The organism is Nocardia sp. NPDC004415 (genome assembly GCF_053602435.1).
In genome coordinates, this window is sequence record NZ_JBSGDP010000002.1 from 57,672 (window position 1) to 114,328 (window position 56,657).

At 69.4% G+C, this 56,657-nt stretch carries 52 protein-coding genes and 1 tRNA gene (2 of these 53 cut by a window edge); 23 read left to right on the forward strand and 30 right to left on the reverse strand.

Going from position 1 to position 56,657, the window contains the following annotated elements; translation table 11 throughout:
- Positions 1–573: the 3' portion of an acyl-CoA dehydrogenase family protein gene (locus tag ACWEMY_RS01415; RefSeq protein WP_452388393.1), read on the forward strand. The gene continues 327 nt to the left of window position 1, outside the view; only the last 573 of its 900 coding nucleotides appear in the window; its start codon lies beyond the left edge, outside the window; its stop codon occupies positions 571–573.
- On the opposite strand, the gene ACWEMY_RS01420 is transcribed toward ACWEMY_RS01415, so the two are convergent.
- Positions 574–2,145, reverse strand: a complete 1,572-nt coding sequence (locus tag ACWEMY_RS01420; RefSeq protein ID WP_452388394.1) for a serine hydrolase — start codon at positions 2,143–2,145, stop codon at positions 574–576. It abuts the gene before it with no gap.
- A 615-nt stretch (positions 2,146–2,760) separates the two neighbouring features.
- Between ACWEMY_RS01420 and ACWEMY_RS01425 the strand changes: the two genes are divergently transcribed.
- Together ACWEMY_RS01425 and ACWEMY_RS01430 are read left to right on the forward strand one after the other, a co-directional pair.
- Positions 2,761–3,762 (forward strand): ATP-binding cassette domain-containing protein, encoded by a 1,002-nt coding sequence (locus ACWEMY_RS01425; RefSeq protein ID WP_375932115.1) that lies wholly within the window; start codon positions 2,761–2,763, stop codon positions 3,760–3,762.
- A 56-nt stretch (positions 3,763–3,818) separates the two neighbouring features.
- The gene (locus ACWEMY_RS01430; protein WP_375935584.1) at positions 3,819–4,613 is read left to right on the forward strand and encodes an ABC transporter permease; all 795 of its coding nucleotides are present in this window, start codon (positions 3,819–3,821) and stop codon (positions 4,611–4,613) included.
- Between the two features lie 4 nt (positions 4,614–4,617).
- On the opposite strand, the gene ACWEMY_RS01435 is transcribed toward ACWEMY_RS01430, so the two are convergent.
- On the reverse strand, positions 4,618–4,794 hold the full coding sequence (locus tag ACWEMY_RS01435; protein ID WP_452388395.1) for a hypothetical protein: 177 nt from the start codon (positions 4,792–4,794) through the stop codon (positions 4,618–4,620).
- A 68-nt stretch (positions 4,795–4,862) separates the two neighbouring features.
- Here ACWEMY_RS01435 and ACWEMY_RS01440 point away from each other — a divergent pair, with 68 nt between their 5' ends.
- Entirely contained in the window at positions 4,863–5,390 is a 528-nt protein-coding gene (locus ACWEMY_RS01440) for a peptidylprolyl isomerase (protein WP_452388396.1), read from the forward strand.
- Positions 5,391–5,458: 68 nt separating this feature from the next.
- On the opposite strand, the gene ACWEMY_RS01445 is transcribed toward ACWEMY_RS01440, so the two are convergent.
- Entirely contained in the window at positions 5,459–5,914 is a 456-nt protein-coding gene (locus ACWEMY_RS01445) for a PH domain-containing protein (protein WP_452388397.1), read from the reverse strand.
- Between the two features lie 91 nt (positions 5,915–6,005).
- Positions 6,006–6,272 carry a cell division protein CrgA gene (crgA, locus tag ACWEMY_RS01450; RefSeq protein ID WP_278260906.1) on the reverse strand — a complete coding sequence of 89 codons (267 nt, stop codon included), beginning with the start codon at positions 6,270–6,272 and terminating at the stop codon, positions 6,006–6,008.
- A 93-nt stretch (positions 6,273–6,365) separates the two neighbouring features.
- Between crgA and ACWEMY_RS01455 the strand changes: the two genes are divergently transcribed.
- From ACWEMY_RS01455 to ACWEMY_RS01465, 3 genes are all read left to right on the forward strand, one after another.
- Positions 6,366–7,028, forward strand: coding sequence for an aminodeoxychorismate/anthranilate synthase component II (locus ACWEMY_RS01455; RefSeq protein ID WP_452388398.1), 663 nt, complete (start codon positions 6,366–6,368; stop codon positions 7,026–7,028).
- Positions 7,029–7,152: 124 nt separating this feature from the next.
- A complete protein-coding gene (locus ACWEMY_RS01460; protein ID WP_452388399.1) occupies positions 7,153–7,827 on the forward strand; it encodes a RibD family protein in 675 nt (224 codons plus the stop codon).
- 104 nt (positions 7,828–7,931) lie between these two features.
- Positions 7,932–8,429, forward strand: a complete 498-nt coding sequence (locus ACWEMY_RS01465) for a deaminase (protein WP_452388400.1) — start codon at positions 7,932–7,934, stop codon at positions 8,427–8,429.
- A gap of 4 nt (positions 8,430–8,433) precedes the next feature.
- Here the strand turns inward: ACWEMY_RS01465 and ACWEMY_RS01470 are convergent, their stop codons facing one another.
- The 8 genes from ACWEMY_RS01470 to ACWEMY_RS01505 form a co-directional block, all read right to left on the reverse strand.
- Entirely contained in the window at positions 8,434–8,853 is a 420-nt protein-coding gene (locus ACWEMY_RS01470) for a CBS domain-containing protein (protein WP_278260902.1), read from the reverse strand.
- A gap of 101 nt (positions 8,854–8,954) precedes the next feature.
- Positions 8,955–10,859, reverse strand: a complete 1,905-nt coding sequence (gene pknB / locus ACWEMY_RS01475; protein WP_452388401.1) for a Stk1 family PASTA domain-containing Ser/Thr kinase — start codon at positions 10,857–10,859, stop codon at positions 8,955–8,957.
- Positions 10,856–12,361: a protein kinase domain-containing protein gene (locus tag ACWEMY_RS01480; RefSeq protein ID WP_452388402.1), complete on the reverse strand. Its 1,506-nt coding sequence runs from the start codon at positions 12,359–12,361 to the stop codon at positions 10,856–10,858. Before ACWEMY_RS01480 ends, pknB begins: the two co-directional genes overlap by 4 nt.
- 37 nt (positions 12,362–12,398) lie before the next feature.
- On the reverse strand, positions 12,399–13,865 hold the full coding sequence (locus ACWEMY_RS01485; protein WP_452388403.1) for a peptidoglycan D,D-transpeptidase FtsI family protein: 1,467 nt from the start codon (positions 13,863–13,865) through the stop codon (positions 12,399–12,401).
- Positions 13,862–15,331 (reverse strand): FtsW/RodA/SpoVE family cell cycle protein, encoded by a 1,470-nt coding sequence (locus tag ACWEMY_RS01490; protein WP_452388404.1) that lies wholly within the window; start codon positions 15,329–15,331, stop codon positions 13,862–13,864. Before ACWEMY_RS01490 ends, ACWEMY_RS01485 begins: the two co-directional genes overlap by 4 nt.
- Positions 15,331–16,785, reverse strand: a complete 1,455-nt coding sequence (locus tag ACWEMY_RS01495) for a PP2C family protein-serine/threonine phosphatase (RefSeq protein WP_375932148.1) — start codon at positions 16,783–16,785, stop codon at positions 15,331–15,333. Before ACWEMY_RS01495 ends, ACWEMY_RS01490 begins: the two co-directional genes overlap by 1 nt.
- Positions 16,782–17,258, reverse strand: coding sequence for an FHA domain-containing protein FhaB/FipA (locus tag ACWEMY_RS01500; protein WP_278260896.1), 477 nt, complete (start codon positions 17,256–17,258; stop codon positions 16,782–16,784). Before ACWEMY_RS01500 ends, ACWEMY_RS01495 begins: the two co-directional genes overlap by 4 nt.
- 168 nt (positions 17,259–17,426) lie before the next feature.
- Positions 17,427–18,872, reverse strand: a complete 1,446-nt coding sequence (locus tag ACWEMY_RS01505) for a DUF3662 and FHA domain-containing protein (RefSeq protein ID WP_452388405.1) — start codon at positions 18,870–18,872, stop codon at positions 17,427–17,429.
- Between the two features lie 218 nt (positions 18,873–19,090).
- Here ACWEMY_RS01505 and ACWEMY_RS01510 point away from each other — a divergent pair.
- Positions 19,091–19,173 (forward strand) — tRNA-Leu (locus ACWEMY_RS01510).
- Positions 19,174–19,226: 53 nt separating this feature from the next.
- Here ACWEMY_RS01510 and ACWEMY_RS01515 read toward each other — a convergent pair.
- From ACWEMY_RS01515 to ACWEMY_RS01530, 4 genes are all read right to left on the reverse strand, one after another.
- Positions 19,227–19,763 carry a TetR/AcrR family transcriptional regulator gene (locus ACWEMY_RS01515; protein ID WP_452388406.1) on the reverse strand — a complete coding sequence of 179 codons (537 nt, stop codon included), beginning with the start codon at positions 19,761–19,763 and terminating at the stop codon, positions 19,227–19,229.
- Positions 19,760–20,614 (reverse strand): alpha/beta fold hydrolase, encoded by an 855-nt coding sequence (locus ACWEMY_RS01520; RefSeq protein ID WP_452388407.1) that lies wholly within the window; start codon positions 20,612–20,614, stop codon positions 19,760–19,762. The genes ACWEMY_RS01515 and ACWEMY_RS01520 overlap by 4 nt, the downstream gene beginning before the upstream one ends.
- A gap of 123 nt (positions 20,615–20,737) precedes the next feature.
- Positions 20,738–21,376, reverse strand: a complete 639-nt coding sequence (locus ACWEMY_RS01525) for a methyltransferase domain-containing protein (RefSeq protein WP_452388408.1) — start codon at positions 21,374–21,376, stop codon at positions 20,738–20,740.
- 710 nt (positions 21,377–22,086) lie between these two features.
- The gene (locus ACWEMY_RS01530; RefSeq protein ID WP_452388409.1) at positions 22,087–23,121 is read right to left on the reverse strand and encodes a stage II sporulation protein M; all 1,035 of its coding nucleotides are present in this window, start codon (positions 23,119–23,121) and stop codon (positions 22,087–22,089) included.
- Between the two features lie 18 nt (positions 23,122–23,139).
- Between ACWEMY_RS01530 and ACWEMY_RS01535 the strand changes: the two genes are divergently transcribed.
- Positions 23,140–23,886: an RDD family protein gene (locus tag ACWEMY_RS01535; RefSeq protein ID WP_452388410.1), complete on the forward strand. Its 747-nt coding sequence runs from the start codon at positions 23,140–23,142 to the stop codon at positions 23,884–23,886.
- Positions 23,887–23,967: 81 nt separating this feature from the next.
- Here the strand turns inward: ACWEMY_RS01535 and ACWEMY_RS01540 are convergent, their stop codons facing one another.
- From ACWEMY_RS01540 to ACWEMY_RS01565, 6 genes are all read right to left on the reverse strand, one after another.
- On the reverse strand, positions 23,968–25,263 hold the full coding sequence (locus ACWEMY_RS01540) for a DUF58 domain-containing protein (protein WP_452388411.1): 1,296 nt from the start codon (positions 25,261–25,263) through the stop codon (positions 23,968–23,970).
- Between the two features lie 4 nt (positions 25,264–25,267).
- Positions 25,268–26,254, reverse strand: coding sequence for an AAA family ATPase (locus ACWEMY_RS01545; protein ID WP_452388412.1), 987 nt, complete (start codon positions 26,252–26,254; stop codon positions 25,268–25,270).
- On the reverse strand, positions 26,251–27,315 hold the full coding sequence (locus tag ACWEMY_RS01550; protein WP_452388413.1) for a DUF4129 domain-containing protein: 1,065 nt from the start codon (positions 27,313–27,315) through the stop codon (positions 26,251–26,253). Before ACWEMY_RS01550 ends, ACWEMY_RS01545 begins: the two co-directional genes overlap by 4 nt.
- Positions 27,312–28,169: a hypothetical protein gene (locus ACWEMY_RS01555; protein ID WP_452388414.1), complete on the reverse strand. Its 858-nt coding sequence runs from the start codon at positions 28,167–28,169 to the stop codon at positions 27,312–27,314. The genes ACWEMY_RS01550 and ACWEMY_RS01555 overlap by 4 nt, the downstream gene beginning before the upstream one ends.
- Positions 28,170–28,178: 9 nt before the next feature.
- Complete coding sequence (locus ACWEMY_RS01560) at positions 28,179–29,753, reverse strand: adenylate/guanylate cyclase domain-containing protein (protein WP_452388415.1); 1,575 nt, start codon at positions 29,751–29,753, stop codon at positions 28,179–28,181.
- A 175-nt stretch (positions 29,754–29,928) separates the two neighbouring features.
- On the reverse strand, positions 29,929–31,782 hold the full coding sequence (locus tag ACWEMY_RS01565) for a DUF4407 domain-containing protein (RefSeq protein WP_452388416.1): 1,854 nt from the start codon (positions 31,780–31,782) through the stop codon (positions 29,929–29,931).
- Between the two features lie 938 nt (positions 31,783–32,720).
- Here ACWEMY_RS01565 and gltB point away from each other — a divergent pair.
- Positions 32,721–37,373, forward strand: a complete 4,653-nt coding sequence (gene gltB / locus ACWEMY_RS01570; protein WP_452388417.1) for a glutamate synthase large subunit — start codon at positions 32,721–32,723, stop codon at positions 37,371–37,373.
- Positions 37,366–38,835, forward strand: coding sequence for a glutamate synthase subunit beta (locus tag ACWEMY_RS01575; RefSeq protein ID WP_452388418.1), 1,470 nt, complete (start codon positions 37,366–37,368; stop codon positions 38,833–38,835). The genes gltB and ACWEMY_RS01575 overlap by 8 nt, the downstream gene beginning before the upstream one ends.
- Before the next feature lie 57 nt (positions 38,836–38,892).
- On the opposite strand, the gene ACWEMY_RS01580 is transcribed toward ACWEMY_RS01575, so the two are convergent.
- Positions 38,893–39,813 carry an SMP-30/gluconolactonase/LRE family protein gene (locus tag ACWEMY_RS01580; RefSeq protein WP_452388419.1) on the reverse strand — a complete coding sequence of 307 codons (921 nt, stop codon included), beginning with the start codon at positions 39,811–39,813 and terminating at the stop codon, positions 38,893–38,895.
- A gap of 89 nt (positions 39,814–39,902) precedes the next feature.
- Positions 39,903–41,111 (reverse strand): type II toxin-antitoxin system HipA family toxin, encoded by a 1,209-nt coding sequence (locus ACWEMY_RS01585; RefSeq protein WP_452388420.1) that lies wholly within the window; start codon positions 41,109–41,111, stop codon positions 39,903–39,905.
- 203 nt (positions 41,112–41,314) lie between these two features.
- Between ACWEMY_RS01585 and ACWEMY_RS01590 the strand changes: the two genes are divergently transcribed.
- From ACWEMY_RS01590 to ACWEMY_RS01610, 5 genes are all read left to right on the forward strand, one after another.
- Positions 41,315–41,959, forward strand: a complete 645-nt coding sequence (locus tag ACWEMY_RS01590) for a tetratricopeptide repeat protein (RefSeq protein ID WP_452388421.1) — start codon at positions 41,315–41,317, stop codon at positions 41,957–41,959.
- 334 nt (positions 41,960–42,293) lie between these two features.
- Complete coding sequence (locus ACWEMY_RS01595; RefSeq protein ID WP_452388422.1) at positions 42,294–42,647, forward strand: hypothetical protein; 354 nt, start codon at positions 42,294–42,296, stop codon at positions 42,645–42,647.
- The gene (locus tag ACWEMY_RS01600; RefSeq protein WP_452388423.1) at positions 42,644–43,543 is read left to right on the forward strand and encodes a hypothetical protein; all 900 of its coding nucleotides are present in this window, start codon (positions 42,644–42,646) and stop codon (positions 43,541–43,543) included. The genes ACWEMY_RS01595 and ACWEMY_RS01600 overlap by 4 nt, the downstream gene beginning before the upstream one ends.
- On the forward strand, positions 43,540–44,016 hold the full coding sequence (locus ACWEMY_RS01605) for a roadblock/LC7 domain-containing protein (protein WP_452388424.1): 477 nt from the start codon (positions 43,540–43,542) through the stop codon (positions 44,014–44,016). The genes ACWEMY_RS01600 and ACWEMY_RS01605 overlap by 4 nt, the downstream gene beginning before the upstream one ends.
- A gap of 10 nt (positions 44,017–44,026) precedes the next feature.
- A complete protein-coding gene (locus tag ACWEMY_RS01610) occupies positions 44,027–44,398 on the forward strand; it encodes a hypothetical protein (RefSeq protein ID WP_278260867.1) in 372 nt (123 codons plus the stop codon).
- Between the two features lie 30 nt (positions 44,399–44,428).
- Here the strand turns inward: ACWEMY_RS01610 and ACWEMY_RS01615 are convergent, their stop codons facing one another.
- Positions 44,429–44,974 (reverse strand): dihydrofolate reductase family protein, encoded by a 546-nt coding sequence (locus ACWEMY_RS01615; protein WP_452388425.1) that lies wholly within the window; start codon positions 44,972–44,974, stop codon positions 44,429–44,431.
- 209 nt (positions 44,975–45,183) lie between these two features.
- Here ACWEMY_RS01615 and ACWEMY_RS01620 point away from each other — a divergent pair, with 209 nt between their 5' ends.
- On the forward strand, positions 45,184–46,083 hold the full coding sequence (locus tag ACWEMY_RS01620; RefSeq protein WP_452388426.1) for a cutinase family protein: 900 nt from the start codon (positions 45,184–45,186) through the stop codon (positions 46,081–46,083).
- 49 nt (positions 46,084–46,132) lie between these two features.
- On the opposite strand, the gene ACWEMY_RS01625 is transcribed toward ACWEMY_RS01620, so the two are convergent.
- The 4 genes from ACWEMY_RS01625 to lysX all read right to left on the reverse strand — a co-directional run bounded on the left by ACWEMY_RS01625 (position 46,133) and on the right by lysX (position 51,485).
- Positions 46,133–46,753, reverse strand: coding sequence for a histidine phosphatase family protein (locus tag ACWEMY_RS01625; protein ID WP_452388427.1), 621 nt, complete (start codon positions 46,751–46,753; stop codon positions 46,133–46,135).
- A gap of 35 nt (positions 46,754–46,788) precedes the next feature.
- Entirely contained in the window at positions 46,789–47,475 is a 687-nt protein-coding gene (locus ACWEMY_RS01630; protein ID WP_375932221.1) for a hypothetical protein, read from the reverse strand.
- A gap of 35 nt (positions 47,476–47,510) precedes the next feature.
- The gene (locus ACWEMY_RS01635) at positions 47,511–48,020 is read right to left on the reverse strand and encodes a hypothetical protein (protein ID WP_452388428.1); all 510 of its coding nucleotides are present in this window, start codon (positions 48,018–48,020) and stop codon (positions 47,511–47,513) included.
- A 138-nt stretch (positions 48,021–48,158) separates the two neighbouring features.
- Positions 48,159–51,485: a bifunctional lysylphosphatidylglycerol synthetase/lysine--tRNA ligase LysX gene (lysX, locus tag ACWEMY_RS01640; protein WP_452388429.1), complete on the reverse strand. Its 3,327-nt coding sequence runs from the start codon at positions 51,483–51,485 to the stop codon at positions 48,159–48,161.
- A gap of 118 nt (positions 51,486–51,603) precedes the next feature.
- On the opposite strand from lysX, the gene ACWEMY_RS01645 reads away from it, so the two are divergent.
- Positions 51,604–51,825 (forward strand): RNA-binding S4 domain-containing protein, encoded by a 222-nt coding sequence (locus ACWEMY_RS01645; protein ID WP_452388430.1) that lies wholly within the window; start codon positions 51,604–51,606, stop codon positions 51,823–51,825.
- Between the two features lie 149 nt (positions 51,826–51,974).
- Here ACWEMY_RS01645 and ACWEMY_RS01650 read toward each other — a convergent pair whose 3' ends face one another.
- Complete coding sequence (locus ACWEMY_RS01650) at positions 51,975–53,375, reverse strand: glycine--tRNA ligase (protein ID WP_452388431.1); 1,401 nt, start codon at positions 53,373–53,375, stop codon at positions 51,975–51,977.
- A gap of 138 nt (positions 53,376–53,513) precedes the next feature.
- On the opposite strand from ACWEMY_RS01650, the gene ACWEMY_RS01655 reads away from it, so the two are divergent.
- The 5 genes from ACWEMY_RS01655 to ACWEMY_RS01675 all read left to right on the forward strand — a co-directional run.
- Positions 53,514–53,864 (forward strand): ArsR/SmtB family transcription factor, encoded by a 351-nt coding sequence (locus ACWEMY_RS01655; protein ID WP_452388432.1) that lies wholly within the window; start codon positions 53,514–53,516, stop codon positions 53,862–53,864.
- Between the two features lie 5 nt (positions 53,865–53,869).
- Positions 53,870–54,313, forward strand: a complete 444-nt coding sequence (locus tag ACWEMY_RS01660) for a Fur family transcriptional regulator (RefSeq protein ID WP_452388433.1) — start codon at positions 53,870–53,872, stop codon at positions 54,311–54,313.
- A gap of 119 nt (positions 54,314–54,432) precedes the next feature.
- Complete coding sequence (locus tag ACWEMY_RS01665; RefSeq protein WP_375936231.1) at positions 54,433–54,726, forward strand: hypothetical protein; 294 nt, start codon at positions 54,433–54,435, stop codon at positions 54,724–54,726.
- On the forward strand, positions 54,726–56,567 hold the full coding sequence (locus ACWEMY_RS01670; protein WP_452388434.1) for an alpha/beta hydrolase: 1,842 nt from the start codon (positions 54,726–54,728) through the stop codon (positions 56,565–56,567). The genes ACWEMY_RS01665 and ACWEMY_RS01670 overlap by 1 nt, the downstream gene beginning before the upstream one ends.
- A protein-coding gene (locus ACWEMY_RS01675; RefSeq protein WP_452388435.1) for a hypothetical protein crosses the window boundary here: on the forward strand, positions 56,564–56,657 show its beginning. The gene runs 401 nt beyond the window's last position; the window shows 94 of its 495 coding nt (coding positions 1–94); the start codon lies at positions 56,564–56,566; its stop codon lies off the right edge, out of view. Before ACWEMY_RS01670 ends, ACWEMY_RS01675 begins: the two co-directional genes overlap by 4 nt.

Here is a 56,657-nt window from a genome sequence, read left to right on the forward strand (position 1 = left end):
GCCACGCTCGGCACCTTCGCCACCCGGTTCCTGGTGATCGCCCGCGCGGGGGAGCGGCCCGACGGCAGGCCCGCGCTGCGCGCCGTCCTGGTGCCCGCCGGTGCGGCGGCCGTGGTGACGCCGCTGCCGGAACTGCCGTTCGCGCCCGAGATCCCGCACGCGAGTGTCGAGTTCGACGCCGCGCCCGGTGTGCTGCTGCCCGGTGACGGCTACACCGACTACCTCAAACCGTTCCGGACCGTCGAGGACGTCCATGTGCTCGCCGCTGTACTCGGTCAGCTGCTGCGGGTGGCCAGGCAGGCGCAGTGGCCCGCGGAGGCCGTAGAACAGCTGCTGGCGGTGTTTGCGGGCGTGCGTGGGCTCGGGGGTGAGAACCCCGCGTCGGCGGGGGTGCACATCGCGCTGGGTGGTGTCTTCGAGCGGCTGACCCGCCTGCGCGCCGAACTGGAACCCCTGTGGAACCGGGTCGACCCGGAGGTCCGGCGCCGATGGGAACGTGACGCTCCGCTGCTCGGGGTGGCGGGCAAGGTCAGGGCCGCGCGCTTGCGGGCCGCCTGGGACTCGCTGGGGTGATCAGCCGCCGGTGAAGGTGCCGAGGCCGTCCTCGTCGAAGAAGTCGATGGTGACCGTGTCGTCGCGGAAGACCACCGAGGACAGGCTGCCGGGCGGGGCGTTCTCGCCGGTGGGTTCGAAGGCGAACGTGTCGCCGTCCCAGTGCCGCAGCGGGAAACTCTGGCCCGCGGGGCCGATGGTGAGGGTCAGGCCGTCGGGGGTCTCGGCGATCGTCGCCGGGCCCCAGAACTCGTTGGCGTAGGTGCCCGCGTAGCTCGGCAGGGGCTGGGCGGGAGCGGGATTCGCCGGTGCCTGCTTGCCCGCCAGGTCGCCTTCCGGGTCGTTGAGCGGGGCGATGGCGTCGTGGAACAGCGCGCGCCAGTCCTCGCGGATCTCACCGAACTGCACCAGATCGGCGAATTCGGCGGTGAGCGCCTCCGGGACGCCGATCGGGGCGGCGTTGGTGAGCGCGACGATGGCGACATCGGCCGAGGGGATCACCAGGAAGTTGGTGGCCGCGCCGAGGGAGAACGCGCCGGAATGGCTGTATGCGGTGCGGCCCGCGGGCGAGACCGAGGCGTTGAAGCCGAAGCCGTAGTTGCCCGCCCTGGCGGCGGGATCGGTGGCGGGGGAGGAGATCATCTGCGGGGTGATCGCGGGCAGCAGCGCCTCGGCGGGGGCGATGGGGGCGCCGTCGGCGAGCAGCATGCTCAGCCAGCGGGCCATGTCCTCGACCGAGGAACTCACCCCGCCCGCGGGGGATTGCGCGTCGGGATTGCGCACCGAGCGCGCCACCCACTGTCCGTCGATGTCCACATGGCCGACGGCGCGGTTGGGGCGGGCCTGGAAGTCGTCGAAGCGGGAGCTGGTCGACTGCATGCCCAGCGGGGTGTAGACGGCGTCGGCCGAGAGCTGGGCCCAGTCGGTGCCCGCCGCGGCCGCGACCGCCTCCGCGCCGGCCGTGTAGCCGAAATTGGTGTACTCGTAGGTGATCCGGAACGGTGCGAGGGGTTCCAGGCGCAGCTTGTCCAGGATGGCGGCCTGGTCGTAGCCGATGTCCTCGAGCCGGTCGCCGGCGTGGTCGGGCAGGCCGCTGCGGTGTGCGAGCAGGTCGCCGACGGTGAGCTGGGCGGTGGTCGACGGGTCGGCCAGGGCGAAGCCGGGCAGGTGCTCGACGACGGGGGTGGTCCAGTCGACCCGGCCCGCGCCGACCTGGCTCGCTACCACGGTCGCGGCCACCGATTTCGACACCGAGGCCAGCTGGAAGACGGTGTCGGCGTCGACCTTGTCCGGCCTGCCTTCCTGACGCACACCGAAACCCTTGGCGTAGACGGTCTTCCCGCCGTGCACCACGGCCACCGCCATGCCCGGGATGTGGGTGTCGGCCATCAGCGACTCGACCAGCCCGTCGAGTTCGCCGACGGCGTGGTCGACCGCGTCGTTCGGGAGATCGACACCGGCGACCTGGTTCGGCGGGAGCGCCGCGGTGGTGGTCGGGGCCGTCGCGTGGTCGTCGTCGCCGGAATCGGCGCAGCCCACCAGGATCGTCATCGAGACGACCACCGCCACGATCGCGCCACGGGCAGGCACCATGCGGCGACGATAGCCCCGGTTGCCGGACGATCGCGGGATCGTGGCTGGACTGTGACGGTGCCGGGTCGAGGTGCGCCGTAGCCGAGTGGCCGAGCTGCGACCTTGCCGGAAAATGGGGAGCGGGCCTCGGCGAAGGGGGGGAGTTAGCCGAGGCCCGCGTAGGGTCGGCCCGGGGGGGAGGGGCCGACGTGAACGATCCTACGCGATATATGGGGAATTCGCGTACGCGCAACGAAGCAGTTTTCGATATTTTTCGGCGGCGGTGGATGGTGTGCGTCCGCGCCGGATGCCGTGGACGCCGTGGCGGTGCCGATCGGTCGCCCGACAGTTGCTTTACCGAGCGCTGAATCGGCTGGTACGCAAGGTTTTACGACGGAATCGCGGTGAACATGTTCCTGTTCGTAGGCGATGGTCGGGCCCGAACGCACCCGCGTGACGTTGTGACGTGTGACGAAAAATCAGTCCGATTCGCCGCGTGTCGCACGCGCTCGGCATGTCGAACATCGGTGTACACGTGGGGTTGTGGGACACCCGGAAATCGGGATGCGACTTGTCGGTGGGTCCCGCGATACTGAGGTCCAGCAGCATGCGAAACCTACGACACCAGGGAGAATCATGCCCGACGCAATCGTCGCCGAGGGTCTGGTCAAACGGTACGGGCAGCTGACTGCCCTCGACGGGCTCGATCTGTCCGTCCCGGAAGGTACCGTCACCGCGCTACTCGGCCCGAACGGCGCGGGGAAGACCACGACCGTTCGCGTACTCACCACCCTGCTCGTCCCCGACGAAGGCCGCGCCACCGTCGCCGGGATAGATGTCATCCACAATCCCCAGGCGCTGCGCTCCCACATCGGCGCCTCGGGCCAGTACGCCGCGGTCGACGAATACCTCACCGGCTTCGAGAATCTCGAGATGGTCGGCAGGCTCTATCACCTCGGAACCCAGCGCAGCAAGGAACGCGCGCGCGAACTGCTCGACCGATTCCGGCTCAGCGACGCCGCCGACCGGCCGGTGAAGGGCTACTCCGGCGGCATGCGCAGACGCCTGGACCTCGCGGGCGCGCTGGTCGCCAACCCGCCGGTGCTGTTCCTCGACGAGCCGACCACCGGCCTGGACCCCCGTGCGCGGCTGGACCTGTGGGATGTCATCGAGGAGCTCGTGGCAGGCGGCACCACCCTGCTGCTCACCACCCAGTACATGGACGAGGCCGACCGGCTGGCCGATTCCATCGCGGTGATCGACCACGGCACGGTGATCGCGCGCGGCACCGCCGACGAACTCAAGGCCCTCGTCGGCGGCGACCGGATCGAACTCACCGTCGCCCACGTCGACCAGCTGGCCACCGCCCAGCAGGTGCTGACCGGGCTCGCCGACGGCGAGATCCACCTCGAACCCGGCCTGCGCCGGATCACCGTCCCGGTGGCCGACGGCTCCCAGGACCTGGTCACCGCCATCGGCAGGCTCACCGAGCACAAGGTCACCATCAACGATGTCGCCCTGCGCAGGCCCTCGCTCGACGACGTCTTCCTCACCCTCACCGGGCACGAAGCCGAGGACGTGGTCACCGGCGGGGTGGACATCGAGAAGGCGGGCGCCACGGAAGGACGGGACCGATGAGTGCCACCACCGAGACCGCGCAGGTCGTCGAACCCGGGCTGGGGGAGCGGCTGAAGATGGTGGTCAGCGACAGCCTGACCATCGCCAAACGCAATGTCATCAAGATCAAGCGCGTACCCGACGTGCTGATCTTCACCACGCTCTCGCCGATCATGTTCGTGCTGCTGTTCGCCTACATCTTCGGTTCGGCGATCAAGGTCCCCGGCATGGAGGGCGGGTATCGCGAATTCCTGATCGCGGGCATCTTCGTGCAGACCGTGGTCTTCGGTGCCTCGTTCACCGGCGCGGGACTGGCCGAGGACATGCAGAAAGGCATCATCGACCGGTTCCGCTCGCTGCCGATGGCGCCCTCGGCGGTGCTGGTCGGGCGCACGATCAGCGATGTGGTGATCAATGTGGTGAGCCTGGTGGTGATGTCGCTGACCGGCCTGGTCGTCGGCTGGCGTATCCGCGGCTCGTTCCTCGACGCGGTGCTCGCCTATGTGCTGATGCTGCTGTTCGCCTACGCGCTGTCGTGGATGATGGCGGTGGTCGGGCTGCTGGTCCGGGCGCCGGAGGTGTTCAACAACGCCAGCTTCATGGTGATCTTCCCGCTGACGTTCCTGTCCAACGCCTTCGTCCCGATCGAGGACCTGCCGGGCCCGCTGCGGGTGTTCGCCGAATGGAATCCCATGTCGGCGCTCACCCAGGCGGTTCGTGATCTGTTCGGCAACACCAGTCCGCTGGCCCCGCCCTCCACGGCGTGGCCGATGCAGCACCCGGTGGTGACCTCGCTGGTCTGGATCGTGGTGATCCTGGCGGTGTTCGTGCCGCTGGCTCAGTTGCAGTACAAGAAGTCCGTGAGCCGCTGACGGCTCAGTGCGCGCCGGTCTCCGAGGTGGGGGCCGGTTCGGAGCCGTTGCGGGAGTAGCCGAGGCGCGGGGGCTCGGCGGCGGGCTCGGGCAACTGCGGGCGCTTGCTGCGGGCGAACCAGGCCAGCGCGCCCGCGCCGGCGATCGCGAGCGACGCGATGAGCGGGTTACGAAGCTTCATGCGACCACTCTACGAGACGCTCCCGCGAGGTTCCCGGCCTCGCGCCGTCGCGGTGGCACCATAACTGCGTGACCTCACCCAACCAGACGGCCGTGGCGACGCTGCACACCGACCACGGTGACATCAAGATCGCGCTCTTCGGTAATCACGCCCCCGAGACGGTGCGTAACTTCGTCGATCTGGTCGAAGGCACCGCGCCGTATACCGTCATCAATGCCGGTGGCACGGAATCCGGTCCGTTCTACGACGGTGCCATCTTCCACCGGGTGATCCCGGGGTTCATGATCCAGGGCGGCGACCCCACCGGCTCCGGCCGCGGGGGTCCCGGCTACGAATTCGACGACGAGTTCCACCCCGAACTGCAATTCGATCGCGGGTATCTGCTGGCGATGGCCAATGGCGGGCCGGGTACCAACGGCTCGCAGTTCTTCATCACGGTCGCCCCGCAGCCGCACCTCAACCGCAAGAACACCATCTTCGGCGAGGTGATCGACCCGGATTCCCGCAAGGTCGTCGAGGCGATCGGTTCGGTGAAGACCGACCGCAACGACCGCCCGGAGGACCCGGTGGTGATCTCCGGCATCACCATCGACTGAAGCCCTGACGACGAACTCCCCGTCGCGTCTTCGCGGCGGGGAGTTCTTTGCTTCACGTGAAACCTTGCTCAGTCGGTCACCGAGGCGAACCCGTTGACGACCAGCGCGTCGTAGACGTCGTGCGGGTTGGTGCCCAGGTCCCAGCGGCCGAAGATCAGCAGGCGCTCGGTGTCGTTGTGCCGGACATCGACCTCGAGCATGGCGCTCTTGCGGCCGAGGCGGCGGTAGGAGACCATCCGGATCCGGTCGATGCGGTCCAGCGGGTATTCCTGGGGACCGGTGAGTGTGCCGACCACCAGACGCGGCGCGGGGCCGGGGATCATGGTCAACCGGGGACGCTGCCGGATGCCGAGCACCGTCATCGCCAGCACGGCGACCGCGGCGAGGCCGACGAGCAGCCTGCTCGGGCCGTCGGAGGCGAGAATCGTCGCCACGACCAGCAGAATTCCGCCGCCCGCGACGGCGAGCAGGCCCGCCAGCGGTGTGGTCCACGATGTGCCGACAGCGGACTGACCTGTGCTCACGCGGCGTGTCTCCCCATTACTCCTCGAGTTGTCCACAGCTTCATCCACAGGTGTGCATGAATTACACAGGTGTAATCCGCAGCGGGGCTGGTCAGCGCCATCGCATGGTCATGATCAGGCCGACGACCATCAGGCCGAAGCCGATCAGGAAGTTCCAGGCGCCCAGGTCGTACATCCAGCCGATGTGCTCCTGCGCCAGGTAGTAGACGATGAGCCAGGCCAGGCCGGCGAGCATGAAGCCAAGCATGATCGCGACGTACCAGACCGGCGACGGACCCACTGCTTTCACCTTCACCGGCGTGCGGCTGGCGGGGCTCGGGGTGTAATCGGCCTTCTTGCGGACCTTGGACTTGGGCATGACGTCCTCGAATTCGGCGTATAAGTAACCTCTAGGCTATCCCACCAGGTAATGGATGCGACGACCTACGGGGTCGGCACGTACCCTCGACCCATGCGTGTATTGGTCGTCGACAACTACGACAGCTTCGTGTTCAACCTGGTGCAGTACCTCGGCCAGCTTGGTGCCGAGGCCGTGGTCTGGCGCAACGACGACCCGCGCCTGGACGATCTCGACACCCTGCTCACCCGTGGCGACGAGGGCGGCAGCTTCGACGGCGTGCTGGTGAGCCCCGGCCCCGGCAGCCCCGACCGCGCGGGCGCGAGCATCCCGCTGGTCCACGCCGCCGCGAAGCACCACACGCCACTGCTGGGCGTATGCCTCGGGCATCAGGCCATCGGCGAGGCGTTCGGCGGCACCGTCGACCGCGCGCCCGAGCTGCTGCACGGCAAGACCAGCTCCGTCTACCACCTGGGCTCCGGCGTGCTGGCCGGTCTGCCCGATCCCTTCACCGCCACCCGCTACCACTCGCTGACCGTGCTCCCGGAGACCATGCCCGAGGAGCTCGAGGTGGTCGGCCACACCGAGAGCGGCATCGTGATGGCCATGCGCCACCGCACCCTGCCGATCCACGGCGTGCAGTTCCACCCGGAGTCGGTGCTCACCCAGGGCGGGCACCGGATGCTGGCCAACTGGCTCGAGGTCTGCGGCGAGCGCCCGTCGGAGGCACTGGTCTCCGCACTCGAGGCGGAGGTCGCGGCGCTGGTCACGACGTAGCGGCCGCCTCGATTCTGGACTGACAGAGAGAAGGAGCGCAGCGACTGAACGGCGGAGGGAAGAATCGAGGCCCACAGGGCCGCGGAGTGCGGCGCCAGCCGCTGATGTCACAGTGAGGCCGTGGGTGTTGTTGTCGGTGGCGGCCAGTCTCGACGGGTACATCGACGACACGAGCGCGCACCGGCTGCTGCTGTCCAACAGCGCCGACTTCGATCGGGTCGACCAGGTGCGTGCCCAGTCCGACGCCATCCTCGTCGGTGCCAGCACCCTGCGCGCCGACAATCCGCGCCTGCTGGTGAACAGTGCCGAGCGGCGGGCCGTGCGGGTGGCCTCGGGCAAGCCGGAGTATCCGGTGAAGGTGACCGTCACCGAGACCGGCGAGCTCGATCCCGCACTGAAGTTCTGGCACACCGGCGGCGAGAAGCTCGTCTACACCGGTGCGGCGGGGGCGGCGCGGCTGGGTGAGCGGCTCGCCGGGCTGGCCGAGGTGGTCGTCCTCGGTGACCGGCCCGCGCTGGCGGACCTGCTCGACGATCTCGGCGCGCGCGGTATCCACAGGCTGATGGTGGAGGGCGGCACCGGCATGCACACCGGCTTCCTCGCCGAGGGCCTCGCCGACGAGATCCGCCTGGCGATCGCCCCGATCCTGGTGGGCGACACGGCCGCTCCGCGCTTCGTCGGACCGGCGTTGTTCCCGGGCGGCGCACAGCGCAGGCTGCGGTTGACGCATGTGGAACAACTTGGGGATGTCGCTGTGCTCAACTACCTGGTCAACACTGGGGACAACCCGGTCGACTAACCGGTCCTGTGCGTGAAATCATCAACATGACCTGCGGATATGCCGCTGTTCACACATTGTCCGGCACCACCGTGCACACCTGAACATGACAAATTCCACATCTGGTGAAAGCTGTGGATAACTTCGACCGGCAGGGGATCTCGATGAGCGACGGCGACACCGACCACCGCTTCATGCACAGGGCGATCGAGCTCGCCCGGCAGTGCCCGCCCAGCTCGACGGCCTATTCGGTGGGCGCGGTGATCGTCGCCGACGGGGTGGAGATCGCCACGGGCTATTCGCGCGAGACCGACCAGAAGGTGCACGCCGAGGAATCGGCACTGAACAAGCTCGACCCCGACGACCCCCGCCTGAGCAGGGCCACCATCTACAGCACCCTGGAACCGTGCTCGACCCGCGCCACCGCGACCCGCCTGCCCTGTACCGACCGCATCCTGGCCGCGGGCATCCCCACCGTGGTGATCGCCTGGCGCGAGCCGAGCCTGTTCGTCGCCGCCTGCGAGGGTGTGGACAAACTCCGCGAGCACGGCGTGCGCGTGCTGGAGCTGACCGACCTGGCCGCCGAGGCCAGGTCGATGAACTCCCATCTGGACCTGAGCTGAGCGGTCAGGGCCGCCCGTAGATGGCCGTCACGAACTCGCCGAGCTGGTTGTCGTCGAGGTGGCGGGCCAGATCGGCCTCGCTGATCATGCCGACCAGGCGCTTGTTCTCGATCACCGGCATCCGCTTCACCCGGTGCCCCTCCATCTGATCGAGCACCTCTTCCACATCGGCGTCGGCGCTGACCCAGCGCGGCGTCGACTCGCACAGTTCGGCCGCGGTCGTCGTCTCGGGGGACAGCCCGAGCGCCACGCACTTCACCACGATGTCGCGATCGGTGATGATGCCGCACATGCGCTCGTTGTCGTCGGCGACGACCAGCGAGCCCACGCCGAGATCGGCCATCGCGGCCGCGGCGGTTGCCACGGTGTCGCCACGGGTGATCCACTGCGCGCCGGGCTTCATGATGTCCCTGGCCATGGTCATGAGGCGTCCTCCTGGTCAGCGTTGCTGGTTGGGATGAGCAGCCTCATTCTGCGCCCGTGGCGACGGGGCAGGAAGGTTCTCCACGCAATCGAGACCTCGCGCTAGCGCGGGATCGGCGACGCTCCCACCTGCAACACGACATTGCCGTTGACCGTCACCGTCGACCCCGCCGCCGGGCTCTGCCCGACGATCTTGCCCGAGGCGCTGCCGTCGAGCGTGATCACCGTGGTCTGGCTCAGCTGACCGGTCCAGCCCAGCGCCCGCAGCTTCTCCTGCGCCTGCACCGGGGTGAGCCCGCTCAGATCCGGGACGTCGATCCGGTCGCCGTCGGAGACCTGCACGACGATGGTCGAGCCCTTCTCCGCGTTGCTGCCGCCGCCCGGGCTGGTCGACAGGACCGTGCCCTTGGGCTGCGCGGACTTCACGTTCTCGATCGTCACCTTGAAGCCCGCCCCGGCCACCAGGTTCGGCTGGGCGACCGCGATGTCCTGGCCGACCACATCGGGCACCCTGACCTGCTCGGGCCCGCTGCCGATGATCAGCGTGATCGGCAGATCGATGCTGACCCAGGTGCCGACGCGCGGTTCGGTCTCGACCACCTTGTCGGTCTCGGCGATGCTCGACGCCTTGCGCCGCACCTGCGGGTCGATGCTCAGCCCGATCGCGTTGAGCGACTGCTCGGCGGCGGCCTGGGTCATGCCCTCGAGCCGGGGCACCTGCACCTGCGCGGGCCCGGTCGAGACCTGCACGGTGACGGTGCTGCCCTCGTCGATGCGCGAACCGCCCAGCGGCTGGGTCGCGATCACGTTGCCCGGCATCACCCGGCTGTCCGGCTTGTCCTCGGTGGCCACCTGGAAACCGGCCTTGACCAGCGCGGACTGCGCCTGCTGCTTGGACTGGCCGGACACGTCCGGCACAGCGATCTGGTCGGGCTTGCTGCCCGGCCCGACCAGCACCCAGAACAGCCCGAACGCCACCGCCAGCGCGGCGGCCACGCCGAGCGCGATCAGGCCGGTGCGATTGCGGCCCTCGGCGGGCGGGGCGATCGCGGCCTGCTCGGAGGTGTCCTCGCGGCGGTCGCGGAAACTGCGCGGCGCGGGCTCGTCGTCGTAATCCATGATGGTGGTGCGATCTTCGTCGTTCATCACCATCGGCGCGCTCGGCTTCTGCCCGCCGAGCACCCGGATCAGATCGGCGCGCATCTCCGCGGCGGTCTGGTAGCGGTTGGCCGGGTTCTTGGCCATCGCCTTGAGGATCACCGAGTCCAGCTCGCGCGGCACACCGGGATTCACCGACGACGGCAGCGGCGGATCTTCCTTCACGTGCTGGTACGCCACCGCGACCGGCGAGTCACCGGTGAACGGCGGCTGCCCGGTGAGGATCTCGAAGAGCACACAGCCCACCGAGTACACATCCGAACGCGCGTCCACGGTCTCGCCGCGGGCCTGCTCGGGCGAGAGGTACTGGGCGGTGCCGATCACGGCGGCGGTCTGGGTCATCGGGTTGGAGCTGTCGGCGATCGCGCGCGCGATGCCGAAGTCCATCACCTTCACCGCACCGGCGCGGTTGATCATGATGTTGGCCGGCTTCATGTCGCGGTGCACGATCCCGGCCTTGTGGCTGAAATCGAGCGCGGCGCACACGTCGGCCACGATCTCCATCGCCTTGCGCGGCGCGAGCGGGCCCTTGCCGCGCACGATGTCGCGCAGGGTGTCGCCCTCGACGTACTCCATCACGATGTAGGGCAGCGGCCCGCCGTCGACGGTGGCCTCGCCGGTGTCGTAGACGGCCACGATCGCCGGATGGTTCAGCGCCGCCGCGTTCTGTGCCTCGCGCTTGAAGCGCAGGTAGAACGTGGGGTCGCGGGCCAGGTCGGCGCGCAGCACCTTGATCGCGACATCGCGCGAGAGGCGCACGTCGCGGGCCTTGTGCACCTCGGACATGCCGCCGAACCCGATGATCTCGCCCAGCTCGTACCGCGAGGAGAGATTCTTCGGGGTGGTCATGGCTGTCCTATGTTCGGGCCCACGACGTTGTCGTCGTCCGGGAAGGGCAAATCGAAGGTGGGCAGGCGCGGACCGCGGACCGTGGTGGTGCCCGCCGCGGGTTGGGTCGTCGTCGGCGCCGGCTTGGTGGTCTTCGGCGGCGTCGTGGTCGACGGCTTGGGTGTGGTGGTGGTCGGCGGCTCCGACGTGGTGGTCGGCGGTTCCGTGGTGGTGCTCGGCGGTTCCGTCGTGGTGGTCGGGCTCGGGGCCTGGGTGGTGGTCGGCGCCTCGGACGGCGGGACGATCACCGGCGGCGCCGATCTCGTCGTCACCGGCGGGGGCACCGGCTGGGTGGTCTGCACCGTGGTGGTGGTCGTGCCGGTGCCGCGGTTGGGCTCGCCGCCGAACAGCAGCCACAGCACGCCGCCGCCGAGCAGCAGCGCGCCGACACCCAGGGCGATCAGCCACTTCTGGTTGTTGCGGCTGTCGTGGGCGGGCGCCGCCGCGACCGGCGCGGCAGCGGCCTGGGTGGGCGGGCCACCGTAGCCACCGTTGGGCTGGTTGCCGAAACGCATGGTGGCGCCGTCGTATTCGGCGCCGGCCGCGGCGGGGATGGCCATGGTGGGGCCGGGCGGCAGTACGCGGGTGGCCCCGGTCATCGGCTGGGCGGCACCCGAGGGCGGGGGCGGCATGTGCCCGGCGCGCACGGCGGCCACGGCGTCGGCGAACTCGCCACCGCTGCTGTAGCGCTGCGCGGGGTCCTTGGCCATGGTGATGGCGATGAGCTCGTGCACGTTCGACGGCAGGTCGGCGGGCATCGGCGGCGGGGCGTCGCGCACGTGCTTCATCGCGACGGTGATCGCGCCCTCGCCGGTGAACGGGCGCACGCCGGCCAGCGCCTCGTAGCCGACGATGCCGAGGGAGTACACGTCGCTGGCCGCGGTGGCGTCCTCGCCGACGGCCTGCTCCGGCGCGATGTACTGCGCGGTGCCCATCACCATGCCGGTCTTGGTCACCGGCGAGGCGTCGACGGCCTTGGCGATGCCGAAGTCGGTGATCTTCACCTGACCGGTCGGGGTGACGAGGATATTGCCCGGCTTCACGTCGCGGTGCACCACGCCCGCGGCGTGCGCGACCTCGAGTGCCCGGCCGGTCTGCTCGAGCATGTCCAGACCCTGGACGACCGAGAGCCTGCCCATCCGGTTGAGCACCGCGTTGAGCGGCTCGCCCTGGACCAGCTCCATCACCAGGTAGGCGGTCTCGCCGCCGGAGGGATCGGTGGTCTCGCCGTAGTCGTAGATGCCCGCGATGCCGGGGGCGTTGAGCTGCGCGGTGGTGCGCGCCTCGACCCGGAACCGCTGACGGAAGGTCGGGTCGGCGGAGAACTCGGTCTTGAGGACCTTGACCGCCACCCGGCGGTCGAGCCGGGTGTCCATCGCTTCCCACACCTGACCCATGCCACCGGTGGCGATGAGCCGTTGCAGGCGGTAGCGGTCAGCGATCATGGCGCCGTTGTTCAGCATCGGGGCCCCCGTGTTGTCACTCGCACACTCATTTCGTTCAGCCCCCTGCCAGGCCCGCGTCCAGTACCGACCTGGCGATCGGAGCGGCCACCGAGCCGCCGGTCGCCGCCAGTGCCCGGTCGCCGCCGTTCTCGACGATCACCGCGATGGCGATCTTCGGGTTCTGCGCGGGCGCGAAGGCCATGTACCAGGCGTGTGGCGGGGTGTTACGGGGATTGCTGCCGTGTTCGGCCGTACCGGTCTTGGACGCGATCTGGTACGGCGAGCGGCCACCGCCCGCGGTATTGCTCTCCGAGGCGATCATCAGGTCTTTCAGCGTCGACGCTACCGGCCCGGTCACGGCTTGTCCGACCGAGACCGGCTCGGTCTTGCTCAGCTCGGACAGATCGGGCGCCTGGGTGGAATCCACCAGGTACGGCTGCATCCTGGTGCCGCCGTTGGCGATGGTCGCCGCGATCACCGCGACGTCGAGCGGGGTCACCGCGACATCGCGCTGGCCGATGCTGGACTGGCCCAGCGCGGCGTTGTCCGGGATCGAACCGACGGTCGACTCGGCGACCGGCACCGGGACACCCCGGTGCGGGCCGATGCCGAACGCGGCGGCCTCGTCCTTGAGCTTGGACGCGCCGACCTTCACACCCAGTTCGACGAACGCGGTGTTGCACGAGCGCCGGAACGCCTCGTAGAGGCTGGCGGTCGGCTGGTCACCGCAGGTGCTGCCGTTGTAGTTCTCCAGCGTGGTGCTGGTGCCGGGCAGGGTGATGTTGGGCGCGGCGGTGAACTGGTCGTTCGGCCCGGCGATGCCGTTGGACAGCGCGGCCGCGGTGACGATGGTCTTGAACGTCGAGCCCGGCGGGTAGGTCTGCGAGACCGCGCGATTGAGCATCGGCTGGCTCTCGTCGGTGCTCAGCTGCTCCCAGGCCGCCCGGCCCGCCGCGCCGTCGTGGCCGGAGAGCTGGTTGGGGTCGTAGCTGGGCGTGGACACCATGGTCAGGATCTTGCCGGTGCTCGGCTCGATCGCGACCACCGCGCCGGTGTAGCCCTTGGAAGTCATCTGCTCGTAGGCGACCTGCTGCATCAGCGGGTTCAGCGTGGTCAGCACGTTGGCGCCGCGCGGATCGCGGCCGGAGAACATGTCGACCAGGCGGGTGCCGAACAGGCTCGAGTCGTTGCCCGAGAGCAGCGGGTCCTCGGCCAGCTCGAGGCCGGTCTTGCCGTACTGCATCGAGTAGAAGCCGGTGACCGGCGCGTAGGCGTCGGGCAGCGAGGGGTACTGGCGCAGGTACTTGTACCGGTCGTCGGTGGCGACCGAGCTGGCCAGCACGGTGCCACCGGCGGAGATCTGGCCGCGCTGGCGCGAGTACTCGTCGAGCAGCACGCGGGAGTTGCGCGGATCGCTGCGCAGATCGTCGGCCTTGACCACCTGCAGGTAGGTGGCGTTGACCAGCAACGCGACCACCATCACCATCACGGCGACGGCGACGCGGCGAAGCGGAGTGTTCATTCGCCTGCCCTGCCTTCCCGTCGGAACATCTCGGTGGCCGCGTCGGCGATCGGGGCGGGCGCGCGCTTGCGGGCCGGCGCCGGCGCGCGGGCCGCGTCGGAGATCTTGATCAGCAGTCCGAGCAGCGCGTAGTTCGCCAGCAGCGACGAACCGCCGTAGGAGATGAACGGCGTGGTCAGGCCGGTGAGCGGGATCAGCTTGGTGACGCCACCGACGACGACGAAGATCTGGATCGCGATCGTGAACGACAGGCCCGCCGCCAGCAGCTTGCCGAAGCTGTCACGCACGGCCAGCGCGGTGCGCAGGCCGCGCACGATGAAGATCAGGAACAGCATCAGCACCGCGGCCAGGCCGATCAGCCCGAGCTCCTCGCCGATGGTGGTGACGATGAAGTCGGTCTTGGCGAAAGGCACCTGCTGCGGCCGTCCGCTGCCCAGCCCGGTCCCGGCGAGCCCACCGGTCGCGAAGCCGAACATCGACTGCGAGATCTGGTAGCCGGTGTTGTGGTAGTCGTCGAACGGGTGCAGCCAGGTGTCCACGCGCACCCGCACGTGCCCGAACAGCTGGTAGGCGAACACGAAGCCCAGCGCCAGCAGGCCGCCGCCGATGATCAGCCAGCCCACCCGCTCGGTGGCGATGTAGATCATCACCAGCACCGTGCCGAAGATCAGCAGCGAGGTGCCGAGGTCCTTCTCCAGCACCAGCACGCCGATGCAGACGACCCACACGATCAGCACCGGGCCCATGTCGCGCGGGCGCGGGAAGTCCATGCCGAGGAAGTGCTTGCCCGCCGCGGTGAACAGCTCACGCTTGGCCACCAGCACACCGGCGAAGAACACGATCAGCAGGATCTTGGCGAATTCGCCCGGCTGCACGCTGAATCCGGGCAGCCGGATCCAGATCTTGGCGCCGTTGACCTCGGAGAACCGGCTCGGCAGCAGGGCCGGGATGGCCAGCGCGATCAGCCCGACCAGGCCGAGGGTGTAGGTGTAGCGCGCCAGCGTGCGGTAGTCGCGCAGCACGATCAGCAGGCTGATGAACACCACGATGCCCAGGCCGGTCCACATGATCTGCTGGTTGGCGTCGGGGGAGGGGATCGGGCTCGAGTCGTAGATCGCCTTCTCGGCGTCGGCGAGGTCGAGGCGATGGATCAGCACCAGGCCGAGGCCGTTGAGCAGCGCCACGATCGGCAGCAGCAGCGGGTCGGCGAAGGGCGCGAACCGGCGCACCGCCAGATGCGCGACGCCGAACAGCGCCAGGAAGGCCAGGCCGTACTTGGCGATGTCCCAGGTGACCGACTGCTCCTGGCTCGCCTCCACGATGAACAGCGACACCGTCGTGATCCCCGCGGCACCCGCCAGCAACAGCAACTCCTGGTTGCGTCGCGTCGACGGGGGCGGCGCTGGCGCGAATCCGCCAGGGGGGCTGGGGAACGCCCCGGCCGACGGCGGTGCCGGTGCGGACATCAGTCCGTCACCCGGCAGTTCTCCCCTGAGATCTGCGGAGTTGTCGGGGGGGCGGGGGTGGTGGTGGTCGGCGGCGCCGGGGTGGTGGTCGGCGTCGCGGGCTGATCGGGACCGGGGGTGGGGACACCCGGGGTCACCGGGGGGACCTCGGTCGGCAGCAGCACACCGGGCTGGGGCACCGATTCCTTCTTCGGGCACGGCGGCAGCAGTTCCTTGGCGGCCAGCACCTTCATGCTGTCGCGCGCCTTGTCCAGCGAGTCCGGCGGCAGGCCCTTCTGCACCTGATCGCGGCCGGTCGGCTTGAGATCGCTGACCATGAGCTTCTTGCAGCCGCTGGGCGGGGTGGCACCCGCGTCGACGAGGGTGAGCTCGCCCTTGCTGTTGACGCAGCCGGTGAGCTCCACATCGTGGATCGAGTAGCCCAGGATCGAGCCGGGCAGCCCGCGCATCACCACGACCTGATCGTGGTCGGCGCCCACGTAATAGTTGCTGCGAATCATCTTGTAGCCCACCACGAGACCCACCGCGACCGCGGCGATCAGCGCCACCGACAGCAGCAGCCAGCGCAGCTTGTGCGACTTGGTCTCCGGCGGCGGGGGCGCGGCGGCGGCCCGGCGCGGCTGCGCGCGCGGCGGGCGCATGGCGGCGGCCCGGCCCGCGGCGGTGTTGGGCGGCGGGGTGTCTTCCTCCTCCTCGGTGGAGGCGGCGCCCGCGACGATCGGATGACTCTGCCCGTAATCGAGATCGATCACATCGGCGACCACGACGGTGACGTTGTCGGGCCCGCCGCTGCGCAGCGCCAGCTCGATCAGCCGGTCGGCGCACTCGTCGGTGTTGCCCTCGCGCATGGTGTTGCCGATGGTCTCGTCGCTCACCACGTCCGAGAGGCCGTCGGAGCAGAGTAGATACCGGTCACCGGCGCGGGCCTCGCGCATGATCAGCGTCGGCTCGATCTCGTTGCCGGTGAGGGCGCGCATGATCAGCGAACGCTGCGGATGGGTGTGCGCCTGCTCGGGAGTGATCCGGCCCTCGTCGACCAGCGACTGCACGAAGGTGTCGTCGCGGGTGATCTGGGCCAGTTCGCCGTCGCGCAGCATGTAGGCGCGCGAGTCGCCGATGTGCACCATGCCGAGCTTGCCGCCCGCGAACAGGATGGCGGTGAGCGTGGTACCCATGCCGTCGAGTTCGGGTTCGGCCTCGACGTGGTCGGCGATGGCGGCGTTGCCGGAGCGGGTGGCGCGATCGAGCTTGCCGAGGATGTCCTGGCCGGGCTCGTCGTCGTCGAGGTGCGCCAGCGCGGCGATCATCAACTGGGAGGCGACTTCACCGGCGGCGTGTCCACCCATGCCGTCGGCCAGTGCGAGCAGCCGGGCGCCCGCGTAGACCGAATCCTCGTTGTTGCCCCGGACGAGTCCGCGGTCGCTTCGCGCTGTGTAGCGCAGAACAAGTGTCACGATCGCAGCTCGATCACTGTTTTGCCGACCCGGACAGGAGTGCCGAGCGGAACACGGACGGCGGTGGTGACTTTCGCGCGGTCGAGATAGGTGCCATTGGTGGAGCCGAGGTCCTCCACGTACCAGTCGTCACCACGCTGAGACAGTCGCGCGTGCCTGGTCGAGGCATAGTCGTCGGTGAGTACCAGCGTCGAATCGTCGGCGCGGCCGATGAGGACCGGTTGTGTGCCGAGTGTGATCCGAGTGCCGGCGAGTGAACCATGAGTCACCACTAGATACTTGGCGCCCTTCTGGCCTCGGCTGAAGGAGGGCAGTCCCATGGACCCGCGTGCGCCGCGAGTGGCCCTGGGCTGTATCCGTATGCCGGATGCCGCGTAGATATCGCTGCGCAAGGTCCGCAGAACGGCCCAGACGAACAACCAGAGCAGCAGCAGGAACCCCGCGCGGGTCAATTGCAGGATCAATCCCTGCACGGCGTTCCACCTCCTGTTCGCCCGGGTACGTCGGTACGGCAGGTGCGGGGCGAACCACCCCCACCGGCGTGCTGGCTTGCGGGCCCCGAGGTCGGGGCCGTGCGTGTGATGGCAGCATCATAGGGCCGACAGCGTCGACTCGTGACGTGCACCGCGCAGCTTACGGGATCAGACGATCCGGATCAGGATCTCGGAATGTCCGGCCCGGATGACGTCGCCGTCGGCGAGCTGCCAGTCCTGCACCGGCGAGCCGTTGACCAGCGTGCCGTTGGTGGAACCCAGGTCCGACAGCATCGCGGTCTGGCCGTCCCAGCGCACCTCGATGTGGCGGCGCGACACACCGGTGTCGGGCAGCCGGAAGTGGGCGTCCTGCCCGCGGCCGATGATGTTGGAACCCTCGCGCAGCTGGTAGGTGCGGCCGCTGCCGTCGTCGAGCTGCAGCGTGGCCGAGTAGCTGGACTGGGCGGGTGCGCCGTAGCCGCCACCCGCGGCGGCACCGGCCTGGCCGTAGCCGCCCTGCGGCTGGCCGTAGCCCGGCTGCTGGCCGTAGCCCGGCTGCTGGCCGTAGCCACCTTGCTCCTCCTGGCCGTAGCCGGGTTCGGCGTAGCCCTGCTGGCCACCGCCGTACCCACCCTGCTGGCCGTAGCCGGGTTCGGCGTAGCCCTGCTGGCCGTAGCCGCCCTGCTGGTCGTAGCCCGGTTCGGCGTAGCCCTGCTGGCCGTACCCGGCCTGCTGGCCGTAGCCACCCTGCTGGTCGTAGCCCTGCTGGCCGTAGCCGCCTTGCTGGTCGTAGCCGGGTTCGGCGTAGCCCTGCTGGCCGCCGCCGTAGCCGCCCTGCTGGCTGTAGGCCTGCTGGCCGTACCCGCCCTGCTGGTCGTAGCCACCCTGGTCGTAGCCGCCCTGCTGACCGCCGTAACCACCCTGCTGGCCGTAGCCGCCCTGGTCGTAGCCGTTCTGGTACTCGCCACCCTGCTGGCCGTACGCGGCGTCGCCGTAGCCACCCTGGGCGTCGGGCGCGCCGTAGCCGCTACCCGCGCGACCGTATTCGTCGGGGTAGGCGCCCCCTGGAGCTGCCCCACGTCCGGCGGGCGGCGGCGCGTACCCGCGATTGCGTGGATCGGACTCCGCGGGCTCTCGGCTCGGCTCGTAGCCTGAGTTGTGCGTCATGGGGCCAGCTCCTGGTTGCGGGTGTGCGGGTCGTTGTGGCTGTCCGGGGCGAGGTGGGGCGGTCCCGCGACCGGCGTCGGGGTCGACGTGGCCGCTCGCTCTGAACTGTCCGGTGTGCAGCGTAGGTGATGCCTCGAACGCCACGTGTACTTCGCCGTAGGTCTGCCAGCCCTGCTCGCGGATGTAATCCTGCAGATGTTTGGCGAACGCTTTGGTCGTGAGGTCGTGATCGGCGTCGAGCTTGCCGTGATCGGAGGAGTTGATCGTGATCACGTAATTGTTGGGCGCGAGCAGATGCCCGCCGCCCAGATCCTGGATGTGATCAGCGGCTTCGCGCTGCAGCGCGGCCTCCACCTCCTGGGGCACGACGCTGCCGCCGAACACCCGCGCGAACACATCACCGACGGCGCCTTGCAGGCGACGCTCGAATCTCGACACGATGCCCATCACAGCCCTCCCTTCGGTGCACGTATCCAGCCGGTGGACACGCTGGTTACGGCGTGTCCGGACGCGACCACGTTCCTTGCATGATATCCACGATCCTCCAACCCTGTAACTCCCGGCGAACCGCCCCGGTTCCCGGGCCGTGTTCGCTCACAACGCGGCAGGTCAGAGGCTCGATTTTATTTTTGCCCACCGGGCATGTTAAGTTTTTCCAGTCGCTCGGGCGAGTGGCGGAATGGCAGACGCGCTGGCTTCAGGTGCCAGTGTCCGTAAGGACGTGGGGGTTCAAGTCCCCCTTCGCCCACAGAGACAAGAGGCTCGATCCCTTCCGGATCGGGCCTCTTGTTGTTTCGGGGGTCAGCGGCGCACCAGGCGCAGCAGGGCCGCGCGCAGGTCGGGGCGTGGGGCGGCGGCGTCGAGTTCCAGCAGCGCGATTTCGGCGATCGCGGCGACCAGCAGCACCGCGACCGGTCGCGGATCGTCCCAGCCCAGGGCGGCCAGGTCGGTGCGCAGGAGATCGGCGGCGGTGGCGTTGCGGGCCGAGACCGCGCTCTGGAGACCCGCGTCGGTGCGGGCCTGCACCAGCAGGCCCTTGGTCGCCGGTTCGGCCAGGCAGCCGTCCAGGTACGTGGTGACGACGGCGGCGAGGCGTTCTTCCCCGGGCGCCAGTCCCGCGACGGCGGTGTCGACGCGCTCGGCGAGGTCGTCGTGGAAGGCGCCGTGCAGGGCGAGCAGATAGTCCTCGCGGCTGCGCCAGTGCTGATAGAAGCTGCCCTTGGCCATACCCGCCTCGGCGGTGATCGCGTTGACCGACAGCTTGCCCAGGTTCGCGGTGGCCAGCAGCTGCCTGCCCGCGTCGAGCAGGGCCCGGCGGCCGGGTTCGGCCGGCCTCACGACGACAGCTCCGCGCGCGCCGCCAGGAACCCGCGCACCGCGTCCGCGAACAGCTCCGGCTTCTCCGCGAAGGGCTCGTGCCGCGCCGCCAGCACGGCCACCTCGGCCCCCGGCAGCGCTCGCGCCACCCCGCGCTTGCTGAGCAGCCACGGATTGACCGGATCGCGCAGTCCCCAGACCACCAGCGTCGGTGTCCGCGGCAGCAGCGGCCCGGCGGCGGGCAGGTCGACGCGCGGGTCGTCGAGACTGCGCCACAACCGGCGATAGACCGCGAACCGCGCCGGATCGCCCGTGACCCGCCGTGCCCGTTCGAGAATCGGCCGCACCCCCGCCGCACGGGTGGAACCCAGATACATCCGCGCGCACGGAACCACCGCGAACCGCGCGAGCGCGGGCGCCGCCATCAGACGGAACACCGCTCTGGTCAACGTGTTCCGTGGCACGAACCCGGCTGGTTGCACCAGCACCAGTCCCCGGATGTGCGTCGCCGCGCGTTGGGCCAGTCGCACCGCCGCGTACCCACCGACACTGTTACCGATCACAGTGAAGGAATGGAATCCGTTGGCGCGCAATGACTCCACCACGTCCTCGGCGATCCGGCCGAGCGCCTCGACATCGATCGCGCCGGGATCGGTGACGCTGGACGCGCCGTATCCGGGCCAGTCCACGGCCGCGATAGCCCAGTCCGGGCGCAGTGCCTCGGCGAGCAGATCGAAATCACGGTGATCACCCGGATTGGCATGCAGCAGTAGCAGTCCCGGTGCTTGGCCGGGTGCGCGGCCGCTGAGGTGCACGGCCACCTCGCCGTAGGGCGTCGGCACGGTGTGCGTCGTGCTGCCCGAGGCCGTCATCGGGTGTCCTGTCGCCGCGCGACGAGGCTTGTGCGGTTCTCCATACACCGACGGTACGTATGACCGACCGGTCGGTCAAGGGTTGGTGAAAGCACGAACAGCACGCTCGAGAAGGCAGTGGAGTCAGGACTTCCTGGCGACGAGCAGATGATGCGGGACCGGCGGATTCGGCAACGTGGTGTGTTCCACCGTGAGGCCCGCCGCTGTCAGCGCCGCGATGACATCGTCGACCGGACGAAGAGTGAATCCATAAGCGGTGAAAGGCATCTTGCCCATCGCCTCGGGATCGCCGATACCGACGACGGCCGTACCGCCGGATCGCAGGACCCGCGCGAGTTCCGTACAGGCGGCGGGCAGATCGTCGAGGAAATAGAAGGTGTTGACGGTGATGGCCGCGTCGAGGCTCGCCTCGGCCAGACCGAGCGCGGTGAGCGACCCGTCGGTGAGCGTCAGGCGGCCCGCCGCCGTTTCCCTCGCGAAGCGGGCCCGCGCGCGCTCGCGCATGTCGGGCGCGGGCTCGATGCCGTACACGGTGCCCTCGGTGCCGACACGGTCGAGCAGCAGACCCAGCCCGACGCCGCCGCCGAAGCCGATATCGGCGACGGTGGCACCGGGGCGCGGGGCGGCCGCGGCGACGGCGGCGCTGATGGCGCGCTTGTTCCCCCGGTTGAGGACGAAGGCGACGCCCTTGCCGAGCAGGCCGTGTGGATTACCGAGCTGGTCGGCGATGGTGGTGAGCAGGCGATCCTTGACCCCGGTCATCTGCCCATCGTAGGAGGCGCGTACACCCCTGATCGGCCGTGATGAGGCGAAGGTCACAGTGTGCTCGACCGGGCTGGTTCCGGGGCGTTCCCCGGCCGATTTCGTACCGTTCGGCGGCCCGTTCGCAACCGGTGATCCGACCGGTTCATGACCTCCGGGAAGGTGTTGGGCCTGGATTGCTGATCGCTGGTCATGTTTGCAGCGTTGTAAACAAACTTGAGGTTTCTTTTAAAGCGTCGAGATCTCGGCAAACCGAAAACTCGTTGCCGAACCCGCAGGTGATCGGCTATGCGCCCGGCGTCGATGTGATCCGGGCAACCAGCGCGAACAATCCGATGACACGGCAACGATCGGTGCCCCACGAGTTGTCGAAGGTTTGCGGAAGATGAATTCCCGGTGCCGCGCGCACCGCGATCCGGGTGCCGCCGGAAGTTTGCTGCGGGTGTGGAAATCACTGACTCCACACGTGTTTGCCACTTCGCAATTCTTACGCCGGACCTGCGCGTTGGGGGTTGCGTGGGCATAACGATTGTGTACAGTTAACGGCAACGCTGGCCGCAGCTGAGCTCGACTCGCTGCGGCCAGCGGAACTCAAATGGGGGAGTTCGAAACCTTCTCGTTACCTCGCGTAGCTGCCGATTGTCCGGCGCTGTCCCGCCTCCGGTGTGCTCGGAGTTGCCTGCCGCGCAAATGCACGTACAGATGCGAATTCAGGCCCGCTCGAGGGTGTTGTCCACAGGTGCCAGCCAGCGCGCGGCCGGGTCGGGCAGTGCGGCGGGAGCGGCGGCGCGCGCGTCCTGTTCCCCGGCCACCCGCCTGCCGATCCCGAAGACGTAGCACAGGAACAGCGCCTCGGCGGTGAAGCCGAGGGCGATGCGCACGGGCGCGGGCAGCCCGCTCGGCGTCACGAAGCCCTCCAGCAGGCCACACACGAGCAGCACGACCACCAGGCCGAGTGCCACCGTCGCGGTCGCCCTGCCCTGGCGGGCCATCGCGGCGGCCCGGCTGACCCGTCCCGGGTCGACCAGCGTCCAGCCCAGCTTCAACCCCACCCCGCCTGCGACGAACAGCGCCGTGAGCTCGAGGGTGCCGTGCGGGAGGATGAAGCCGAAGAACGAGTCGAGCCGGCCCGCGTCGGCCATCAATCCACCGGTTATCCCCAGATTCAGCGCATTCATGAACATTGCGTACACAGCCGGGAGGATCAGCACGCCGGTGAACAACGCGATGGCCGAGACCCACGAATTGTGTGTCCACACCTGTGCGGCGAAGGCTTCGTTGGGGTGCTCGGAGTAGTAGGTCTCGAACGAACCCCCAGGTCCGGTGATGGTCGACAGGTCGCCCGCGGGTATCCCCAGGGCCGAGCGGGCGGCGCGGGAGTTGTCCACAAGCACCGCGATCACGCCCGCGATGGCCAGGAAGACCACAGTTGTCCCCACCCACCACGGCCACGCTCTGTACACAGCCGCGGGGAAGTGGTGGGTGAAGAACCGGCCCACCTCGCGCCAGGGCTGTGTGCGCGCCGCGAGCACCCGGCCGCGGGCCCTGGCGAGCAAGGCGCTGAGCCCGGCCACCAGCTCCGGATCGGGATGGTGGCCCTGCAGCCTGGCCAGCTGCTGGGAGCTCGCGCGGTAGAGCCGGACCAGTTCGTCGGCCTCGGCGCCACTGAGCCTGCGCTGGCGGACCAGCTGATCGAGCCGATGCCACGACTGTTGATGCGCCCAGCTGTAGGCATCGGTGTCCATATCGGGAATGCTAGCCACATGGCCGAATTCACCACCGGCGAAGCGGTGGCGCTTGACCTGCCGCTGGCGCGTATCCCCAGCCGCGCCGGCGCCTTCCTGCTCGACCTCGTGCTGCAACTGTTCCTGGCGTTCTCCCTCGTCTACGTGGGCGTTCTCGTGCTCGCCGCGGCCGACGCCGATTCGGCCTGGTTCGCGGTGCTCGGGGTGGTCACCATCGTGACCGTGCTGGTCGGCTACCCGGTGTGCAGCGAAACCGTCTCGCGCGGGCGCTCCTTGGGCAAGGCCGCGTTCGGGCTGCGGGTGGTGCGCGCCGACGCGGGCCCGATCGACTTCCGGCACGCGCTCACCCGTGGGCTGGCAGGCGCGATGGTGGATTTCTGGATGCTCGGCGCGTTCGGCGCGGTCGCGGTGATCACCTCGCTGTGCTCGGCGCAGGGCAGGCGCGTCGGTGACGTCCTGGCGGGCACCGTGGTCGTGCACACTCGCCAGGCCATGCCGCGCCCGGCGCTCGCCGCCGCACCGCCGTGGCTGTCCGGGTGGGCCACCCAGCTCGATCCCGCCGCCGTCTCCGACGAGCTGGCGGCCGCGATGCGCCAGTATCTGTCGCGGCTGGGCACGCTCACCCCGCCCGCCCAGCACCACCTGGGGACAGCGCTGGTCGAGGCGGTCTGCCGGGCGATGCGCTGCGCGCCGCCCACGGGTTATCCCCCGTATCACGTGCTCGGCGCGGTTCTGGCTCGGCGCCAACAACTTTCGCGCCACTGACCCTGTGGATAACTCGGCCCTGTGGACAACCTGTTGGTGAACCGGTGCATGAACTGTGAATGCCAGTGGACAACCGGAAATTCACAGGGAGCCGGACTGCTTCAGTTCCAGGTACTCGTCGGCCAGTGCTTCGGGCAGCCGATCCGGCGCCGCGGTCACCACGGCCACCCCGCGACGGCGCAAAGACTCCTGCACAACGGCCCTTTCCGCCAGCACGGTCTCGGCGGCGGCGGCTTTGTACACAGCCTCCGCGGTGGTGCGGTCACGGGCGGCGGCGGCGATGTCCGGGTCGGTGACCGAAACTATCAACACCCGATGCCGCCGGGTGAGCGTCGGCAGCGCGGGCAGGAGGTGTTCGGTGACCGTCGGGCCGTCCAGACCGGTGAACCACACGATCAGCGCGCGCTTGCGGACCCGGGAGATCACCGTGCGCACCAGGCCGCCGGTATCGGTATCCACAAGGCGCGGAGTCACTCCGGCGAGGGTGTGCATAAGTCTCAGCGGCAACTGGTGACCGGCCACGCCACTCACTTCGGCGCGCACCGTGCGGTCGTAGGCCAGCAGGTCGACGGTGTCGCCCGCCGCCGCGGCCAGCCCACCCAGCAGCAGCGCCGCCTCGATCGAGGCGTCCAGCCGCGTGCCCGCGCCCACCCGACCGGCGGCGGCCCGGCCGGTGTCGAGCACCATCAGCACGTGCCGGTTGCGCTCAGGGCGCCAGGTGCGCACCAGCACGTCGGTGGCGCGGGCGGTGGCCCGCCAGTCGATGCTGCGCACGTCGTCGCCCGCCACGTACTCGCGGAAGGAATCGAATTCGGTGCCCTGCCCGCGGGTGTTGGCGACATTGCGGCCCTCGAGATGGTGCAGCCGCTTCACCTTCGAGCGCAGCAGCCGCTCGCTGCGGAAGGCGGGCAGCGCGCGCACCCGGGCGGGGACCTCCACCCGCCGCTGCCGTCCGGCCAGGCCGAGCGGGCCGAGCAGCCGCAGCGTCACCGGGCCCGCGACGCGATCACCGCGATAGGTGGGAGTCAGGGTGGTACGCAACCGGATCCGGGTGCGCGGGGCCAGGTTCAGCTGATGGGTGCGCAGGTCGGGGCGCGCGCTGTCGGGCCAGGAATCCCACAGCAGGCCGCGCACGGTGCTCGTGCCGGTGTTGGTGACCACCAGTTCCACCTCGGTGCCGCGCCCGAGCCGCACGATCGTCAGCGGATCGCGGGTGAGCGTGAGCGCGTCGGCGCGCGCGGTCAGGGCGACATCGGTGAGCAGCACCACGACCAGCAGCAGACACGCGCCGAGTACGCCCCACGCCGAAGGCACCGCGAACATCACCAGCGCCGCCGCGGCCGTGGCCAGCAGCGCGAACCGTCCCGTGACGACCACGTCGCTACACCGGCACCGGCACCGAGACCAGCAGCGAGGAGAGCACGCCCTCGCTGCTCACCCCGTCCAGCTCGGCCTCCGGCCGCAACTGCAGGCGGTGCCGCAGCACCGGCACCGCCACCGTCTTCACGTCGTCGGGCGTCACGTAGGCGCGGCCGTTGAGCCAGGCGAAGGCGCGCGCGGCGGCCAGCAGCGCGGTCGCGCCGCGGGTGGAGGCGCCGTGCGCGACGGCGGGGGAGGAGCGGGTGGCCCGGCACAGGTCGACGATGTAGGCCAGCACCTCCGGGCTCACCGTCACCTCGGCGACGGCGGCGCGCGCGGCGGCGATGTGCGCCGGACCGGCCACCGGGCGCAGGCCCGCCGCCTCGAGATCGCGCGGGTCGAAACCGCTCGCGTGCCGTTGCAGGATGCGGAATTCGTCGTCGCGCTCGGGCAGCCGGATGTCGATCTTGAACAGGAAGCGGTCCAGCTGCGCCTCCGGCAGCGGATAGGTGCCCTCCTGCTCGATCGGGTTCTGGGTGGCGATCACCACGAACGGATCGGGCAGCGGTCGCGGCTGTCCGTCGACCGAGACCTGGCGCTCCTCCATGGATTCCAGCAGCGAGGACTGGGTCTTCGGTGGGGTGCGGTTGATCTCGTCGGCCAGCAGCAGATTGGTGAACACCGGGCCGCGGCGGAAGGTGAACTCCGCCGAGTGCGGATCGTAGATCTGCGAGCCGGTCACGTCACCGGGCATCAGGTCGGGCGTGAACTGCACCCGCGCGTGCTCGAGGTCCAGCGAGGTGGCCAGCGCGCGCACCAGCAGCGTCTTCGCCACGCCGGGAACACCTTCCAGCAGCACATGGCCGCGGCACAGCAGCGCCAGCACCAGATACAGCACGGCCTGGTCGTTGCCGACCACGGCCTTGCCGATCTCGGTGCGCAAGGCGGCCAGTGCCGCACCGGCGTCCGCCGCGCTCGGCGATTTCTGCAGGACAGTGTTGTCGGTCATGCGAGCTCCGTCTCGATCCATTCGAGGTGTGCGGCAACGTGATAGAGGGTGTCCTCGTCCGGCACGTCGCCGAACAGGACGGTGCCGAGCTGCTGGGCCGGGATGCCCAGGCGCGCGGCCGAGGTGCGGACCAGCTGGTCGTCGGTGAGTTCGCCCAGGCGTGGGCGGATGCGGCGCAGGGTCGCGGCGCGCAGGATCTGGGCCACATGGGCGAGGTCGCCGGAGCGGCGGTACAGCCCCGCCTGCCCGGCGAGCAGTTCGTTGGCCGGCACCTCCACCGGGCGCGGCTCGCCGACCAGCGCGCCGCGCCTGCGGCTGCGCCAGGCGATCAGCGCGGCGAAGGCCAGCAGGAACTGGAGGCCGCCGAAGGCGAGCCAGCCGGGCAGCGAGCTGAAGATCGAATCCTCGCCCGCGCCGAAATCGGGATCGAAATCGTCGCGGGGCGGATCGGGGACATCGGTCGGTGGGGGCGGGAGATCCGGCGGAGTGGGTGGTGTGGGGGCGTTGGGCGCACCGCAGGATTGCAGCGTGGCGTAGAGCAGCAGCGCGATCGCCAGGCCCGCGGCGAGCGCGGCCCAGAACTTCGGGTTGCGCAGCAGGTCGGGCAGCGGGGGAAGTTGCCTGCGCTGCTTGGGTTCTCGCTCGGTGACCTCGAGTTCGACCGGCTCGGGTGCCGGGGGCGGTGCGCCCTGGGAGTAGCGGTCGGCGTATTCGAGGCGGCGGTATTCGTCCTCGGTGGCGGTGCGGCCGCCGTAGACGACCTCGTCGAAACTGCGTGCCGCCGGGTGCAATTCGGTGGACTGCTCCAGCGGCAGCACGGTGGTGGCGTCGTCGGCGGTCTCCTGCGCGGTGCGCGAGCGGCGCACCGGCAGGGTGCCCGCCTGTTCCAGGGCGCGCAGCACGGCACGGAAGCGTTCGCGCAGGGCGCTGTCGTAATCGCGGCGGCTCGCGGCGAGTTCCGCGGCGGCGCGGTGATCGGCGGCCGAGGCGAGGCGGGGCGGGGCAGGCGTGCCCGAGGACGAATCGTGGTGTGGCGCGGGGCCGAAGTCGTTGTCGCTCATCCGCGATCACCCGGGATCTCGATGTCGAGGCCCTCGCGCACGCACCGGCGATCGATGTAGCAGACCGCGCGACTGGCCGATTCGACGATCTCGGCCACGACCACCACCAGCAGCCATCCGCTCACCAGCAGGGTGAAGAAGGCCCACCGGTGCGTGCCGGAGAAGTCGGACAGGAAGAACGGGATGCCGAACGCGGGCACCGCGAGCACCGCGAACAGCAGCCGCTGCGACAGCCACAGCCCGGCGATGCGCCACTCGGCGCGCGCGGTGAGCTCTTTGGAACGGGCGACGGCCACACCGTAACCCGCGTGCTCACCGATGATCGCGGGCTCCACGAGGAACCGCCCCGCCCGCACATACGACAGCCACAGCAGCGCCAGCGGATAGGTGACGATCAGCAGGCTGCCCACCACCAGGACCCCCACACCGAGCAGCGAGAACATCAGCTGGGCCAGCACCAGCGGGCCGAGATGATCGGTGGCGGTGCGCAGGGCAGCGCGCAACCCGAAGCGGACGCCCCGGAAATCGGCCAGCGCCAGGGCGACGGTCGTGCCGCGCAGTACCAGCCGCACCAGCCACCCGCACCCGAGGGTCGCCAGCAGCACCGCCCACATCGTCCCCAGGTTCGAGCCGCCGGTCAGATGCGAGACCAGCCCGGTGAATCCGAGCACCGCGAGCACGGCCAGCACCAGCGCGCTCCCACCGAGCACGGCGAGCGGGCGCAGGTGGGCCTGGATGAGGGCGAACGGCTCGTCGAGCAGTTCGCGGAAAGCCAGGGGCTGGATCGGAACCGTCGGCGGCCGTGCCGGATCGACGCCCCCGACGGCGCCGACCGCATCGACGGCAGAACGCACGCCTGGAGTCTATGGGACGGCGGCCGATGCCGCGGGCAGTGCCAGCCGGGTGGGTTTCAGGCGGCCGCGCAGGGTGACCGTCTCGGCGAGGGTCCAGTGGGCGGACTCGGTGCCTGCGGCGGCGGAGAGGGTGGTGGCGGAGCTGAGGAGGCGTTCGTCGTAGTTCTTCGAGAGCTCGCACAGGCGGGCCGCCTCGTTGACGGCGTCACCGATGACGGTGAACTCGTAGCGGTTGTGGGTGCCCACATTGCCGGCGACGACACGGCCCGCCGCCACGCCGATCCCCGCGTCGAGATCGGAGGCTTCGCGCAGGCGGCGCTGGATGGCGCGACCGCAGGACAGGGCGGCACCGGCCAGGTCGTCGAGGGGCGCGGGGGTGCCGAAGACGGCCAGGGCCGCGTCGCCTTCGAACTTGTTGAGCAGCCCGCCGTGGCGCTCCACCTCGTCGACGACGATGTCGAAGAACCGGTTGAGGATGCCGACGATCTCGGGGGCGGGCCGGGTGGCGGCCATGGTGGTGGAGCCGATGATGTCGATGAACAGGGCGGCGGCCTCGGTCTCGGTGCCGCCGAGCACGGGCTGGGAGGCGATGGCGGCCATGGCCACGTCGTGGCCGACGTGCTTGCCGAACAGGTCCTCGATCATGGCGCGCTCGCGCAGGCCGTGCACCATGCGGTTGAAGCCGCTCTGCAGGTCACCGAGTTCGGTGCCGTCGTAGAGGGTGACCTCGGCGTCGAGATCGCCGTCCTCCACCCGGCGCAGCGCCTGGCGCACGCCCTTGATGGGGGCCACGGTCGCGGCGACGACCTGCGCCATCAGCAGCATCCCGAACAGCAGCGCCGAACCGCCGAGGCTGAGCACGCACACGGCCAGCCGGGCCTTGCTCACCGCCGGATCGGCCAGCGCCCACACCGCCACCACCATCGACAGCGCCACCGGGATACCCGAGCCGACCAGCCACGACAGCATGGTCCGGCCGAACACCCCGATGCCGCGGCGGCGGTGCGGGTCGGCCTGGAGCACGCGCGCGGTCACCGGGCGCAGGGCGAATTCGATGATCAGGTAGCTGTTGGCGCACACCACGATCCCGGCCGCGCCGATCGAGAGCGCCACCTTGGGGATCAGCGCCGGATCGGCGATTCCGTAGACGATCGTCAGCGTGACCAGCGCCACTGTCCACAGCACGGCCTGCTGCAACACCATCCAGCGCGGCGCCGACACGGTGACGCGCTGTTCGGCCGGGGTCGGCACGCGGTCGGGGTCGGTGGCCCAGCGCATGGTGCGCAGCCCGGCCACCGTCCCCCAGACGGTGCCGATCACCAGCGCGAGCACCGCGCACAGCGGCGTGAAGACGGCGTTGATCAGCAGCAGGTCCCAGGTGAACACCGTCGGCCCCGGCAGCACGAACCCGGCCAGCACCACGATCATCGCGATGCCGATCAGATTGGCCACCAGCAGCGGCAGGGTCAGCAGCAGCTGCACGCGGACCCGCCGGATGGACGATTTCTCCTCGACCGGTCCGAGCAGCGGCGAGCCCCACGGCGCGGTGCGCGCCCCGCCCTTCGGTCCGTCGCTGTGGATCACTCACGCACTGTAAACCGAGATTCGGACACGGCGGCGTGGTGTAGTCCAGGTCACTGATCGCCGATGACGGCTATATGACCAGTCAGTGATCCGTTTCGGGCCGCCACACGCCCGGATGGGCGTGCGGAGGGGCACTCGGCGTGTTCAGAGAACAGATGTTCACTGAACACGCGGATCAGCGTGCGGGCGGGAGCTGACGACGGCCGCCGCCGGGCAGCTCGTCGACCGTACGTCCGGCGATCTCCCCCTGCCCGTCCGCGGCGGGCAGCCCGGTGCCCTGGCTCGCGGGCAGCGCCTGGTAGGTCGGCGCGGCCGGGTACTGGCGCGGGTCCGGGTGGTACCGGGTCGAGGGCGCGTCGACCACGGTCGAGGCGATCTGCTGGGCGTAGGGGTTGGGCTGGTCGTACGGGTTGTACTGCGGCTGCGGGTAGCCCGCGGGCAGGTAGCCCTGCACCGGCTGGCCGGGTAGCTGGTATCCGGCGGGCGCCGTCATCTGCGGCTGCTGCGGCGCCTGCGAGTCCTGGGTGTCGACGGTGACCTTGCGGGTGCGGCGCAGCGTGAAGGTGACCTCTTCGACCTCCTCGAAGGCCTGCCGCGCGGTGCGCAGCGGGTGGGTCGCCGAATCGATGGCATTGGCCACGAAGGAGGGCACCAGCGGGCGGATCCAGCGCGCGGCCGTGTCGGTGAACGGCACCGTGCCGATGATCGGCAGCTCCAGGCCGCCACCACCGGCCGGGGCCTGCGCGGGTGCGGCGGGCGCGCTCACCGGCTGCTGCACGGGCACCAGCGCACCGGCCTGCGGCGCTCCTGCCTGCGGCAACGCGTTCGGGAGGTAGCCGGCGGGCAGCTGCGGTGTCACATTCGGCTCCAGAGCCACGGAGTCGTCCTTTCGGTGCGGCTCGGTGAACCCGAGCTCGAAGCCGCCGATCGCGGCGATGATCCTGGTGCGCTGACGTTCCCGGTCGATCACGGTATCGGCTTCGATGGCCAGGCGCGCGCTGGTGAGCTCGTGCTCGGCGCGCAGCGCGGCCGTCTCGGTGCGCACCTCGGCGCGCTGCACCGCGATGGCGGCGTCGGCCGCGCGCTCGGCCCGGTCGGCCACCTCGGCCGCCTCGATCCGCCGATCCAGCGCGGTCTCCCCGCGCCACCAGCGCAGCAGCAGCGGCAGCAGAGCCAGCAGCACGCCGATCACCAGCACCAGCAGGCGCAGCGCGGCGGCACCGGCGTGCGCGGCGGTGTAGCCGTTCATGGCAAGCCAGCGGGCACCGAGGCCGCGGTCGGCGTCGGCGAAGGCGAGGGTGCGGGCGGTGGCGAGGTCGGCGGTCTCGGTGCGCACGGCCGTGTCGAGGGCCTCGGTGCGGTCCTGGGCGGCGGCGAGCTGCTTGCGGGCGTCGTCGAGCATGTCGTTGGCGGTCTGCGATTCCGGGCCGCGACCGGGGACGCCGGTGATCCGGGTCTGCGGGCACTGCGGGGTGGGGTTGAATTCGCAGCGCGCGATGACCAGCGCGGTGTCGATATCGGCCTGGGCCTCGGCGATGGTCGCGTCCAGCGCGGCGCGTTCCGCGGTGGCCCGGTCCAGTTCACCGCGCGCGGTGACCACCACGGGTGCCTGCTCGGCGCTGTCCTGGGCGCGCACGTCCAGCTCCCGGTCGACGGTCCCGCCGAGCAGCACGGTCGAGGCGAGTTCGGCCACCAGCACGCCCGCGGCCACCCCGACGACGATCCTGGTCGCGGTCGCGCGGCGGTCGGGTCCGGTGAGTGGCGTGCTCGCCAATGCCCGGCCCAGTGCCAGCGCCCCGGCCGCACCCAGCAGCGCGAGCACCACGATGACCGGCCAGCCGATCCCCTCGGCCGCGCCCAGCGCCGCCACCAGCACGAGCCCGGTGACCACGCCGAACAGCGCCACCGCGGCCCCGGTGACGGCATATCCCGCTTGTTCCTGGCTGACGGCCTGCTCCGCGCCGGTATCCGGCGTGCCGCGCCGCGGCGAGGCGAGCCCTCCGCCGAGCCAGGTGAGTGTGCCGGTCATAGGTTCTCCCCGGGTCGTGCGCTCCACATGGCATGGCGAAACTGTCATGGATTCGTTGTGCCAGCGTGACAGGCCCCGACCCGCCACACCGAGCGCCGACGGCCTCTTTGTGGTCAGCCTCACAACTGGACATTTGATACATCGCGGCGCCCGCGCTTCGTCGCGTCCACCTCGGCGTGTCGAGCCTGGCGAGCCATACCGGACGGTCTGATACCGGCCCGATGTGGCGAACGACACTCCGAAATCGTTAGCCAGGAGTGTGCTGCGGCACATCTCAGAAATACAGACCGAACGGTTGGATGACTACCCCGCATGTCGAAGGCGCTGTCGGATATATCTCACCGTGACCTACCCCGGTTAGCGGAGGTCCCAGGTTTGGCGTCCAGGAGTAAAGGGAAATCTGCTGCGGTGCAGGTGAGTTCAGCTTTCGGCCCGGTGCCGGTGGCTGTTTCGGGCCTGCTCGCCCACAGTGTTCGCGCAGGTCGGCACGGGTTGTCCGGGATCGATTCAGCACCCGCTCTGCTTTACACTGGACGACGCGCGCGACGAAGCAAGCCGCCGTTACAAACCCCAGCTAGACAAGGTTATTAGCACAACCTTAGTTGGTTGGGCTCACGGTCTGACTTATCGTTTGCTCTTACGCCGAGCACACCCCTGTTCGGCACAACCACCTGTTCGGGGTCCGGTGAAACCGGGCCAACAGTAGCGGGTGAAACCCGCGCGGAGGTGAGGAACGTGTCAACGTTCCGTTACCTCTGAGCACCCACTACGTCAACGAAGCGGGTGGACAACTGGAGACGTGACTGCACGCCGCAAACCATCACCGTAGCTGGTTTTCGGATCGTACGGACGCAGTCTTGACGGAGGCGAAACGACGATAGGGCCCAATCCAACGGGCGGCCGATTCATCGACAGCCGACTTTCTTGAAGGCAGAGGCATGACGCAACTTCCTGGCCACAGGTCACCCGGTGTCACCGGGCTCTACGATCCGGCATTCGAGCACGACGCCTGCGGCGTCGCGTTCGTCGCCGACATGCACGGACGACGCAGTCGCGACATCGTCGACAAGGCCATCACGGCGCTGCTGAACCTGGAGCACCGCGGTGCCGCGGGCGCAGAGCCGAACTCCGGTGACGGCGCGGGCATCCTGATCCAGCTCCCGGACAAGTTCTTCCGCGCTGTGGTCGACTTCGAGCTGCCCCCGGTCGGCTCCTACGCCTCCGGTATCGCCTTCCTGCCGCAGGCCCGTCGCGAAGCCGCGCGTGCCGCCTACGGCGTCGAGAAGATCGTCGTCGAAGAGGGCCTGGCCGTGCTCGGCTGGCGCGAGGTGCCGATCGAGGAGTCCTCGCTGGGTGCGCTGGCGCGCGACGCCATGCCCACCTTCCGGCAGATCTTCATCGGCTCGCCGAAGAACTCGGCCGAGCAGCTCTCCGGCATGGACCTGGAGCGTCGCGCCTACGTGATCCGCAAGCGGATCGAGCACGAGCTGGGCAAGTCCGGCTCGGGCGAGGGCGCGGTCGGCAAGGAGTCGGTGTACTTCCCGAGCCTGTCCGGCGAGACCTTCATCTACAAGGGCATGTTCACCACGCCGCAGCTGCGCGCGTTCTACCTGGACCTGCAGGACGAGCGCGTCGAGTCGGCCATCGGCATCGTGCACTCGCGCTTCTCCACCAACACCTTCCCCTCGTGGCCGCTGGCGCACCCGTTCCGCCGGGTCGCCCACAACGGTGAGATCAACACCGTCACCGGCAACGAGAACTGGATGCGCGCGCGTGAGGCGCTGCTGCGTTCGGACGTGTTCGGCAAGGACGAGGCGGGCAAGAACCGTCTGGAGAAGATCTTCCCCGTCTGTACCCCGGGTGCCAGCGACACCGCCCGTTTCGACGAGGTGCTCGAGCTGCTGCACCTGGGCGGTCGCGACCTGCACCACGCCGTCATGATGATGATTCCCGAGGCGTGGGAACGCAACGAGAGCATGGACCCGCAGCTGCGGGCGTTCTACGAGTACCACTCGATGCTGATGGAGCCCTGGGACGGCCCCGCCGCCGTCTGCTTCTCCGACGGCACGAAGATCGGCGCCGTGCTCGACCGCAACGGCCTGCGCCCCGGTCGCATCTGGGTCACCGAGGACGGCCTGGTCGTGCTGGCCTCGGAGGTCGGCGTACTCGACATCGATCCGGCCACCGTGGTCCAGAAGATCCGCCTGCAGCCGGGCAAGATGTTCCTGGTCGACACCGAGCAGGGCCGCATCCTCACCGACGCCGAGATCAAGGGCGAGCTGGCCGCGGCGCAGCCGTACCAGCAGTGGCTCGACGAGGGCGTCAGCCGCCTGGCCGACCTGCCCGACCGCCCGCACGTGCACATGTCGCACGACCGCGTGCTGATCCGTCAGCAGATCTTCGGCTACACCACCGAGGACCTGAACCTGCTGATCACGCCGATGGCCAAGACCGGCGGCGAGGCACTGGGCTCGATGGGTACCGACACCCCGATCGCGGTGCTGTCGAACCGCTCGCGCCTGCTGTTCGACTACTTCTCGCAGCTGTTCGCGCAGGTCACCAACCCGCCGCTGGACGCCATCCGCGAGAAGGTCGTCACCAGCCTCAAGCGCAACATCGGTCCCGAGGCCGACCTGCTGCACCCCGGCCCGGAGTCCTGCAAGCAGATCGCGCTCGAGCAGCCGATCCTGGACAACGACGAGCTGGCCAAGCTGGTCCACATCAACGACGACGGCAGCCACCCCGGCCTGCGTTCGGTGGTCGTGCGTGGCCTGTACCCGGTCGCCGAGGGCGGCGCGGGCATGCGCGCGGCGCTGACCGCGATCAACACCCAGGTCTCGGCCGCGATCGACGGCGGCGCGCGGATCATCGTGCTGTCCGACCGCGAGTCCAACGAGAAGCTGGCGCCGATCCCGTCGCTGCTGCTCACCTCCTCGGTGCACCACCACCTGGTGCGCGAGCGCACCCGCACCATGGTCGGCCTGGTCGTCGAGGCCGGTGACGCCCGCGAGGTGCACCACATGGCCATGCTGGTGGGCTTCGGCGCCGCCGCGATCAACCCGTACATGGCCTTCGAGACCATCGAGGACATGCTCGAGCGCGGCTCGCTGGCGATCCCCGGCAGCACCGGTGACCGCACCGCCGACTTCCGCAAGGCCGTCGCGAACTACTGCACCGCGGCCAGCAACGGCGTGCTCAAGGTGATGTCGAAGATGGGCATCTCCACCCTGGCCTCCTACAACGGCGCCCAGCTCTACCAGGTCATCGGCCTGGCCCAGGACCTGGTCGACGAGTACTTCACCGGCCTGCGCTCGCCGCTGGACGGCATCGGTCTCGACGAGATCGCCGCCGAGGTGGCCGCCCGGCACCGCGTGGCGTTCCTGGAGAACCGCAACGAGCGCGCGCACCGCGAGCTCGAGGTCGGCGGCGAGTACCAGTGGCGTCGCGAGGGCGAGTACCACCTGTTCAACCCCGACACCGTGTTCAAGTTGCAGCACGCGACCCGCTCGGGGCAGTACTCGGTCTTCAAGGAGTACACCAAGCTCGTCGACGACCAGTCCGAGCGACTGGCGGCGCTGCGCGGTCTGTTCAAGTTCAAGACCAGCGCCCGCGAGTCGATCTCGATCGACGAGGTCGAGCCGGCCAGCGAGATCGTCAAGCGTTTCTCCACCGGCGCGATGAGCTACGGCTCCATCTCGGCGGAGTCGCACGAGACCCTCGCCATCGCGATGAACCGGCTCGGCGCGCGCTCGAACTCCGGTGAGGGCGGCGAGAGCCCCGCTCGCTTCGAGGTCGAGGAGAACGGCGACTGGCGCCGGTCGGCGATCAAGCAGGTCGCGTCGGGTCGCTTCGGCGTCACCGCGCACTACCTGACCAACGCCACCGACATCCAGATCAAGATGGCCCAGGGTGCCAAGCCGGGCGAGGGCGGCCAGCTGCCCGCGCACAAGGTGTACCCGTGGGTCGCCGAGGTGCGGCACTCCACGCCGGGCGTCGGCCTGATCTCCCCGCCCCCGCACCACGACATCTACTCGATCGAGGATCTGGCCCAGCTGATCCACGACCTGAAGAACGCGAACCCGCAGGCGCGGATTCACGTGAAACTTGTCGCGGAGCCGGGTGTCGGCACCGTCGCCACCGGTGTGTCCAAGGCGCACGCCGACGTCGTGCTCATCTCGGGCCACGACGGCGGCACCGGCGCCTCGCCGCTGACCTCGCTCAAGCACGCGGGCGGCCCCTGGGAGCTCGGCCTGGCCGAGACCCAGCAGACCCTGCTGCTCAACGGCCTGCGCGACCGCATCGTCGTCCAGGTCGACGGTCAGATGAAGACCGGCCGCGACGTGATGATCGCCGCCCTGCTCGGCGCCGAGGAGTTCGGTTTCGCGACCGCGCCGCTGGTCGTCTCGGGCTGCATCATGATGCGCGTGTGCCACCTCGACACCTGTCCGGTCGGCATCGCCACCCAGAACCCGGTGCTGCGCGAGCGCTTCTCCGGCAAGCCGGAGTTCGTCGAGAACTTCATGCTGTTCATCGCCGAGGAGGTGCGTGAGCTGCTCGCCGAGCTGGGCTTCCGCACGCTCGACGAGGCCGTCGGCCGGGTCGACCTGCTCGACACCACCAAGGCCAAGGCGCACTTCAAGGCCGCCAAGCTGGACCTGTCGCCGATTCTGGACATGCCGGAGACGGCGTTCATGAACCAGGACACCCGTTGCACCGGCACCCAGGACCACGGCCTGGACAAGGCGCTGGACAACGAGCTGATCGCGCAGAGCGCCCCCGCGCTCGAGCGTGGCCAGGCGGTGAAGATCGAAACCAAGATCACCAACGTGAACCGCACGGTCGGCACCATGCTCGGCCACGAGGTGACCAAGCTCTACGGTGGCGCGGGCCTGCCCGACGACACCATCGACATCACCTTCAACGGTTCGGCGGGCAACAGCTTCGGCGCGTTCGTCCCGGCCGGCATCACGCTGCGCGTGCAGGGTGACGCCAACGACTACGTCGGCAAGGGTCTGTCCGGTGGTCACATCGTGGTCCGCCCGGCGCTCACCGCGCCGGAGGGCTTCGTCGCCGAGGACAACATCATCGCGGGCAACGTGATCATGTTCGGCGCGACCAGCGGCCGGATCCTGATCAACGGTGTGGCGGGCGAGCGCTTCGGCGTGCGCAACTCCGGTGCCACCGCGGTCGTCGAGGGTGTGGGTGACCACGCGCTCGAGTACATGACCGGTGGCCGGGTGGTCATCCTCGGCGGTACCGGCCGCAATCTCGGCGCCGGTATGTCCGGCGGTGTCGCGTTCGTCTACGACCCCGAGGGCACCCTGCCCGAGCGGGTCAACCCGGATCAGTCCGAGGCGATCGAGCAGCTCTCCGGTGACGACTTCACCTGGTTGCGCGACATCATCGCGACCCACCGCGACGAAACGGGATCGGCTGTGGCCGAGCGCATCCTGAGCGATTGGTCCCAGCAGGTGAACCACTTCGTGAAGGTCATGCCCCGCGAATACAAGAAGGTTTTGCTCGCCATCTCCGAAGCCGAGAAGAGCGGCAAGGATGTCGACGCAGCGATCATGGAGGCGGCTCGTGGCTGACCCACAAGGCTTTTTGAAGAACACCTCGCGGGAACTGCCTGCCCGCCGCCCCGTCGAGCTGCGACTGCTGGACTGGAAAGAGGTCTACGAGGAGAAGTTCTCCCACGAGACCCTGCAGAAGCAGGCCAGCCGCTGCATGGACTGCGGTATCCCCTTCTGTCACAACGGCTGTCCGCTGGGGAACCTGATCCCCGAGTGGAACGACCTGGTGTACAAGGGTGGCTGGCGCGAGGGCATCGACCGCCTGCACGCCACCAACAACTTCCCGGAGTTCACCGGCCGCCTGTGCCCGGCTCCGTGTGAGGCGTCCTGCGTGCTCGGCATCAACCAGCAGCCGGTCACCATCAAGCAGGTCGAGGTCGAGCTCATCGAGAACGCCTTCGGCGAGGGCTGGGTCACCCCGGTGTACCCGACCAGGCTGACCGGCAAGAAGATCGCCGTCGTCGGCTCGGGACCGGCCGGTCTGGCCGCCGCCCAGCAGCTCACCCGGGCCGGTCACACCGTGACCGTGTTCGAGCGCGACGACCGCATCGGCGGCCTGATGCGCTACGGCATCCCGGAATTCAAGATGGAGAAGGCGGTCATCGACCGTCGCCTCGCCCAGATGGAGGCCGAGGGCACCATCTTCAAGACCGGCGTGAACGTGGGCGTCGACATCTCCGCCGAGCAGCTGCGCGAGCAGTTCGACGCGATCGTGCTCGCCGGTGGTGCCACCATCGCCCGCGACCTGCCGATCCCGGGCCGCGAGCTCGACGGCATCCACCAGGCCATGGAGTTCCTGCCGCTGGCCAACCGCGTGCAGCTCGGCGACGACATCACCGACGAGAACGGCCTGCCGCCCATCCACGCGAAGGGCAAGAAGGTCGTCATCATCGGTGGTGGCGACACCGGCGCCGACTGCCTGGGCACCTCGCACCGCCACGGTGCCGAGAGCGTCCACCAGTTCGAGATCATGCCGCGTCCGCCGGAGGAGCGCGCCGGTTCCACCCCGTGGCCGACCTACCCCCTCATGTACCGGGTCTCCTCGGCGCACGAAGAGGGCGGCGAGCGGGTGTTCTCGGTGAACACCGAGCGTTTCGTCGGCAAGGACGGCAAGGTCACCGGTCTCGAGGCGCACGAGGTCAAGATGGCCAACGGCCGCTTCGAGAAGGTCGAAGGCACCGACTTCACCCTCGAAGCCGACCTGGTCCTGCTGGCCATGGGCTTCGTCGGCCCGCAGAAGCCCGGCCTGCTGACCGACCTCGGCGTCGGCTACGACGGCCGCGGCAACGTCCAGCGCGACAAGAACTGGGCCACCAACATCCCCGGCGTCTTCGTCGCCGGCGACATGGGCCGCGGCCAGTCCCTGATCGTCTGGGCCATCGCCGAAGGCCGCGCCGCCGCCTCGGCCGTGGACAAGTACCTGGAAGGCGAGACCGCGCTCCCCGCACCCATCCCGCCGACCGCCGTCGCCCAGCGGTAATCCCGTAAGACCCGAAAGGCGCTCGCAGACCACCCGGTCCGCGAGCGCCTTTCGTCGTTATCGGGGTGGGGTCAGTTTGGTGAGGGTGCCGAGGAAGCTGGTGGCGTAGAGGGAGTTCGGGTCCCAGCCGGGGCCGGTGCCGAAGCGGACCGAGGAGACCAGGGGCAGGCCCTCGGCGATGCGGCAGGAGTGGCCGGTGTCGATGTCGACCTGTTGGACCGCGCCTGCCACGTTGAGTGCGACGTAGGCGGTGCCGTCGGCGTCGACGGTGAGGTCGTCGGCGGAGTTCAGTGGGCCGAAGCCGGGGAGTTCGGTGCGGGTGATCGGGGTGTCCGGGTGGGTGGTGTCGACGGCGGCGATCACCGTGGTGGGGTCGAAGGTGGTCGAGACGATCAGCCGGTCGCGGGGTGCGTCGACGGCGAGGCCGTTGGTGGAGGTGAGGGCCGGGGCGAAGGGGGTGGTCGTGCCGTCCGGGCGCACCCTGGTCATCGAGCCCGCGCCGATGTCCTTGCTGACCACGAAATCACCGTTCGCCAAGCGCGCCAGCCCGTTCGGCATCTGCAATCCGCGCGCCACCGTGGCCCGCGCGCCGGTCGCGAGATCCACCGAGTCGATGGTTCCCGTGTGCTGCCCGCCCAAGGCCGCCGACGCGGTGTTCCCGGTGGTGAAGTACGCGGTGCCACCGGTGACCACGATCCCGCCGGGTCCGTCGACCGAATCGGCGATCGTGGTCCGTACGCCGTCGGTTCCCAACGCCCGCACGGCCCCCGGCCCGCCACCCAGATCCTGTTCGGACAGCAGCACATTCCCGCGCCCGTCGAACCCGAGATTCTCCAGCACCCCGAACCCACCGGCGACGACCTCCTGGCTCCACGGCACACACTGCTGCGGCGCGGCCGACACCGTAGCGGCGCACGGAAGCACGAAAGCACCGGTCGCCCCGGTCACGAGCAGCAGCAGAAGACGCGGAGTTCTCATGCGTCCCGATCGTAACGACCGCCCCCACCCACAACGCTGGAACAGCCACGATCCACACCCGCGTACGCGCCGCCATGGTCGATCACCGGCTAGCCGTGCCCGGCCGCACGACCCACGAGCAAGTTGGTGGTGAAGCGGGTGATGTCCTCAGGCAACGTGGGATGTGCCCGCGGATGCGGACTTTCGGCGCGCACCGTGGTGAGCGCGGTCGACAGCGTGGCCTCGACGATCTCCGCCGCATCGGGGAGTCCCCAGGACGTGCCCTCCGCCACGAGATGCTCGCGGGTGATGCCGTGATGGCGATACTCACCACCCACCGACAACGCCATCTCCCCGTCGTTGCGCTGATGGGTCTGCGGAACGAAGTCGTAGGCGGGCGCGAGGGTGGACGACCCGTCGGGCCGGTGGAGCAGCGCGATGTTCTTCGCGTGCATGTCCAGATTGCCGACCGCGACCGCGAGGGTGGTCATCCGCAGCAGGCGTTCGAGCGCGTCGCGGTCACCGAGGCAGTTCGCGATGCGCACCATGGTGACGCGTCCACCGAAGCGCTGATACTTCTGGTCGCCCGAGGCGCCGAGCGCCTGACTGAAGTCCTCCTGATGCAGGCGGGAACCGTCGGCCAGCCGGTCGAACCGTTCGACCACCAGCGCGGGCACACCGTCGAAGTCGGTTGTCCAGGTGGGGTATTCGGCCAGACCGGCGGCCCGGACGAATCGGGCGCCGTACTCCTCGTCGTAGATCGTGGTCGGCTCGGTGGGCGACGCGGGCTTGAGAATGTGCGTCGACGGAGATCCGCCGACAACCCGGTTCCAGCCCCTCGCCGTTCGGGCCAGCGCGATCTTGTCCTGCACCCCGGCCAGGGATGTTCTGCCGTCGGGCGGGCGGTTGCCGAGTGGGTGGTCCTCGACGGTGGCCAGCATGGTCGCGACCTCGGCGGTCGTCAGTGGTTCCAGTGCGGGTTCGGTGGTGTCTTCCGGGTCGCGGATCTGGACCGCGCCGGGTAGATCGCCACCGTATCGGCGGAGCAGACCGATGACATCGTGCGCGCCGACGCCTGCCAGTTCGGCGGTGCGGGTGCGCATACGGCCCTCGGGGAGCAGTTCGCGGAAGAAGTTCTGCCTGCGGGCTCGGTGGGAGCGGTTGGGGGTGGTGGTGAGGGGGACGGCAGCCGACAGGATGGGGGAGCCGGGGGCGCGGAGATCGGCGGCGTCGGGGGTGATGACGAAGTCGTGATCGGGGGCGGAGCCGGTGAGGGTGCCCACAGGGGTGCCGTAGAGGTCGATGGTCAGTTCGGCCATGGGTGTCCTCCGGGGCGGTGGTGGCGAACAGGCGTCCGACGTGGCACGACGCTAGCCGAGGGGGTCGGCGAGGGGTACCGGGTTTGCCCGCGAGATGCGTAGGGGGATGAACAGTCTTCCACGGGAAGGGCTTCGGGGGCGGGAAGAAGGACGTGGCTGATCTCCGGTGCAGCACATAGACTTTCCGTGTCGAGGTGTAACCGGTGATCCGAGGGGGAGCTGTGCCGTTGCCGCCGGGAACGATGGCGAGCCTGCATCGCGCTGCCGAGCGCGGAGACGGTACCGCCATGCACAATCTGGCCAACATCTACTACGACCACAGCGATTTCGAGGCCGCCGAATACTGGTTCCGGCAGGCCTCGGCGGCGGGTCACACCCGGGCGATGAACAACCTCGCCGTGCTGCTCGACAAGCTCGGTGACATCGAGGAGGCCGAGTCCTGGTACCGCCGCGCGGCTTCGGGCGGCAACAGCAACGCCATGTACAACCTGGCGACGCTGCTCTACCAGTACGGCGATCGCGCCGACGCGGAGTCCTGGTACCACCGCGCGGCCGTCGCGGGCCATCTCGACGCCATGTACAACCTGGCCCGCCTCTACGAACAGCGCCATCACTACGACGAGGCCGAGTCCTGGTACGCCGAGGCCGCCGACAACGGCGACATCGACGCGATGAACAATCTCGGTCTGCTGCTGCGCGATCGCGGCGCCACCACAGAGGCCCGCCGCTGCTTCCGCCGCGCCGCTGATCTCGGCCATCCGCGCGCGATGGCCAATCTCGCCGCCCTGCTCGAATCCGAGGGCGCGCACCGCGAAGCCGAGTCCTGGTACCGGCGCGCCGCGGGCTGACCCGTCGCGTGTCCGGACCGGGGAATTCGGCTGTCCACACAAAGGCGAGGTTTGCGAAGTGGACAATTCCCCAGTTCGCGCGGTGGTCGCTGGCACACGAAAAGGGGGATTGACCTTCGGGTTCACCGGTGAGTAGCGAATGACGGCCTGAGTTACTCAAAAGTATTGATACCGAGCGGTTTTCCAGCAAACCCCAGCAAACATTTTGCCGGACAGCAATTTTCCGGCGTTCAGGATGCGAGCGGTTGCGGGGCGGTATAGCGTCTCGTTTCGATAACCGATCGATGACGGGCCGGGGCGTGTGAATTCTCTCGACGGCTGCTTGCAACGCATCATGGATATTCCCGGTGCGCGCAGCGTGACACTGGTGGACGGGGCCAGCGGATTGGCGATTGCCGCGGCAGGGGCGCACGGCATCGTCGACGAGCACGAGGACGCGGCGGGCACCACCGAGGTGGTGCGGGCCGCACTCGGCTGTACGGCGCTGTCCGGCAGCCGCGACAACGACGAGATCTCCGAGATCGTCGTGTGCCGCCCCTCGGGTTTCCACCTGCTGCACCTCGTCGACGGGGATTTCGACGGCCGGTTGTTCATGCACGTGGTCTTCGACGGTGACACCGGCAACCTGGGCATGGCGCGCTACCAGCTGCGCTCGGCGCTCGACGAACTGACGGGTGGGCAACGATGAGCGTCGCGCTCGCCGACGAACTGCATCGGCTGGAACAACAGCGATCGACCGGTGTGCTGCGCGCCGGTGACGGCGAATTCCATTTCGCGGACGGCGCGATCACCTCCGCGGGTTGTCGCCGCACGCCCGGCCTGGACCGTCTCGTGGTCGAGGCAGGGGTCGCCACCGCCGAGGACTGGCAGCGCGCGGGCGCCGGCGATCGCGACGCGCTGCCGCACGGGCCGCGCCTGGAGACCCTGGCCGTGCTGTCGGTCTACGACGCGGCCTATTTCCTGCTCTCCTCGCCCGCCGAACCGGAATTCGTTCCGGCGCCCGAACATTGGCTCTCGAATGTCTGCCGGGTGGCACCGCACGCGGTGGTGCACGAGTGCGCCCGCCGCGGTGATCCGGAATTCGGGCCGTGGCCCGCGGAGCTGGTCGCCTCGCAGCCGGTGGTTCCCGCCCGGCGCACCGATCAGAAACGGGTGACGCTCACCGGCAGTCAGGCCGAGGTGCTCGCCGCCGTCGACAGCAGCCGCAGCATCGCCGACATCGCCCGCGACCTGGGCCGCACCACCTACGGCTGCCTGGTCGCCGTGCGCGACCTCACCGCCGCCGGGCTGATCGAGGCACCCGTCGTGCGACGCCGCCATCTGGGCCTGGTCCCGGACCCGGCTCCGCAGCGCCTGCCCCTGCCGACCAGCGGTGTCCCCGAACTGCCGCGGCGGGTACCCGCCCCGCCGCGGTCGGCGCGTCCCCTCACCGGGACGGGCGGGCCGGGCAGGCACGCGCTCGACGAGGAAGCGGTCGCGTCCGTCCGGTACCGCGGAGTCCGGCCCTACCAACCCGAGCGCTGGCGACCGGTGGACCGAGACCTACTCATCCGGCTCAAAGCGGCGTTGGAGGAGCTTGCGTGACCGTGCGGAAGAAACTGCTCGGTGATTGGAGGGGAAAGAAAGTGACCGAGGTGGCGATGACCGTGCCCGAACGGAACGCGGCGGTGCTGGCCGAATTGAAGTCCCTGCGCGAGCGCGTGCCCCGGCTCACCGGGTCGGTCGTGGCGTCCAGCGACGGCCTGCTCATCGAGCACGACCTGCCCCCGCACATCGAACCCGCGGGCATGGCGGCGCTGGCCGCCGCGCAGCTGTCGCTGTCGTTCCGGTTGGCCTCCACGGCGCACGGGGGCGGGTTCAACGAGGTCGTCGTGCACGGCACCGAGGGGCAGGTGGTGATCTACGCCGCCGGCTACACCGCGCTGACCGTGCTGGCGGGCCCGGAAGTGAACGTCGGCCGGCTCCACCTGGAGTCGCGGCCGGTCGCACGCGCCATCGCCGAACACCTGGCGGCGGCGAACATCTCTGGCAACAACCAGGGCAAGCACACCAAATGAAAGGTAGGACATGTCGAATATCGATCTGGCACTCAAGGACATGATGGTGATCGACGGCGCGGTCGGCGCCGCGATCGTCGACTACAACTCCGGCATGGCGCTCGGAATGCTCAGCAGTACCAAGGCATTGGACCTGCAGATCGCCGCGGCGGGCAACACCGAGGTGGTCCGCGCGAAGATGCGGACCATCGAGCAGCTGGGCCTCAACGAGGAGATCGAGGACATCCTCATCACCCTGGGTACCCAGTACCACATCATCCGGCCGATGACGGGCCGCAAGTCCAAAGGGCTGTTCCTCTACCTCGCGCTCGACCGCGCGCGCGGCAACCTGGCGCTGGCCCGCCACCGCCTCAAGGGCATCGAGGAAGACCTCGAGGTGTGAGTCCAGCGCTCGCGGCCGAACGCCTCACCGTCAGGCCGGCGTGCGGCCGGTGACGGTGAGGACGTTCAACTGCACGCCGTTGTCCAGGGTCTCGGAGCTGGTGAGCTCGAGCTCCGCCGTGGCGTCGACATCGGTGAACAGCCGCAGGCCCTTGCCGACGAACACCGGGTAGACCACCAGCCGGTACTCGTCGACCAGATCGTGCGCGCGCAGCAACTCCACCAGCGCGGCGCTGCCGTAGACGAGCAGGTCGTGCTCGGCGCGCAGTTTCGCGATGGACTCGGCCAGGTCGCCCTCGATACGGGTGGCGTTCCAGTCCAGCTCGGAGCCGGTGGAGGTGGCGACGAACTTGGGCATGGAGTTCATCCGGTCCTTGTATTCGCCTTCCTCGGGGTGCGCGGGCCAGGCCGCGGCGAAACCCTCGTAGGTGACGCGGCCGAGCAGCAGCGCGTCGGCGTCGAAGACCTCGGGGTTCTTGAACTCGCCGATGGCGTCGTTCCAGTACGGGGCGGTCCAGGCGGGGTTCTCGATGATTCCGTCGGCCGAAACGAACTCCGCCACAACGATCTTGCCCATGATGTCCTCGATTTCTCGTGCGATGTGATCGTGCTGTTCGGCTGTGTAGACGACAGTGTGACGCGGAATTCATCGGGGCCGCTGTCATGCGATCGTTCGCCGACTGTCGGAAATCGGACATGGACACCCGGTCATGTGGCACCGGTGGGCGCGTGGCCTTATTGTGATTCGCGGCGAGGTCTGGGAAGACAAGGTTGAACTGGAGCGGCATGCGTTTGAAGAAAGTTGCCGCGGCGCTGGGTGCTGCCGCGGCGATGACCACCGGAATCATGGTCGGCAGTACGAGTGCCTCCGCGGCACCGGGTTGCCCGAGCCTGTATGTCGTCGCGATCCCGGGCACCTGGGAAACGGGCCACGACAAGGAACCCGGCCCCGGCATGCTGTCCGGCGTCACCAACGGCCTACCCCGCAACACCGACGTCGACTACGTCACCTACGCCGCCACCGCGTTCCCGTGGGAAGGCGATGTGTACGGCAACTCCAAGAAGGAAGCCGTCAGTGCCGCGCGCGGCCTGATCACCGCGAAGCTGGCCTCCTGCGCCGACACCAAGATCGCGCTGGTCGGCTACAGCCAGGGCGCCGACGCCGCCGGTGACCTGGCCGCCGAGATCGGCACCGGCATCGGCGCGATCCGGCCCGACAGCGTCGCCGCCGTCGGCCTGATCTCCGATCCGCGCCGCTCGCCGACCGATGTGCAGGTGGGCCCGCACGCCCAGGGCGCGGGCGCCGGTGGCGCGCGTCCCGGCGGCTTCGGCTGGATCAGCGACCGGGTGCGCACCATCTGCGCGGTCGACGATCTCTACTGCGCCACCGCCACCGACGATTTCGTCACCCGGTTCGCCGGCTTCCTGGCCCAGAGCTCGGACGCCAACCCGGCCAACCTGTGGCGCTACCAGATCGAAGCGGGCGCGATCATGAACGACCTGATGGCCCACGGCGGTGTGCCGACCCTGCAGGCGCAGCTGTCCGAGTCCGCCAACCAGCAGCGCGCCAAGGACCTGGAGCGTTTCTACCGCTCCCAGGCCCACACGCTGTACGGCTCCTACCCGGTGGGCGGCGGCCAGACGGCGATCACCTGGATGCACAACTGGATCGCGCAACAAGCGTGAGCTGACTCGATGACGGGCCCGGTGTCGACGACACCGGGCCCGTGGTCTGTCAGGAGGCGGTGCGGGCGAGGTTGCGGGGCAGCAGTTCCCAGACGTGGCCGTTCTCGTTGATGGTGGCCGCTGTGCGGGCGCCGGTGCGGGAATAGAGGATGCGGGTGATCGAGCAGTAGTCGATCGGGAAGGTCAGCGGGCGGGGCAGGCCGAGGATGTCGGCGAGCAGCACGTTGACCACGCCGCCGTGGGCGAAGGCGACCACGGTGTCGGTGGGGGCGCTGCTCGCGACCAGGGTGTCGACGGCGGTGAGCACGCGGGTGGTGAAGGCGGGGCCGTCGATCTGCTCGGGGAGGAGGCCCGCCTTGATGCGGGCGTAGGCGTCGGCGAAGTCGGTCTTCGCGTCCTCGATGGGGATGTAGGCGGGTAGGTCGCGGTCGTATTCGGCGAGGTCGTCGATGATCTCGACGTCGAGTCCGCGCGCGGCGGCGGTGGGGGCGGCGGTGTCGCGGGCCCGGCGCTGTGGGCTGGAGACCACGCGGACGATGTCGTGGGCGGCCAGCGCGGCGGGCACCCGCTCGGCCTGCTGCCTGCCGATCTCGGTCAGCGCCGGGTCGGCGGCGGTGGACGTGCCGACCACGCGGCCGGGCTGGGCATGACGCACGAGAATCAGCTGCACGCCCCTCACTCTGCCCCATCACCGGCGGCGGCGCCTCACGGCTCCGGGTCCACCTCCTCGCGGCCGGTGACATCGGCGATGTCGAGGATCACGATCTCGCGGCCCCGCTCGAGCAGCACCTTCAGGAAGCCGGGCGGATTCTCCATCACATAGCCCTCGAGCACGCCGTCTCTGGTGTGGATGCGTTCCAGCGACACCCACGGGTCCTGCACGACCGCGGCGAGGATCAGCGCGGCCACGGTGACGATCAGCAGCGAACTGCGTAGGAACCAGTGCGCGAAACGGCTGTGCTCGCGCCGGTCGCGGCGTGGCAGCACCAGCGCGGCCAGCACCGCGCCCACCAGCACGGCCACCACCGGCACCCACCACATCCGGAAGGTCCACAGCAGCGAGACGAAGAACAGGGTGACGGTGATCAGCCAGGTCAGGTTGCCCGCGTTCTCGCGGCCCGGCCTGCCGAGGGCGATCTGATGGACCACCGCCGTGGGGAACAGGATCGCCAGCGCGAGCCCGCCCAGGATCGGCGCCGCCATCAGCGTGCCGAGCACCATGGCCGCGACATCGCCGATGCCGAGCGTGGCGACCAGGGAGAACGCGGCGTTCCAGTCGTAGTCGGTGACCGCGAACAACCGCAGCAGCAGGAACAATCCGGCCACACCGGTCGCGGAGAGCCCCATGGCGAACAGCTGTTCGCCCGAGGACTCGCGGGGATGCCTCGTCATCGACCGAGGGTATCGCCGCGAGTCCTCCGATCAGGTCAGGGCTGGCCGTAGGGCGGTTGACCCGGCTGGCCGTAGGGCGGCTGGCCGGGCTGACCGTAAGGCGGCTGACCGGGCTGACCGTAAGGCGGCTGACCGGGCTGGCCATAGGGCTGTTGGCCGGGCTGACCGTAGGGCTGGCCGCCGGTGTTCCCGTACGGCTGTTGGCCGTACGGCTGGCCGGGCTGACCGGGCTGACCGAACGGCTGCTGCCCGGGCTGTCCGTAGGGCGGCTGCCCCTGGTTGTAAGCGGGCGGCTGGTTGTTGTTGTTCTTCTTGCGCAGCAGGACGACCACCACGATCACCACGACGATCACCAGGCAGCAGATGCCGCCGAGGATTCCGCCCACGCTGCGGCCACCACTTCTGCTACTGCTGCCGCCCCGGCTCTTCTTCGCCAGTACATCGAGGGCGGTGTTGACCGTGTCGGAGCTCGCCAGGGTGTCCACACTGCTGGTGAGCAGGTGCGGATCGGCCAGCGAGGCCGTGGTCAGCAGGTCCAGATACATGAATTCCCATCCCGTCAGGTGTTCGGTCCGGCATCCTCCCGGTGCCGGTGTCCGAGACCGATGGTGCCTGAGAGACACCGAACTTCAAAGATCGTCGCGTCGACGTGATCCGTCGACGCCCCGGGACGGGGTACCCGATCAGCGAGGTTTCACCAGTGGGAAGGGCAATGTTTCGCGAATACTGCGGCCGGTGATCAGCATGACGATCCGGTCGACGCCCATGCCGAGCCCGCCGGTCGGGGGCATGGCGTGCTCGAGGGCTTGCAGGAAATCCTCGTCGAGTTCCATCGCCTCGGGATCACCACCCGCGGCCAGCATGGACTGTTCGGTGAGCCGGCGGCGCTGCTCGACCGGATCGGTGAGTTCGCTGTAGGCCGTGCCCAATTCGACGCCCCAGGCCACCAGATCCCAGCGCTCGGTGACGCCGTCGATGCTGCGGTGCGAGCGGGTCAGCGGGGAGACCGAGGTGGGGAAGTCGCAGTAGAAGGTGGGTTCGGTGGTGCGGGCCTCGACCAGGTGCTCGTACATCTCGAGCACGACTTGTCCGGCGTCCCAACCATGTTGATAGTTCACGCCGACCTGATCGCACAGCTCGTGCAGCCGGTCGAGCTCGGTGCGGGTGTTCACCTCGGCGCCGACGGCTTCCGAGACCGCGCCGTGCACGGTCTTCACCCGCCACTCGCCGGAGATGTCGACGGACTCGAAACCGCCGTCCTCGGTGGGGCGCAGCGCCACTTCGGCGCCGTTGGCGGCCACCGCCGCGTCCTGGATGAGCTTGCGGCACAGCTGCATCATCCGCAGGTAATCGCTGTGGGCCTCATAGGCTTCCAGGATCGTGAACTCGGGATTGTGGCTGAAGTCCACGCCCTCGTTGCGGAAGGTGCGGCCCACCTCGAACACCTTCTCCATGCCGCCGACGCAGAGCCGCTTGAGATAGAGCTCGGGGGCGATGCGCAGGTACAGGTCCAGGTCGTAGGCGTTGATGTGGGTGCGGAACGGGGTGGCGTTGGCGCCGCCGTGCACTTGTTGCAGGATCGGGGTCTCCACCTCGAGGAAGCCCCAGTTGTGCAGGGAGTCGCGCAGCGAGTGCAGGACCGCGCTGCGCTTGGCCATCACCTCGCGGGTCTGCGGGTCGATCGCCATGTCGACGTAGCGCTGGCGCACCTTGGCCTCGGCGTCGGCCAGGCCGCGCCACTTGTCGGGCAGCGGGTGCAGGCACTTGCCGTTCATCCGCCAGTCCTGGGCCAGCAGCGAGAGTTCGCCGCCGCGGCTCACGCCGAGCTGGCCGCTCACCTCGATCAGGTCGCCCAGGTCGAAGAACTCGGTGAACTCGGCGCTGCGGTCGGCGCCGACGCGTTCGCGGTCGATGAGCAGCTGGATCTCGTCGGTCCAGTCGCGCACCACCGCGAAGATCACCCCGCCGTAGTCGCGGATGCGCAGCAGCCTGCCCGCCACCCGCACCGTGGTGCCCTTGGGGCAGCGCCTGGCCTCGGCGATGGTGTGGGTCGGGGGATAGGCCACGGGGTAGGCGTCGATGCCCGCGGCGGTGAGCCTGCCGAGTTTGTCCAGGCGCACCCGGACCTGTTCGGGCCTGCGCGGTCCCTGCTCGGTGTCGGCGCCGGTGGCGGATTCGGGCGCGCTGCCGTCATCGTGCAGGCCGGTGACGCTCTCGGGCACCGACGGATGGGTGCCGGTGTGCACGGCCGCGTCGGGCTCCTTGCCAAGGCGCGGCAGGAAGCCCTCGGCCAGCCCACACGCCGTGGCCACGCGTGGCAGCTGCCTGCTCTCCTCGAACAGGAAGAACCGCGGCACCCAGCGCGGCTGGTACTTCACATTCGAGCGGTAAAGCGCCTCGAGCTGCCACCAGCGCGAGAAGAACAGCAGCACCCCGCGCCAGGCCCGCAGGATCGGGCCCGCGCCGATGCGCCCACCCTCCTCGAACACCGAGCGGAACACCGCGAAGTTCAGCGAGATCCGGGTGACGCTGTACTGGTCGGCGGTGAGCGCGAGCTGCGAGATCATCAGCTCCATCACGCCGTTGGGGCTGCTCGGGTCGCGGCGCATCAGCTCCAGGGAGACGCGCGATCGGCCCCACGGCACGAACGAGAGCATGCCGCGCACCCGCTCGTCGCCGTCGCGGGCCTCCACCAGCAGGCAGTCGCCGTCGAGCGGGTCGCCCAGGCGGCCCAGCGCCATCGAGAAGCCGCGTTCGGTCTCGGTGTCGCGCCAGGCGTCGGCGCGGCCGACGATCTCCGGGTACTCCTCGGCGGGGATGTCGCGCCAGCGGCGGATGCGCACCTCGTAGCCCTGCTTGCGCAGGCGGTTCGCGGCCTGGCGCACCTGTTTCATGTGCGGACCGGCCAGCGAGAAGGCGCGGGTGTCGAGGACGGCTTCGTCACCGAGGCGCAGCGCGGTCAGGCCGGCGTTGCGGTAGACGGTGGCGCCCGCCTCGCTGGCGCCCATCACCGCGGGCGCCCAGCCGAACCGGTCGGCCTGCCGCAACCAGGCCCGCACCGCGGGCTCCCAGGCGTCGTGGGTGCCGATCGGGTCGCCGCTGGCCAGGCACACACCCAGCTCCACGCGATAGGTGATGGCGGCCTTGCCGTTGGGCGCGAAGATCACCGCCTTGTCGCGGCGAGTGGCGAAATAGCCCAGCGAGTCCTCGACATCGGCCTCGGCGAGCAGGCCGCGAATGGCCGACTCGTCGCGCCCGGTCATGGCGTTGTCGGCGCGCTGGGAGCGCAGCAGCACCACCACCGCGCCCAGCAGCGCGCACGCGCCGAACAGGCCGAGCAGCAGGTTCACCCAGTGCGGCGGCATGCCGTCGAAGTTCTCGTTGTCCACCAGCACGGCGGCGGTGACGCGGTAGAGCGACCACAGCGGCCGCTGCCAGCCGTCGGCGGGCAGCGAGCCGGGGAACAGCTCCACCAGCCCCCAGCCCAGCAGCCAGCCCGCCGCGATCCCCGCGACCAGCACCCCGAGTGCCTTCCAGGCCGCGCCCGGCCGGACCTTGGTGTAGAACTCCTTGCGCGCGGCGATCAGGATCGCGATCACCACCACGTGCACCACGCACGCCACCAGCGCGTCGACATCGCGCTTGTCGGTGTACTCGGCGATATTGGCCAGGGCGAACAACGCCAGATAGCCGATCAGTAGCCACCAGGCGATCCGCTTGCGCCCGGCCAGCGCGGCGGCCAGCAGGCCGACCACCAGCGCCCACACCAGACTGGTGTCGGGGGCGTCGAAGTAATAGGTGTCGATGTAGTGGCGCGGCGTGTGGGTCAGATAGCGCAGCGCCGGCGACAGACTCCACAGAAAACACAGCACCGCGAACACCCCGAGCACCAGCCCGGTGATGTGCGGTACCTCCGACAGGCGGCCGTGCGGACGGTGCGGCGCGGGCGCGCCCGCTCGGTCCGCAGGGGGCGCGGCGGCGCGTGGATGCTCGGTTTGCGCGGAGGTCACCCATCCAGTGTGCGTGCATCGGCCGCGGATGGGTACGGCGGCGAGCGCGGCGTGTTCCGTGCGCGCGGCAACGGGGCCGGTTGCACGCGGTTTTCGGTGGAGGAGTAAGTATTAGCGCATGTCGGAACCAGTCGATGTGCCCATCGATGACGAGATCATCAAGCTCGGGCAATTCCTGAAACTGGCCAACCTGATCGATTCGGGTTCCGAGGCCAAGACGGTGATCGCCCAGGGCCTGGTCCGGGTCAACGACGAAGTAGAACTCCGCCGTGGCCGCCAGCTCCAGGTCGGCGACGTGGTGATCCTGGCAGGCCACAAGGTGCGGGTCTCCCAGAGCTGAGTCTCCGGAGCGCTGGCGCGCTCGAGTTCGCGCCCCCTTGGGTCCCGTCGATCAGGCGCCGTTGCGTACGCGACGAAGGAGCAAGCAACGGTGCCTGATCGACGGGACCCAAGGGGCCGCGAACTCGAGCGCGCCAGCGCTCCGAAGACTCAGGCGCCGATCAGGTGGGCTGCCAGGTAGGACTCGACCTTGTCCAGGGCGATGCGTTCCTGGGCCATCGAGTCGCGTTCGCGGATCGTCACGGCCTGGTCGTCGAGGGTGTCGAAGTCGACCGTGATGCAGAACGGGGTGCCGATCTCGTCCTGGCGGCGGTAGCGGCGGCCGATGGCGCCCGCGTCGTCGAAGTCGACGTTCCAGTTGCGGCGCAGCTGGGCGGCGAGGTCCTTGGCCTTCGGGGTCAGGTCGGCGTTGCGCGAGAGCGGCAGCACCGCGGCCTTGACCGGCGAGAGACGGCGGTCCAGGCGCAGCACCGTGCGCACGTCGACGCCGCCCTTGGCGTTGGGGGCCTCGTCCTCGGCGTAGGCGTCGACCAGGAAGGCCATCAGCGAACGGGTCAGACCGGCGGCGGGCTCGATGACGTACGGGATGTAGCGCTCACCGGAGGCCTGGTCGAAGAAGCTCAGGTCGGTGCCGGAGTGCTCCGAGTGCGTCTTGAGGTCGTAGTCGGTGCGGTTGGCGATGCCCTCGAGCTCGCCCCACTCGCTGCCCTGGAAGCGGAAGCGGTACTCGATGTCGGTGGTGCCCGCCGAGTAGTGCGACAGCTTTTCCTTGGGGTGCTCGTAGAGGCGCAGGTTCTCCGGGTCGATGCCCAGTTCGGTGTACCAGGCCAGGCGGGTGTCGATCCAGTACTTGTGCCACTCGGCGTCTTCGCCGGGCTTGACGAAGAACTCCATCTCCATCTGCTCGAACTCGCGGGTGCGGAAGATGAAGTTGCCCGGCGTGATCTCGTTGCGGAAGCTCTTGCCGATCTGGGCGATGCCGAACGGCGGCTTCTTGCGCGCGGTGGTCTCGACGTTCTTGTAGTTGACGAAGATGCCCTGCGCGGTCTCGGGGCGCAGGTAGTGCAGGCCCTCTTCGTCGTCGACCGGGCCGAGGAAGGTCTTGAGCAGACCGGAGAAGTTCTTGGGCTCGGTCCACTTGCCGGGCTGGCCGGTCTCGGGGTCGTTGATGTCGGCCAGGCCGTTGGCGGGCGGGTGGCCGTGCTTCTCCTCGTAGGCTTCCAGAAGGTGGTCGGCGCGGTAGCGCTTGTGTGTGTGCAGCGACTCGACCAGCGGGTCGGAGAAGGTCTCGACGTGGCCGGAGGCCTCCCAGACCTGGCGCGGCAGGATCACCGAGGAGTCCAGGCCGACGACGTCGTCGCGGCTGGTCACCATGGTGCGCCACCACTGCCGCTTGATGTTGTCCTTCAACTCGACGCCCAGCGGACCGTAGTCCCACGCCGACTTGGTGCCTCCGTAGATCTCACCGCACGGGTAGACCAGACCCCGGCGCTTGGCGAGGTTGGCAACGGTGTCCACCTTCGACTTGGGTGCCACGCGAGATTTCTCCATCCCTTAGGGAATCGGACAAGTGATGCCGTCCAGCGTATCGGCACCTGCCAAGCGGTTTTGCACCGACCGGCGTGCCCCATTCGACATGCGCACGTCTGCATGTCAAAATGGCATCGGTTTCCATTAAGGAGTTGGTTGATGACCACCGATGCCGCCGCCGTGCACTCGCACACCCCGTATCACTCCGCCGCCCCCGCGGCGGTGCCCGCTCGGGCGATCCTCGAGGACGCGGGCGAACTGCTGCGAGCCCTCGCCGCGCCGGTGCGGATCGCCATCGTGTTGCAGCTGCGCGAGTCGCCGCGCTGCGTACACGAGCTGGTGGACGCGCTCGGGGTCACCCAGCCGCTGGTCAGCCAGCATCTGCGCATTCTCAAGTCGGCGGGCGTCGTCCACGGGGAACGCTCGGGCCGCGAGGTGCTCTACGAACTCGTCGACGATCATCTGGCGCATATCGTCGTCGATGCCGTCGCCCATGCCGAGGAAGGATGACACCGTTGGCGGACAACAATCCGGGAAAGCAGGTCGGGGTGCGCAGCACGCGTCAGCGCAGCGCGATCTCGGCCCTGCTCGGCGATATCGACGAGTTCCGTTCCGCCCAGGAACTGCACGACGAGCTGCGCAAACGCGGTGAGGGCATCGGCCTGACCACCGTCTACCGCACGCTGCAGTCGCTGGCCGACGCGGGCATGGTCGACGTACTGCGCACCGACTCCGGCGAGTCGGTCTACCGGCAGTGCTCGAGCGGGCATCACCACCACCTGGTCTGCCGCCACTGCGGGCGCACCGTCGAGGTCGAGGGCCCCACCGTCGAGGCGTGGGCCGAGGCCATCGCGGCCGATCACGGCTTCACCGAGGTGAGCCACACCCTTGAGATCTTCGGCACCTGCCGCGACTGCGTGCGCGCCAGGAACACGACGGAAGAAGCCGCCTCCGTGTGACACACGTCACATGATGGAACCCTCGATTCGCGCGCCCCGTCCAACCTTCACGAACAGACCGATCCGCACGGTGGGTACCGACGGCCGCAGGCCCGTTCGGCGCCGAAGGAGGGGAACTCGTGAGCGGCACCCTGGGCGTGGAGCCCGATCAGCTGAAGACCATGGCCACGACGTGGCGCGGCGAGGGCGGTGAGGTCGGCGGGCTCGCCTGGACGGCCCTGAACGAGGCCACCGGAGACGGCAGCGAGGTGCTGGCCACGGTGCGCGGTCTGGTCGACCCCGCCCGGCAGGCCATGACCTCGATCGCGGATCGCTATGCGGCCCTGGCGGATCTGGTGGACCTCTTCTCCGCCGATATCCAGGCCAAGGACGCCGAGATCGCCGCGGCGATCGACACCCTCCCGGACCGCTGATGCGCCCGACCCTCCCCCAGCTCGACGGCTGGAACCTCGACGGCTTGCAGCGGGCCGCGACCGCCGCGCGCGCCAATGCCGACCTGCTGTCCGCCTCGGTCGAGGACTGTTCGCGGGCCGCGTCGGCGGCCGGCGGCTGGCACGGGCGCACCAAGGACGCGGCCACCCGCCGCATCGACGCCGAAGTCGACCACGGCTACGAGGTGCGCACGGTGCTGCTGCGCATCGCCGACGACGCGGCGGACGCCTGGCAGGGTTTGCGGCACGCCCGCACCTATGTCCTCGATCAGCGCGGGGTCGCGCTCACGCAAGGGTTCCTGGTGGAGCCGGACGGGCGGGTGAGTCATCCGGATCCGGCCAAGGAGGGCGACGCCGGGGTCTTCCAGTTGAATCTGTTCGGCGGGCTCGACGAGATCGAGCGCATCGACGGGCAGTTCGGCACCCGGTTGCGGGAATCGCTGGCCGATCTCGGCGCCCTGCGCGACGGTCAGCCCGATATCGCCCTGGCCGACGGGACCCTGGCCGACCCCGATGCCGTGGCGGTGCGCCTGGCGGCGATGTCGGCCGACGAGCGGGCGAGCCTGCTCGCGGGCCTGAGCCCGGAGGCGCTGCGTCAGCTGCTGATCGCCGCGCCGGAGAAGCTGGGGAATCTGAACGGGGTGCCCTTCGCCCTGCGGATCGAGGCCAACGAGATCAATATCCGCAATGCCCTCACCGCCGAGAAGCGCAAACCCGAGCGCGACGAGGCACGGGTCCGGCAGCTCGAGGCGATGCTCTCCCCGATCCCGAACCCCGACGGCGCGGGCACCCTCGGCACCACCCCCGCGGCGACCGGTGCGGGTGCGACACCGCGCCTCGACCTGGTCGACCGGCAGTTCGTCATGTTCAGCACCGAGGGCAACGGGCGCATGATCGAGATGGTCGGCACGATGCGATCCGGAGCGCCCGGGGTCGGGGTATATGTGCCGGGCACCAGCACCAACCTGAACGGGTCCGGCTCCAATCATGTGGCCGCGTGGAACCTCGCCGACCAGACCGGTGGCCCGGTGTTCCTGTACATGGAGGGCGATTTCCCGCAGAGCCTGACCAGCCTGTCCGACGGGGCGCCGAGCCCGCGTTTCGCAGCCGACATGGCGCCCCGGCTGGTCGATTTCGGTCGCGAGATCGATCGCGAGGTGAGCGCGCACGCACCCGGGACGCCGGTGTCGTATGTGGGCCATTCCTACGGCGGGTCGATCGTCGGTTCCGCCGAACAGCTCGGCCTGCGCGCCGACCGGGTGCTGCACGCGTCCTCGGCGGGCACCGGGGTGTTCGACGGCGGATGGAACAACCCGAATCCGCAGGTCCAACGCTATTCGATGACGGCGCCGGGTGATCTGATCGGCGTGGTCCAGTCCTATCCGGACGAGGGCTTGCGGCTGCCGGGCATCGGTGGGCTGCCGGGGAACCCGCACGCCGCCGATGTCGGCGGTGATCCCGACGAGGTGCCCGGTGTCACCCGCCTGGACACCGGCTTCTACGGCCGGGATTTCGACGGGCACGAGCGCGGCGAAGTCGTCTTCGGGCCCGACGGGCACGGAAAGTACTGGGACGACCCGTCGTCGACGGCCTTCCAGAACATCGTCGGGGTGATCAGGGGCGGCGAGGTCACCGGGTATGTCGAGCGCGGGATCGAGACCGAGTGGATCGATATCGGGCTGGGCGACAACGGCGACGGCGTCAAGGAAGGCTTCGACGCGGGCAAGGCGGCGACCGCCGGACAGCTCTTCGGCGTGGATCCGTACGCGGATCCCCGCATCACCGACAACCCCGGTCTCGGACCGAAACTCGACGTCGCGTGAGGCGCGCGGGATGGGTCGTGGTGGCGGCCGGGCTGGCGACCACGGCCTGCGGCGGGCTCGTCCCGGAGGGACCGTCGAATCAGGACATCG

Bases quoted from the DNA above. Each gene is read 5' to 3' on its own strand.
- ACWEMY_RS01620 (WP_452388426.1), top strand. From the start codon at position 45,184: ATGCGTTTGAAGAAAGTTGCCGCGGCGCTGGGTGCTGCCGCGGCGATG.
- ACWEMY_RS01635 (WP_452388428.1), bottom strand. From the start codon at position 48,020: ATGTATCTGGACCTGCTGACCACGGCCTCGCTGGCCGATCCGCACCTG.
- ACWEMY_RS01565 (WP_452388416.1), bottom strand. From the start codon at position 31,782: ATGACCGGCACACTCACCTGGCTCGGCGGAGGGCTCGCCTCGCCGCGG.
- ACWEMY_RS01505 (WP_452388405.1), bottom strand. From the start codon at position 18,872: ATGGGCATCGTGTCGAGATTCGAGCGTCGCCTGCAAGGCGCCGTCGGT.
- ACWEMY_RS01610 (WP_278260867.1), top strand. From the start codon at position 44,027: ATGTCGAATATCGATCTGGCACTCAAGGACATGATGGTGATCGACGGC.
- ACWEMY_RS01535 (WP_452388410.1), top strand. From the start codon at position 23,140: ATGGCCGAATTCACCACCGGCGAAGCGGTGGCGCTTGACCTGCCGCTG.
- ACWEMY_RS01585 (WP_452388420.1), bottom strand. From the start codon at position 41,111: ATGGCCGAACTGACCATCGACCTCTACGGCACCCCTGTGGGCACCCTC.
- ACWEMY_RS01490 (WP_452388404.1), bottom strand. From the start codon at position 15,331: ATGTCCGCACCGGCACCGCCGTCGGCCGGGGCGTTCCCCAGCCCCCCT.
- ACWEMY_RS01655 (WP_452388432.1), top strand. From the start codon at position 53,514: ATGACCACCGATGCCGCCGCCGTGCACTCGCACACCCCGTATCACTCC.
- ACWEMY_RS01485 (WP_452388403.1), bottom strand. From the start codon at position 13,865: ATGAACACTCCGCTTCGCCGCGTCGCCGTCGCCGTGATGGTGATGGTG.
- ACWEMY_RS01600 (WP_452388423.1), top strand. From the start codon at position 42,644: ATGAGCGTCGCGCTCGCCGACGAACTGCATCGGCTGGAACAACAGCGA.
- ACWEMY_RS01595 (WP_452388422.1), top strand. From the start codon at position 42,294: ATGGATATTCCCGGTGCGCGCAGCGTGACACTGGTGGACGGGGCCAGC.
- ACWEMY_RS01480 (WP_452388402.1), bottom strand. From the start codon at position 12,361: ATGCTGAACAACGGCGCCATGATCGCTGACCGCTACCGCCTGCAACGG.
- ACWEMY_RS01580 (WP_452388419.1), bottom strand. From the start codon at position 39,813: ATGAGAACTCCGCGTCTTCTGCTGCTGCTCGTGACCGGGGCGACCGGT.
- ACWEMY_RS01630 (WP_375932221.1), bottom strand. From the start codon at position 47,475: ATGACGAGGCATCCCCGCGAGTCCTCGGGCGAACAGCTGTTCGCCATG.
- ACWEMY_RS01435 (WP_452388395.1), bottom strand. From the start codon at position 4,794: ATGAAGCTTCGTAACCCGCTCATCGCGTCGCTCGCGATCGCCGGCGCG.
- ACWEMY_RS01530 (WP_452388409.1), bottom strand. From the start codon at position 23,121: ATGGACACCGATGCCTACAGCTGGGCGCATCAACAGTCGTGGCATCGG.
- ACWEMY_RS01645 (WP_452388430.1), top strand. From the start codon at position 51,604: ATGTCGGAACCAGTCGATGTGCCCATCGATGACGAGATCATCAAGCTC.
- ACWEMY_RS01455 (WP_452388398.1), top strand. From the start codon at position 6,366: ATGCGTGTATTGGTCGTCGACAACTACGACAGCTTCGTGTTCAACCTG.
- ACWEMY_RS01550 (WP_452388413.1), bottom strand. From the start codon at position 27,315: ATGAGCGACAACGACTTCGGCCCCGCGCCACACCACGATTCGTCCTCG.
- crgA (WP_278260906.1), bottom strand. From the start codon at position 6,272: ATGCCCAAGTCCAAGGTCCGCAAGAAGGCCGATTACACCCCGAGCCCC.
- pknB (WP_452388401.1), bottom strand. From the start codon at position 10,859: ATGACCACCCCGAAGAATCTCTCCTCGCGGTACGAGCTGGGCGAGATC.
- ACWEMY_RS01520 (WP_452388407.1), bottom strand. From the start codon at position 20,614: ATGACGGCCTCGGGCAGCACGACGCACACCGTGCCGACGCCCTACGGC.
- ACWEMY_RS01425 (WP_375932115.1), top strand. From the start codon at position 2,761: ATGCCCGACGCAATCGTCGCCGAGGGTCTGGTCAAACGGTACGGGCAG.
- ACWEMY_RS01430 (WP_375935584.1), top strand. From the start codon at position 3,819: ATGGTGGTCAGCGACAGCCTGACCATCGCCAAACGCAATGTCATCAAG.
- ACWEMY_RS01615 (WP_452388425.1), bottom strand. From the start codon at position 44,974: ATGGGCAAGATCGTTGTGGCGGAGTTCGTTTCGGCCGACGGAATCATC.
- gltB (WP_452388417.1), top strand. From the start codon at position 32,721: ATGACGCAACTTCCTGGCCACAGGTCACCCGGTGTCACCGGGCTCTAC.
- ACWEMY_RS01650 (WP_452388431.1), bottom strand. From the start codon at position 53,375: ATGGAGAAATCTCGCGTGGCACCCAAGTCGAAGGTGGACACCGTTGCC.
- ACWEMY_RS01525 (WP_452388408.1), bottom strand. From the start codon at position 21,376: ATGACCGGGGTCAAGGATCGCCTGCTCACCACCATCGCCGACCAGCTC.
- ACWEMY_RS01470 (WP_278260902.1), bottom strand. From the start codon at position 8,853: ATGACCATGGCCAGGGACATCATGAAGCCCGGCGCGCAGTGGATCACC.
- ACWEMY_RS01545 (WP_452388412.1), bottom strand. From the start codon at position 26,254: ATGACCGACAACACTGTCCTGCAGAAATCGCCGAGCGCGGCGGACGCC.
- ACWEMY_RS01420 (WP_452388394.1), bottom strand. From the start codon at position 2,145: ATGGTGCCTGCCCGTGGCGCGATCGTGGCGGTGGTCGTCTCGATGACG.
- ACWEMY_RS01670 (WP_452388434.1), top strand. From the start codon at position 54,726: ATGCGCCCGACCCTCCCCCAGCTCGACGGCTGGAACCTCGACGGCTTG.